The sequence below is a fragment of the Pseudomonas sp. L5B5 genome (genome assembly GCF_020520285.1).
Lineage (GTDB): Bacteria > Pseudomonadota > Gammaproteobacteria > Pseudomonadales > Pseudomonadaceae > Aquipseudomonas.
This window is the reverse complement of sequence record NZ_CP084742.1, coordinates 1362878-1419475: the sequence shown is the minus strand read 5'-3', so window position 1 is coordinate 1419475 and position 56598 is coordinate 1362878. Positions and strand designations below refer to the sequence as shown.

Genomic DNA, 56598 nt, shown 5'->3' with positions numbered 1-56598 from the left:
GATGAGGTCCAGGGGCAGGACGAAGTAGCCCAGGGCCCCGTAGATAGTGCTTTTGGCCCAGGCCGGGGTTTGTGGTCGTTGGGCGGCGTAGTACAGCCACAGGGCCTTGGTGATCAGGCTGCGGCCGACATGCAGGGCGTAGCGACCGATCTTGCGCCAGAGGCAGCGGTGGAAGCTTTGTTCCAGGGTATGGGTGGTGGACATGGCGGGCTCCTTGCGGTTACTGGGCGCCAGGTCATGGTGGGCGTTGCGAGCGTGCGCTGGCAGCGGAGAGAACTTCCCCGGGAGGTGCCCGGCAGCCATGCGCTTCACTCCCATCTGTTTCAACAGCGCCGCAGGCGCTTCAGGCAGTGAAAAAACACTCAGGCCGGGTATTGCCTCTGGCTTGCAACAGCGACGGCAGATGAGAAGGATTCAGGCTCTTCATGCCCGCACACCCGCCCCCGCCCGTTGCTGTTGGGCCATGACCCTGACGGCAATCGATGCGCCGCTCAGCAAGGCGATGATGCCCAGGGTTTCAAGGCCGGTGGGTAAACGCTGTTCGGCGATCAGGCCAAACGCCGCGGCAAAGAGGGTTTCGACCGAAATCAGTTGGCCGGACAGGGCCATGGGTAACCGCTGGCTCGCAAAATTCCAGGCCCAGGCCCCACCCACGGACGCGACACAAGCCAAGGCCGAGGCGGCGGCGAGCACCGGCAGGGTATTGTCCAGGCGCCACTGCACATCGGGGGCGCTGTACAGGTTGAACGTGAGCCCGAAGGGCACGAAGAGCACCACGCTCAAGCCTGCCCCCACCATCATCAGCCCGGTCCAGAGCCCTGAGGAAATGTGCGGCAGCCGTGCCAGGATCACTTGGTTCAAGAGGCAGAAGATCAACCAGGACAGGGTGGCGCCAACCGCGTAGCCGACCGCTTGCAGGTAGGTGGACAGATCGCCGTCCAGTACCTGCGCGAAGGCGCCGTAGTTGGTGGCGACCAGCCCCAGCACCGCCAGCAGCACCGGTACGCAGAGGGCGCGCCAGGAGACCGTGGGTTCGACCAGGTTGCCGATGAGGGCGACCATGATCGGCGCCGCGCTTAAAAACGCCGGCGCGATGATCGCGCCGCCATTGAGCACACTGCCCATGACGCAACCGATGTACAGGGTGTAGCCCACCACTCCCAGCAGTGCGGCGGTGGTCATGGTGCGTCCGCTCAAGCGCGTAATGCCGTGCCGGTAGAGGCGCAGCATTACCAGGCCAATGGCGCCGGAGACGATGAAGCGCAGGGTGATGAAGTCGAACGTGCCGAAGTCGCCCATCAGGTAGGGCGACAGAAAATTCAGTGCCCAACTGAAGGTGGCGAAGAGGGCTGCGGCCACGCCTATGGCATAGGACTTCGACATTCCTGCTCCTCGAGGATGACGGATCACGATCGGGGCGTTGCTAGATAATCGGGCCGCAATGCCTGGAGGTGCGAATTTCCTCGCCGTCGTCGATATCGGTGAACTGCGAGCCGTAGGCCGTCTGGGTGGGTTTGCCCCAGTTGACGCCCATTCCCACGCCGCCACCGCTTTCAGACTCACCTTCGAACAGGGTTTTGTCCAGCCGTGAGCGCCAATCCAGAAAGCGGATGGTTACCGCCAACCGCGCCTGGAGTGGCCCCGGCAACAGCGGCTCGGAGCGGTGCCACAGGGATTTGCTGAAGAACAGCACATCGCCCAGCGCGAAATCGTCCTGGGTCTTATGTTCCTCGAATATTTCCGTCAACAGGCTCGGTGTGTTGAAGATGCCCCTTAGGTGCGCAGAGAAATCCTCGACCGAGAGGCCGGCGGCCATCTTCCTTGACAGCAGGCTGGCCAGTTGGAAGTTGGCCTTGGCCGAGTACAGGCTTTCAGGGACATAGGCCATTCCCCCGCGTTGCCCTGCGTTGTGGATGGGGTCCAAGGGAATCCACACGCTGAAGGCCGCATCCTGCGGTCGGATGTAGCGAAAGCTCAGGGAGTCGTAATGCCAGGCAAAGCCTTGCTGGTGCGCGGTGAGTTCGAAGCTCTGGGACTCGGTCATGATCAGCGGATGACCTGTCAGGGTCACCAAGGCGGTCCTGAAGGCCGTCGAGGAGTAGATGCGCTTGAGCACCTCGGTGCGGCCAAGGTCGTAGGTCAGCCGGTTGAAGGAATCGCCATAGGCCGACTTCGCGTCCCTGGCGGAAATGACCCGTGCACCGGCTTCGCGTTTGAGCGCCTCGATGGCATGCGCCGTTAAAAAGCCTTTGATCTTGATGAAGCCGTGGCGGTGAAAGGCCGCGATCTCATCGGCGCTGAGCGGGACGCCATTCACCAGGCAATGATCTGTGTCTTGAATCAGGGCAAGCATCGTCGTCTCCTTTCGAGTCTGCAGGCTCAAGGGTGCGACATTCTGGGCTTGGCCATCAGACCCAGGGCGACTGTTTTGCGCACTGAGACGACATTTGCCGGTAATGACTGGGACAGGCCCGCCACAGGCCATAACCCGTGGCGGACCGGGATGCTTCAGTGGGGCAACAGGCCCAGGGCGCCGCCGGCCAGGAGCAGGGCGGCGCAGATGCCGGTGACGGCGAACAGTTGCTGCAGCCGTGGCCCGGCCAGGTGGCTGGCGACCTGGCGGCCGAGCACCAGGCCCAGCACCGCGCCGAGGGCGAAGGGCGCGCCCACTGCCCAGTGCATCACGCCGCTGAGGCTGGCGGTAACCACGCTGCCCAGGGACACCAGGGCGATCACCGCCAGGGAGGTGGCGACGATGCTCTTGCTGTCCAGGTTGGTGTAGCGGCTCAGCGCCGGGATGATCACGAAACCGCCACCGACCCCCAGCAGCCCCGACAGCAGCCCGGAGAGCAGGCCGGTGAAGGTCAGCGCCCGGGCGCAGGGCAGGGTCCAGCGCAGTCGACCCTGGGCCGGGTTGAGCACGCAGGGCTGGAACGCCGGGCGCGGCGCCGGCCGGCCCTGTTTCAGCTCCAGGCTGGCCTTGCGCAGGATGCGCCCGCAGGCGTACAGCAGCACCAGGGCGAACAGCACGGCCAATGGCAGGTTCGGCAGGCGATGGGCCAGCCACAGCCCCAGCGGCGCCATGAGGATGCCGATGCCGGCGACGAACCCCGCGGCGCGATAACGCACGATGCCCTGGCGCAAACCGAGGATGGCCCCGACGCTGGCGGCCAGGCCCACCGCCAGCAGGCCGATGGGGGCGGCCTCGACCATGCTCAGGCCGAGGCCGAACACCAGCAGCGGCACCGCGAGGATGCCGCCGCCGGCTCCGGTCAGGGCCAGGATCGCGCCGATGATCGCCCCCAGGCCCGCCCCCAGCAGACTGTGTTCATTCATGCTTGGGAGGTGTCCGTGGCCAGGGTCGGGTGCGCCAGCCATTCGTGGCCCTTGAGCATGCCGCGCCAGTACAGCGGCGGCAGGATCATCTCCTTCAGCCACCAGGCGCGCCGGGTCGGCTGGCGACCGTCCAGCAGCCAGGCGGGAAAGCTGGGGGCCAGTTTGCCGCCGTAGGTGAATTCGGCGAGGACGATCTTGCCCCGTTCCACGGTCAGCGGGCAGGAACCGTAGCCGTCGTAATGGGCCAGCCGGGTCAGGCGCCTGAGGGCCACCAGCACGTTGTTGGCCACCACCGGCGCTTGCTTGCGCGCGGCCGCGGCGGTCTTGGCGTTGCTGGTGTTGGTGGCGTCGCCCAGGCCATGGATGTTGGCGAAGCGCTTGTGGCGCAGGCTGTGGGGGTCGACGTCGACCCAGCCGGCGGCGTCGGCCAAGGGGCTCTGGCGGATGAAGTCCGGGGCGCACTGCGGCGGCACCACGTGCAGCATGTCGAAGGGCCGTTCCAGGGTTTCCTGGGTGCCATCGGCCAGGGTGCGGACGAAGGTCGCGCGCTGGGCCGGGCCGTCCACCGCTACCAGGTTGTGGCCGAAGTCCAGGTCGATGGCGTACTTCTTCACGTATTCCATCAGCGCCGGCACGTAGTCGGCGACGCCGAACAGCACGCCGCCGGCGTTCATGAAGCGCGGCTTGATCGCGCCCAGGCGGCCCTGGCGCAGCCAGTGATCGCAGGACAGGTACATGGCCTTTTGCGGCGCGCCGGCGCACTTGATCGGCATCGGCGGCTGGCTGAACAGCGCCTGGCCCTGTTGCAGTTGCTGCACCAGCTCCCAGGTGTAGGGCGCCAGGTCGTAGCGGTAGTTGGAGGTCACGCCGTGGTTGCCCAGGGCCTGGGGCAGGCCGTCGATGGCCGCCCAGTCGAGCTTGAGGCCGGGGCAGACGATCAACTGGTCATAGGCCAGCACGCGCTCGTCGGCCAGCACCAGGGCATTGTGCTCGGGCTCGAAGCGGCTGACCGCCTGGCGCAGCCACTTGACCCCCTTGGGCATCAGCGAGGCCATGTCGCGGCGGGTGGATTCGGCGCTGAACACGCCGGCGCCCACCAGGGTCCAGCCGGGTTGGTAGTAGTGGGTGTCGGCGGGATCGATGATCGCCACGTCCAGGTGGGGATCGCGGCACAACAGGCTGGCGGCGACGGCGATACCGGCGGTACCGCCGCCGACGATCAGCACCTGGTGGCTGCCGTCGACGGCACGCGGGGCAGGGTGGATGGGACGCATGGCAAGGTCTCCGTATGGAGTAATCGTTATAGGGTGTTCAGGGGGATCTTCAGGTAGCTCACGCCGTTGTCCTCGGGCTCGGGGAAGTGCCCGCTGCGCATGTTGACCTGCACCGAGGGCAGGATCAGCACCGGCATGTCCAGGGTTGCGTCACGGGCTTCGCGCATCTTCACGAAGCTGTCTTCGTCGACGCCCTGGTGGATGTGGATGTTGCTGGCCCGCTGTTCGGCCACGGTGGTCATGTACTGCAGCTCGCGGCCGTTGGGCAGGTAGTCGTGGCACATGAACAACCGCGTTTGCGGCGCCAGGGCCAGGATCTTGCCGATGGAGCGGTACAGGGTTCGCGCGTCGGCGCCGGGGAAGTCGCAGCGGGCGGTGCCGTAGTCGGGCATGAACAGGGTGTCGCCGACGAAGGCCACTTGCTCTTCGCCCACCTGCACCAGGTAGGTCATGCACGCCGGGGTATGCCCCGGGGTGTGCATGGCCCGGGCGGTGAGCTGGCCGATGGCGAACTCGCTGCCGTCGGCCAGCAGCACGTCGAACTGGCTACCGTCCCGGGCGAAGGCCGGGGCTTCGTTGAACAGCGCGCCGAAGACTTTCTGCACCCGGGTGATCTGGTCGCCGATGGCCACCTGGGCTCCGAGCTGCTCCTTGAGGTAGGCGGCGGCCGAGAGATGGTCGGCGTGGACGTGGGTCTCCAGGATCCAGTCGACCTGCGCCTCCAGCTCGCGGACCCGGGCCACCAGGCGGTCGGCGGACTCGGTGCGGGTACGGCCGGACTTGGGGTCGAAGTCCAGCACGCTGTCGATCAGGGCGCAGCGGCGCGTGGCGAGGTCCATCACCAGGTAGCTGATGGTCCAGGTGTGGCTGTCGAAAAAGGCTTCTACACGCAGCGTGTCGCTGATGATCATGGGGCACTCCGGCAATGAAGGGCGAGGGCAGTCTGCGCTGCCGCTCCTGCCTTGGACTGTCAATAAACGTGCCAACCCGGCATAGCGCCGGCAGGCACCCGTTATCTGGTGCGCAAGCTTGCCGAGGCCCTGTCCTGGGGCTTTGGGCGGGGTGACTGTCACCTGGGATTGGCAGTGTTTTGGCAGTGGCTGGCAGAAAATGGCAGCGACGGGCGCCTTGCTTTAAGCTGTCGCGATTGTCCCGGAGCCCACCATGTCCCTGATCGCCACCGACCTTGTCACTTCGCGGATGTCTGCCCTGGTGTCTTACCTGGAGCACGATCCCCAGCCCAGCATAGTGCTGGACACCGACTACAACATCATTGCCGCCAACGCCGCCTACCAGCGTCAGTTCGGCGTGGCCGGCAAGCCCCATGTGGGCGCCAAGTGCTATCGGGTGTCCCACCAGTTCGCGGTGCCCTGCGATCAGGCCGGCGAGCACTGCCCGATGCGCAAGGCCCACGACAGCCGGGTCCCGGAGCGCATGCTGCACATCCACCACACCCCGCGTGGGCCGGAGCATGTGGATGTGGAGCTGCGGCCGATCATCGATGCCAGCGGGGCGGTGGTGGCCTATGTCGAGCGCCTGAGTTCGGTGGCGGTGGCCTCGGTACAGCCGCAGCAGCATGGCCTGGTGGGGCGCTCGCCGGCGTTCAACGAAGCCCTTGGCGCCTTGCAGCGGGCAGCGCCGGCGCCGATCCCGGTGCTGCTGCAAGGCGAATCGGGCACCGGCAAGGAGTTGTTCGCCCGCGCCCTGCATGACGGTAGCCCGCGGGCCGGTGGGCCGCTGGTGGTGGTGGACTGCACCGGCCTGACCGAGAGCCTGCTGGAAAGCGAGCTATTCGGTTATGAGAAGGGCGCGTTCACCGGGGCGCTGCAACGCAAGATCGGCCTGGCCGAAGCGGCCCATGGCGGCACGCTGTTCCTCGATGAAATCGGCGAGGTGCCGCTGGCAATGCAGGTCAAGCTGTTGCGGTTGATCGAGTCCGGCAGCTTTCGTCCGGTGGGCAGCCTGCGCACCGTGCATTCGGACTTTCGCCTGGTGGCCGCGACCCACAAGCCGCTCAAGGAAATGGTCGCGGCCGGCACCTTCCGCCAGGACCTGTACTACCGCATCAGTGCCTTCCCGATCCGCCTGCCGGCCCTGCGCGAGCGCAGCGACGACCTGCCGCTGCTGATCGACAGCCTGCTGCGCCGGCTCGACCCGGGGGCGATGCTGCGGCTCGATCCGCCGGCCCTGGAGCAACTGCGGCTGTACGCCTTCCCGGGCAACATCCGCGAGTTGCGCAATATCCTGGAGCGGGCGCGGCTGTTCAGTGATGACGGGGTGATCCGCCTGCAAGACCTGCCGCCGGAGCTGCGCAGTTCCCAGCCTGCGGTCCCGGTGGCCCGGCGTCGCGGCGGCAAGGACCTGGAGCAGCTGGCCCACGCCCTGGAAGTGTTCGACGGCTCGCGCGCCGAACTGGCCAAGGCCCTGGGCCTGAGCGAGCGCACCCTGTACCGCAGGCTCAAGGCCCTGGGCCTGTAAGTCGCTTCGTGTAGCCGCTGCCGCAGGTTGCGCACGGGCGCGCAGCGGCCGCCAGAGGGCGGTTGGCCGGGCGCTGGCTGGAAGGCCCTGCGGGCCTTGGCGCAGCTTCGCAGGCTCAGCAGCGGCTACAGGGTGGGAGCGGGAAGGTCGCGGGCCATGACCCACATGCCGATCTGTTCCAGGTCGGTGCTGAAGGGCACTTCGCTGACCTGGCGCAGGCCGGCGCTTTCGTAGAAACGCCGGGCGCCCGCGTTGCTCTTGAGCACGTCCAGCCACAGGTAGCGAGCGCCGGCCTGGCTGGCCTGCCGCAGGACCTGGTCCAGCAACACCCGGCCCTGACCCTGGCCGGCCTGGGACTTGAGCAGATAGATCTTCTGCAGCTCGGCCCCGGGCAGATCGCTGCCTGGCATGGGCCGGTTCCAGTTCAGCTTGGCAAAACCGATGGGCGTCTGCTGCGCGTCCAGGGCCAGCAGCCACAGGTGCTGGTGCCTGGCGGCCAGGGATTGTTCCAGCACCTGGGGCGCGAAGTCCTGGTCGAGAAAGCGCTGCATGCCGTCGGCGCTCCAGATCGAGGCGAAATGCTCGCGGTAAGTGGCGCGACCTATGGCCTGCAACGCTTCCAGGTCGTGCTGTTCGGCTTCACGGATGGTGATCATGCTGCGCTCCTTGCCAGGTCCGAGGTCGCGCAGCTTACTCCGAGCCAGCGTGACAGGGCCAGAGTGACAGGGCGCACTACCGGGGCACGATGGCGCCGGCCCGTGGTCGTAATGGCTATTGCCCTTGTCCGTCGCCCGGCTGCCGCCGTGGCCTTCAGGAGATGCCATGAGCCAGGCCGTACTTGCCACTGAAACCAATCGCCACCAATTGCAGCAGATCATCTCGGGGCTCTCCGACGGGGTGATCCTGATCGAGACCGACAAGGCCAGGAGCCTGCTCTGGGCCAACGAGGCGGCGCTGGCCATGCACGGGGTCAGCGAGGTTGCCCAGCTGGGCGCCAATGCCCGGGAGTATGCCCAGCGTTATGCCTTGCGTTACCGCAATAACCATCCGCTGGCCCTGGACAGCTACCCCATCAGCCGGGTCGCCGCCGGCGAAACCTTCAGCGATGTGGTGGTGGAGGTCCAGGCCGAGATCGACGGCGAGCCCAGGCACTGGGTGCACCGGGTGCGCAGCATGATCCTCACTGATCGCAGCGGCGCCGCGGAGTCACTGGTGCTGATCCTCAGCGATGCCACCGACTGGGCCAGTGCCGAGCAGCGCTTCGAGAAGACCTTCAATGCCAATCCGGCACCAGCGGTGATCTGCCGCCTCAGTGACCTGCGCTACATCAAGGTCAACCAGGGCTTCCTGGAAATGACCGGCTACGCCCGGGATCGGGTGATCGGTCGCTCGGTGTACGAGCTGGATGTACTGGAGGATGCCGAGCACAAGGACCTGGCCATCGAACGCCTGGGGCAGGGCGCGACCATTCCGCAGATGCAGGCCGAGCTGCGCCTGCCCGAGGGCGGCAGCAAGCTGGTGATCGTTGCCGGCCAGCCCCTGGACATCAACGACGAAGACTGCATGCTGTTTTCCTTCATGGACCTGGAGCCACGGCGCAAGGCCGAGGTCGCCTTGCGCCAGAGCGAGGAGCGTTTTGCCCGTTCGTTCCGCCTGACGCCGGTGCCGACCCTGGTGTGCAGCGCCGAGCAGCAGATCGTCGATGTCAACGAAGCGTTTCTCAATACCTGTGGCTACAGCAGCGAGGAGCTGCTGGGCAAGACCGTGAGCAACATCGGTTTCATCGCCGAGCCGGCCGCGGCGCAGCAATTGTTCGGGCGGCTGGAGAAGAGCGGCAATGTCATGGGCCTGGACCTCAAGGTGCGCAAGAAGGGCGCCGAGCTGATCGACTGCGTGGCGTATGCCGACACCGTGATGATCCAGGACCATCCCAGCTACCTGCTGGTGCTGATGGACATCAGCGATCGCAAGCGTTCGGAGCTGGAGCTGGTGGGGGCCATCGAGGAAGTGATGCGCGACGCTTCGTGGTTCAGCCAGACGCTGATCGAGAAGCTCGCCAACGTGCGCAAGAGCCGTGGCCCCGATGCGCCGGGCATGTCTTCGGCCGACCTCACCGCCCGTGAGCGTGAAGTACTAGGGTTGATCTACCAGGGCCTGGCGGACAAGGAGATCGCCACCCAGTTGCAGTTGGCGCTCAATACCGTGCGCAACCATGTGGCGACCCTGTATTCCAAGCTTGGGGTACACAGCCGTGGCGAGGCCATCGTCTGGGCCCGGGAACGCGGGCTGTTTGCCAGTACCTTGGCGCGTGGGTAGCGCCGAGCCGGTGCGGATGCACTAGCGCAGGTAGTGCAAATGCATCTTTTGCCAGGCGGTCGGGGTTCTTAGGCTGTGGGTGTGCACAGGTTCGCAGGTCAGGCCTGGGCGGTTGATCAATCACGGCAAAAGGACAGTCAACATGGCGAGTGAACAGCTCAAGGGCAAAGTGGACAAGGCGGCGGGCAAGGCCCAGGCGATGGTGGGCGAGCTGCTGGACGATGACTCGATGCAGGCCCGGGGTGTCGCTCGGGAAGCGGCCGGCCAGTTGCAGGAGCACTATAGCCAGGTACTGGATCGGGGCTTGCGCTGGGCCCGGGAGAAACCCCTGGCCAGCGTGGCGTTGCTGGCAGGCGTCGGTCTGCTGGCCGGTCTGTTGCTGCGGCGTCGCTGAGATGCCGAGCCTGATTACCCAGGCGCAATTGCGTGCCTGCATCGAGCAGCGCCTGGCGCCCCTGTCCTGCAGTTTCACCACGGCAGGTGACGGCACCCTGACCCTGCGAGTGTTCGAGCCTCAGAGTGGCCGGGTGGATCTGGTGGCCAGCGGGCTCAGTGTCAAGGCCCTGCGCAGCGAGGCCGATGTGGCGAAAATGATCGATGAGCTGCTCTACGAACTGGACAGCAACTCCCTGGGGCGGGTCGACCAGGCGCCCTGATCGGCGTCGATGGCGGCGCTCCCGGCGCTGGACTATAAGCAAGGGGTTGCCGGCTGCGAGCTTAGCCGGCCTTGCGAGCCGCCGCCCATGTTTGGATTCGTTCCCTCGACTGACCGTGGTGAGTCTTGAACGCCCGGGCCCAGGGCGTGCCCGGCCGCCTGGACAACATCGTCCTGGTGGCCGATCTGGCCGGCACCGCGGTGTTCGCCGTGGAAGGCGCCATCAGCGCCATGCGCGCCCAGCTCGATCTGCTGGGGGTGATGGTGATCGCCTTCATCGTCGCCCTCGGCGGTGGCGTCACCCGTGACCTGTTGATCGGCGCCAGCCCGCCCAAGGCGGTGGCCGATTGGCGTTACCCGGCCCTGGCCCTGCTGATGGGTGGGCTGGCCTTCGTGTTTCATGAATGGGCCCTGGGCCTCTCCGAGCCGTTGCTGATCCTGCTGGATGCGGCGGGCTTGGGGCTGTTCGCCGTGGCCGGGACGCAGAAGGCGTTGAACGTCGGCATCTCGCCGTTCGTGGCGACCCTGATGGGTACCGTGACCGGGGTTGGTGGCGGGGTGATCCGCGATATCGTGCTGGCGCGTATTCCCCTGGTGTTGCAGGTGGACCTTTACGCCAGTTCGGCGTTCATCGGCGCCGTGACCCTGGTCCTCGCCCGTCGTCTGGGCCTGGCGCCCATGACCTGCGCCTGGTTGGCCGGCGGCAGTTGTTTTGCCGTGCGCATGCTCTCGGTGCATTACGGCTGGCAATTGCCCCGGGCCTGACTCGCCGACTCCGTGCAACCGCTGCCGATGGCTGCGCAGGGGCGCGTAGCGGCCACGATTGGGATCGGTCGGAGATCGCAGGAAGGTCCCTCGGGTCTTGGCGCAGCCTCGCCGCCTCGGCAGCGGCTATTCAGTGATCAGGCTGGGATGGCAGTCCAGGCTGAGGCGGGCGCCGCCGCGTTCGCTGGTGCCGACGTCGAGCTTGAAACCGTGCAGGTCGACGATCGCCGCGACGATCGACAGGCCCAGGCCGAATCCGCCCTGGGCGTTGTTTTCGTCGACCCGGTAGAAACGCCGGAACACGGCAGCGCGTTCCGCCGGGGGAATCCCGGGGCCGGAGTCGAGCACTTCCAGGCGCGGGCTGCCGCCGTCGTCCAGGCCGCGCAGGATCACCTCGCCGCCCGGCGGGGTGAACTTGATCGAGTTGCTCAGCAGGTTGGCCAGGGCCTCGAACAGCAGCGCTCGGTCGCCGACCATGCGCGGCAGGCTCTGCGGCACCTCCAGCACCAGGCTCAGGCGGCCTTCCTCGGCCAGGGGCAGGTAGAAGTCGTGCAGCTCCTGCAACAGGGGGAGCGGGTCGAGCTCCAGAAAGCCCGAGCGGCGCCGGCGGTCTTCCAGCTCCGAAATCCGCAGCAGCCCGCGAAAGCGCGCCATCAGGGTGTCGGCTTCCGCCAGCAGCTGGTCCATCTGCGTCGCCTGGGGCGAACCTTCCTCGGCTTGCTGCTGCAAGCGATAGAGCTGGGCCCGCAGGCGGGTCAGCGGGGTGCGCAGGTCATGGGCGATGTTGTCGCACACACCCTTGACCTCGTGCATCAGCCGCTCGATGCGTTCGAGCATGGCGTTGACGATGGCCGCCAGCATGTCCAGCTCGTCGCGCCGATTGGACAGTGGCAGGCGCCGGGTCAGGTCGCCGGCGACGATGGCATCGGCACTGGCCTGGATCTGCCGGATGCGCCGCAATGGCCGGCGCCGCAACAGGTGCCAGCCGGCCGCACCGGGGATGATGGTCAGGGACACGCCCCAGAGCAGGGCGTGCAGGATGATCCGGGTCACCGCGAACAGCGAGCCGTTGTCGCGTACCAGCACCAGCCAGTGACCGTCGCGGGTCAGGGTCGCCACCGCATCGCAGCTGTCGCGGGGCAGGCTTGGGTCGTCGGAGTCGATGCAGCTCTTGAGCTCGTGGATCCGGCCGTCCAGGGGCAGGTCTTCGGGGATCTCGCGGATCGGCCCGCTGAGCGGCCGGCGCTGGGCATCGAACAGGCCGTAGGCGTCGATGGCGCGCATGTCGAAGGTCATGCTGGTGGCCAGGGCCTCCACCAGCTGCTCGCCCTCGAAGCGGGCGAACAGATGCTGGCGCTGCATCAGCGAATGCTTGGCCAGGCTGTCCAGGTAGCTGGAGACTTCGTAGTACAGCACGCCCATGAGGATGCAGCTCCAGGCCACGAACAGCGTGCTGTAGAGCGCCAGCAGGCGGCTGCTGGAGGAGCGCCAGCCCTTAGAGGGGTTCAGCGATGACATAACCCGAGCCTCGCACGGTGCGGATCAGCGGGGCCATGCCGGGTGGGTCGATCTTCTTGCGCAGGCGGCCGATGTGCACGTCGATCAGGTTGGTTCCCGGATCGAAGTGATAACCCCAGACCTCCTCGAAGATCATCATCCGCGAGAGGATCTGCCCGGTGTTGCGCATCAGGAATTCCAGCAGCTTGTATTCGGTGGGCAGCAGGCTCAGCAACTGCTCGGCGCGGGTTGCCTCGCGGCTGATCAGGTTCAGTTCGAGGTCCGCCACCCGCAGGCTGGTGTCGAAATCCTTGACGGTGTTCTTGCGCCGCAGCAGCACCTCGACCCGCGCCGCCATCTCGTCGGAGGCGAAAGGCTTGGTCAGGTAGTCGTCGCCACCAGCGCGCAGGCCGCGCACGCGCTCGTCGACATCGGACAGCGCGCTGATCATCAGGATCGGCGTCGATACGCCAATGGTGCGCAGGGTGGTGACGATGGCCAGGCCGTCCAGCTCGGGCAGCATGCGGTCCAGGGTGATCAGGTCGTAGTCGCCGCTGACGGCGCGCACCAGGCCCTCGCGGCCATTGTCCACCCAATCCACGTCGAGGCCGTGGCTGCTCAGTTCGGCGACGATTTCCCGGGCGGTCACGGCGTCGTCTTCGATGGTCAGGATGCGGGTCATAGGCGTTACCTGTTTAGCGGTTCTTGACACAGGCGGGCATTCTGCCAAGAAACCACGGCCGGGATTCTAAAAAAACTTTCATCTGCGCCGCCGGGCCGCTGGCCAGACCTTGAACAAGCCCCTGCCAGAGGCCGCGCTGCCTGATATTATCGCGCCACTTTTATTGCCAGGAGGCACATCCATGACGGGCTTGCCCCGGGTTGGCTGGAAGCCATTGTCCTTTCTCTGCCTGATGGTGCTGTGCAGCAGCGCGGTGCTGGCGGCCAACCAGCCCTGTTCCGGGCGCAAGGGCGGCATCGCCCGTTGCGACGGCGAGCTGTTCCTGTGCAACGACGGCTCCATCAGCGCGTCGAGAAAGAACTGCGCCCTGATGTTTGGCCAGCGCTCCACTACCCCACGGGCCGAGCCCCTGCTGCGCGACGCCCAGGGATGCGCCTGTGGCAGCGGCAGTTTCTGCACCGGGCCCCGGGGCGGGGTGTACTGCCTGACCCCCAGTGGCAACAAGAGCTACAAGCGACATTAAAAACCCGATTGACCTTATGTGGATCAAGGTGTTGTGCAATGAACTACGCATCACGTTTCAAAGGCCTGCTGTGGCTGCTGGTGGCCAGCCTGCTGTTGAGTCTCGCCGTGGATCTGGCGCTGCGCCTGCCGGGCTACCTGGAGGACTATGCCCGCGACCCTCGCTATGCGCGCTGGATGCTGGGGTATCGCGGCCTGGACGTCCTGGTCATCGCCCTGATGGCGGTGGCCGTGCCGGGCATCATGCGGCTGTTGGATTTTCGTCGTTCGCCCTGGCTGGCATTGCCGCTCTTTATCTTGTGGGGGCAGGGCATCGCGCAATTTACCCTGGCGGGCAACCTGCTGCTGGCGCTGTGGATCCTGGTACTGGTGGTGCATCTGTGCTGGACCCGCGGCCGGGAGCTCTACCGGAGCCGGCGGGCCTGAGCGCCCGGCGGGCCGTGCAGAACGCCCGCCCGAAAACTCCCGGGTCGGTAAATTGCACGATCCGGGATTACCTGTTTATCGCAACTCATTGAAATACAAGAGCTTATAAAGTTCGTGCAACTGGCACGGTGGCTGCACCTGTCCCTTCGAGACGTGTAACACCATTTTTCATGCCTGGAGCCGAACAACAATGAACAGACCCTCTGAACACCTGCTGGCCACCGCGGATGCCTCGAGTCACCACTCGGGCGTGTCGTGGTCGGCCGTCTTCGCCGGCGCCGCCGCTGCGGCGGCGCTGTCGTTGATTCTCTTGCTGCTGGGCCTTGGCCTGGGGTTCTCCTCGGTGTCGCCCTGGGCCGGTAGCGGCCTGGGGGCCAAGGGCCTGGGTATCTCCAGCATTATCTGGCTGGCACTGACGCAGATCGTCGCTGCCGCCCTGGGTGGATACCTGGCCGGACGCTTGCGGGTGAAGTGGGCCAACCTGCACGGTGACGAGGTGTATTTCCGCGACACGGCCCACGGCTTCCTGGCCTGGGCCGTGGCGACCCTGGTCACCGCGACGCTGTTGGTCGGTGCGGTGGGCAGCCTCGTAGGTGGCGGCTTGCAGGCGGGCGCCCAGGTCGCTGCCGGGGTGGCGGGTGCTGCGACCCAGGCGGCCGGCCAGGCCGCCAGCCAGGGATCGAAGGATGACTACGGTTATTTCGTCGACAGCCTGTTTCGCGATGATCGCCCGGTGGCAGTCAGTGACGACGCGGCGCGTGGCACGGTGTCACGCATCTTCGTGCGCACCTTGAGCAACGACGGTCAGCTCACCCCCGAGGATCGCGGCTACCTGGCGCAGCTGGTGGCCCAGCGCACCAACCTTGGCCAGGCCGAGGCTGAACGCCGGGTCGACGAAGTCTTTGCCAAGGCCCACCAGGCCGTGGAGCAAACCAAGCAAGCGGCCAAGGAAGCTGCCGATGTAGCCGCCAAAGTGGCTGCCTGGTCGTCGCTCTGGATGTTCATCGCGCTGCTCTGCGGGGCCTTCTGCGCCAGCCTGGCCGCACTGTTCGGCGGGCGCCGCCGCGATGCGGTGGTCTGGGTCGAGACCGATGTCCTGCCGCGTACCGCAGCGCCCGTTGCCAACCACTGATCAGGAGATTTTCCCATGCGCTCATTACTCTTGTGGTTCCTTGGTGTACCTATCCCGGTGATCATCCTGATTGCCCTGTTCATGCACTGATGCCCAGGCATCGTTGATGTCTCTTCGAACCGCTGCCGGCCCCCGCCGGCAGCGGTTTTTTTTGCCCCTGGCCCGAGACGTCGGGACACTGGCGGCATTTTCATGACGTCACGCGGGCATTTGCTTGGCCCAGGTCAATACTCGTGTCCGACAAACCGACTAGATTGGCCCGCGCCTGGTTCTGACAGAGTCTTCGGAACCGTGACGTTGCCACGTCCCCGCACCGGGACCCGGACGGCAGGATGCCGGCAACCGCCTTTCACTTTTTCACGGATGAACCGCAATGCGTCAGATAGACCGCAACTTCGACATTCAGCCGCTGCAGCAGGCGGACATGACCATCAGCCTCAATGGCCAGTCGGTCACCGCCGCGGTGGGCGAGACCGTCCTCAGCGTGATCCAGGCCACCGGCCTGCGCCAGGTGGCCCGTAATGACCATGGACAACTGGTGGGTGCCTACTGCGGCATGGGCGTGTGCCATTGCTGCCTGGTGCAGATCGATGGCCGGCACAAGCGCCGTGCCTGCCAGACCCTGGTCAAGCCAGGCATGCAGGTGCAGACCCTGACCAACCGCATCAGTGAACAGGAGCCCAGCCTATGAGCCAGAATCCGGTAATCGTCGGCGGCGGGCCGGCGGGCATGGCGGCGGCCATCGAACTGGCCGAGCACGGCGTGCACAGCACCCTGATCGAAGAAGCATCGCGCCTTGGAGGAGTGGTTTATCGCGGACCGCTGCGCGATGGCGTGCAACTGGATTACCTGGGGCCGCGCTACTGCGAGATGCTGTCCAAGCTGCATGGCGACTTCGGCGACCATGAGCAGATGATCGACGTGCGCCTCAACAGCCGGGTGATCGGTGCCGAGGGCAGCCATAGCCTGATGCTGCTCGACGCCGAGGAACAAGTGCAGGAAGTGCCCTACGGGCAACTGGTGCTGGCTGCCGGCTGCCACGAGCGCAGCGTGCCGTTTCCCGGTTGGACGCTGCCCGGAGTCAAGCTGCTCGGTGGCCTGCAACTGCAGATCAAGAGCGGGGTGGTCAAGCCCCAGAGCCCGGTGGTGATCGCCGGCACCGGTCCGTTGCTGCCCCTGGTGGCCTGCCAGCTGCATGCCGCGGGTGTGCGGGTGGCCGGGGTCTACGAGGCCAGCGCGCTGGGCAAGATCGCCAAGCAGAGCCTGGCCCTGCTCAACAAGCCACAGCTGTTCCTCGACGGCCTGAGCATGCTGGCCTACCTGAAGATGCACGGCATCGCCCTGCGCTATGGCTGGGGCGTGGTCGAGGCCCAGGGCCAGGATGCCCTGAGCGTGGTGACCGTGGCGCCGTATTCCAGCGACTGGCAGCCGGACATGTCCCAGGCCCAGCGCATCGCCGCCCAGACCCTGGCCATCGGCTACGGTTTCATTCCCCGGACCCAGCTCAGCCAGCAGATGGGCCTGGAGCATAATTTCAGCGACGACGGCTACCTGCGGGCCAACGCCAACGTCTGGCAGCAGAGCAGCGAGCCGCACATCCACCTGGCCGGCGACATGGGGGGCATCCGTGGTGGTGAGGCAGCGATGCTCAGCGGCCGTATCGCGGCGTTGTCGATCCTCATGCAGCGCGACGTACTGAGCAACGAGGCGGCCCTGCAACGGCGCCAGGGCTACGAGCGCAAGCTGGCCTCGATCCTGCGTTTTCGCGGTGCGGTGGACCGCTATACCGCACGTGGTGTCGGACAGATAGAACTGCCCAAGGGCGACACGGTGATCTGCCGTTGCGAGCACACCACCCGCAACGACATCGAAAAGGCCCTGGCCCAGGGCGTGCAGGACATGGCCAGCCTGAAGATGCGCACCCGGGTGAGCATGGGCGACTGCCAGGGGCGGATGTGCGTGGGTTACTGCAGCGACCGGCTGCGCCAGGCCACCGGGCGCAAGGACGTGGGCTGGATTCGCCCGCGCTTCCCGCTGGACCCGATTCCGTTTTCCGCCTTTGCGCCAGCCGACCAGGAGGTCTCCAAGCATGACTAAGCACTATGACGTGGTAATCGCCGGCGGCGGCGTAATCGGGGCGTCCTGCGCCTACCAGCTGTCCAAGCGCAAGGGCCTGAAGGTGGCCTTGATCGATTCCAAGCGCCCGGGCAACGCCAGTCGCGCCTCGGCCGGTGGCCTGTGGGCCATTGGCGAGTCGGTGGGCCTGGGATGCGGGGTGATCTTCTTTCGCATGATGTCGGCCAACCGCAAGCGCGAGGCCCAAGGGTCGGCGGTGGTGGTGGACTCCAGCACCCCGCACATCCTGCCGCAATCGTTCTTCGATTTCGCCTTGCAGTCCAACGAGCTGTACCCGCGCCTGCACCGCGAACTGATCGGCCTGCACGGCATGGACTTCAAGTTCGAGCACACCGGGCTCAAGTTCGTCATCTACGACGATGAAGACCGCCTGTACGCCGAGCATATCGTCGGTTGCATCCCGCACCTTTCGGAACAGGTGCGCTGGCTCGACCAGGCAGCCCTGCGTGCCTCCGAGCCGAGCATCAGCCATGAGGCCAAGGGTGCCCTGGAGTTCCTCTGCGACCACCAGGTCAACCCGTTCCGCCTTACCGACGCCTACACCGAGGGCGCGCGGCAGAATGGCGTGGACGTGTACTTCAACACCAACGTCACCGGGGTCCTGCACCAGGGCAACCGGGTCAGTGGTGTGCAGACCGCCGAGGCCGGGCTGTTCCATTGCTCGACCCTGATCAACGCCGCCGGTGCCTGGGCCGCCGAGCTGAGCCTGCAGGCCACGGGGATGGAAATCCCGGTGAAGCCGGTCAAGGGCCAGATCCTTTTGACCGAGCGCATGCCCAAGCTGCTCAATGGTTGCCTGACCACCAGCGACTGCTACATGGCGCAGAAGGACAATGGCGAGATCCTGATCGGCAGCACCACCGAGGACAAGGGGTTCGACGTCACCACCACCTACCCGGAAATCAACGGCCTGGTGCAGGGCGCGGTGCGCTGCATTCCCGAACTGGCCCAGGTCAACCTCAAGCGTTGCTGGGCGGGGCTGCGTCCCGGTTCGCCGGATGAGCTGCCGATTCTCGGGCCGATGGACGGGATCGAGGGTTACCTCAATGCCTGCGGGCATTTCCGCACCGGCATCCTGACCTCGGCGATCACCGGAGTGTTGCTGGACAAGCTCGTGAACGACGAGGCCCTGCCGTTGGATATCACGCCGTTCCTGGCCCGGCGCTTCGCCCTGGAGCCGCAGAAGAAACAGGCGTAGTTCGCCTGGCCTGAACGTCAGCCACGCCGGCCCGCCGGTGCGAGGTTTCGTTGAGCAGCACGCTTGCGAACCTTGCGCCGGCGGGCCTTTTTGTTTCTGCCGCGCAGCCGCTGTCGCAGGGGTGGGGTGGCTGGGCGATTGCTGGAAGGTCCTGCGGACCTTGGCGCAGCTTCGCAAGCTCAGCAGCGGCTACAGGGGCTGTGCAACGCCACATTGGTGTAGCCGCTGCCGCAGGCTGCACCGGGTTAGTGGTGGTTCCAGGCCGCCGGGTTGACCAGGTTCGCCGGGCGTTCGCCGGCCAGCGCCGCGAGGATATTGTCCACCGCGCAGCGGGCCATGGCTTCGCGGGTCTCGAAGGTGGCCGAGCCGATATGCGGGGTGGCCACCACATTGGAGAGTTGCAGCAGCGGCGAGTGATGATCCAGCGGCTCACGCTCGAACACGTCCAGGCCAGCGCCGCGAATGCGCCGCTCCTGCAAGGCCTGGATCAACGCCGCCTCGTCCACCACCTTGCCCCGGGAGATATTGATGAAGATGCTCTCGGGCCGCATCAGGGCAAACTCCCGGGTACCGATCAGGCCCTGGGTCTGCGCGGTCAGCGGTAGGGTCAGGCAGATGAAGTCGGCCTCTTGCAGCAGTTGCTCGAGGCTGCGGTAGCGGGCGCCGAAGCGTTGCTCCACCGCCGGCTTGGGGTGGTTGCTGTGGTAGATCACCGGCATGCCAAAGCCGAAATGCCCACGCTGGGCCAGGGCCTCGCCGATGCGTCCCATGCCGATGATGCCCAGGGTCTTGCCATGCACGTCGCTGCCGAAGTGCGCCGGGCCGATGCTGTGATTCCACTGGCCGGCGCGAACCATGTTCGCCAGCTCCACCACCCGCCGGGCGCTGGCCAGGATCAGCGCGAAACCGGTGTCGGCGGTGGTTTCGGTCAGCACGTCCGGGGTATTGCTGAGCAGGACGCCGCGCCGGGTCAGGTCGTCGATATCGTAGTTGTCGACCCCAACCGAGACACTGGCCACGGCCTCCAGGCGAGGGGCCAGGTCCAGCAGCCGGGCGTCCAGGCGCAGGCTGGCGCCCAGCAGGCCATGGGCCTCGGGCAGGGCCTGGCGCAGGCGCTCCAGGCCGGCGTCGTCCAGGTTCTCGATCAGGGTCACGGTAAGGTGTTCCTGCAGGCGTGCCATCAGCGATGGCGAGAGTTTCTTGTACAGCACCAGGTGTTTTTTCATGGGAGTCTCTGTGGCGATTCAGGAGTGGGCCAGGCGTCGGCGCAGCGCCAGGGGCTTGGCTTGTGGCGTGCTGGTGCCTGGCTTGAGGAGCAGGGTGAGCAGTACCGAGAGCAGCAGCGCGCCACTCATCAGCAGGTAGGAGGCTCCCGGCGAGCCGGTGGTGCTGTTCAGGTAACCCACCAGGTAGGAACCACCGAACGAGCCCAGGGCCCCCATGCTGTTGATCAGCGCCATGGCACCGCCGGCAACGTTGGCCGGCAGGATCTCCGGGACGATGGCGAAGAACGGGCCGTAGGGCGCATACATGCAGGCTCCGGCGAGCACCAGCAGGCCGTAGGACCACCAGAAATGCTCCGCCCCCAGCAGGTAGGAGCCATAGAACGCGAAGGCGGCGATCAGCAGCGGCGGCCAGACGAAGCGCTTGCGCTTCTGGGTCCGGTCCGAACCCCAGGACACCACCAGCATGGCGATCACCGCCGCCAGGTAAGGCAGGGCCGAGAGCCAGCCGGCCTCGACCATGTCCATCTGCGCGCCGTGCTTGAGGATCGAGGGCAGCCAGAGGACGAAACCATAGACGCCGATGCTCCAGCAGAAAAACTGCAAGGCCAGGATGATCACCCTGGGCGAACGGAACGCCTCGGCATAGTTCTTCACCGCCTTGATGCCTTGCTGCTCGGCAGCCAGGGCCTGCTCCAGGTCCTGCTTCTCCTGCTCGCTCAGCCATTTCGCCTGGCTGGGTCGATCATCGGCCAGGCGCCACCAGATAAAGGCCCAGAGCACTGCCGGCAGGCCTTCGACGATGAACATCCAGCGCCAGCTGAAATGCTCCACCAGGTAACCCGACACCACCGACATCCAGAGCATGGTCACCGGGTTACCGAGGATCAGGAAGGTGTTGGCCCGCGAGCGTTCGGCACGGGTGAACCAGTGGCACAGGTACACCAGCATCGCGGGCATCACCGCGGCCTCCACGACCCCGAGCATGAAGCGGATGCCGATCAGCATGTAGGCGTTGGCCACGATGCCGGTGAGGGTGGCCAGGCCTCCCCAGAGGATCAGGCTGACGAAGATCAGTTTCTTCACGCTGCGCCGCTGGGCATAGATCGCCCCCGGCACCTGGAAGAAGAAATAGCCGAGGAAGAACAGCGCGCCCAGCAGCGATGACAGCCCGGGGGTGATGTTCAGGTCCTCGGCCATCCCCGAGGCGGCCGCGAAGCCGTAGTTGGCGCGGTCCAGGTAGGCCAGGCTGTAGGTGATGAAGACGATGGGCATGATGTACCACCAGCGGCGGGCGGCAAGTTTGAGCGTATCCATGGCAGTTCTCCTGAGCTTGTTGTTCTTGTGGCAGCAGGTGGTTGTCGGGTTCCGGGGCCCGCGGGCAAGGCTGCGCTAGAGCGCGGCCGTCAGACGCGGCGCCTGGGTGGGCAGTTCATGGCGGTAGGGCAGGCCCTCCATGTCACCGCGGCTCTGCACCGCGCGGCTGCCGGTCCAGTTGGCACGTTGCACCGCTTCGGCCATGCCGCAGCTTTCCAGCAGGGCACTGATCAGGCCCACGGCGAAGGCATCGCCGGCGCCCACGGTGTCCACCACCTGGGGCACCGGTACCGCGTCGACGAAACCCTCATCCAGGCGGGTGCGGTAGTAGGCACCGTGGCTGCCGAGCTTGATCACCACGGCCTCGGCGCCCTGATCCAGGTAGAAGGCGGCGATGTCCGCCGGGTCCTCGTAGCCGGTCAGCAAACGACCTTCGCCCAGCCCCGGCAGTACCCAATGAGCCAGGGCCGCCAGGCGATTGATCTCGCGGACCATCGTCGCTTCGCTGGACCACAGGCCGGGGCGCAGGTTGGGGTCGAACGACACACTGCGCCCGGCGGCGCGCTGGGTGCGCATCAGGTAATGGGTCAGCTCGCGGGTCGAGTCCGACAGCGCCGGCGGGATCCCGGTGGCATGCAGGTGCCGGGCCCGCAGCAGCGGCGGGGCGATATCGCTGACACTCAGGTGGCTGGCCGCCGAACCGCGGCGAAAGTATTCCACTCGGGGATCGTCGCCGGTCTCTTCCCGCGACTTGAGCTGGAAGCCGGTGGGGTGCAGCGGGTCGCACCGCACGAAACGGCAGTCCAGGCCCTCGGTCTTGAGGGTGTCGAGCACGAAGCGTCCCAGGGAATCGTTGCCGACCCGGCTCAGCCAGGCCACCTTGAAGCCCAGGCGCGACAGGCCGATGGCCACGTTGCTGTCGGCGCCGGCGATGCGCTTGTGGAAGTGCTCGACCTGGGCCAGGTCGCCGCTGTGTTCGGCGACGAACATGGCCATGGTCTCGCCGAAGGACAGGATATCGATCTCAGACATGGGTGTTCTCCAGTCGCGACTGCCCCAGGTGGGCCAGCAGCTCGACCTGGGTGGCGGTCACTCGCATCAGGTCGTCGCCCTGCAACGGGTATTCCACGGCCCGGGTAATACCTTGGGTCATGTGCCGCAGCAGTTGTTCCCACTGATGCAGCTCCGGGGTGCCGGGCGGTATTGCCACCAGCTTGCCGTCGACCCGTTGGCGCACCGCCTTGCAATGCACGTAGCCCACATGCCGGCCCAGCAGGCGGGCGGCATTGACGGCCGATTGTTCCTGCCATTGCCAGTTGCCGATATCGAAGGTCATGCGCAGCGGCAGGTTGAGTGATTCCACGGCGCTGAAGAACCGCTGGAACGGCTCGATGCGCCCGCCGTGGGCGGTCTGGTCGTTTTCCACCAGCAACTCCAGCGGCTGGCGGAACAGCAGGCTGGCCAGGCAGCGCAGGTCATGGTGTTCGTTGAAATGACCGAGGGACACCTTGAGCTGGCGGGCGCCGAATTCCCGGGCCCGCTGCAAGGTGGCGGACAGTTGCGGGGCGGGTTCGCTGCGACCTGGCTGCCACAGTTCCAGGGGCGAGGAGTACACGCTGTCCAGGCGGTGTTCACGAGCGCTGCGGGCCAGTTCGGCGGGGTTCTCGCCGGTCAGCAGTTCTTCGCGCCATTCAATGCAGGAGGCACCAGCAGCGGCCACCAGGGGAATGAAATGGCCCTGGCCGTGCTGGCGCACAAGGTCCGCGCCGTAGCTGGACAGGCTGATGGAAACGGGGGATCTAATCATGTTGCCTACCTCTGAAACCGGTTTCATTTTTGTTCGAGTCAATTGCGTGTTGTTGTCTATCCCTGCGTTTGCCGCACCTTGTGGCCGCTGCGCGCCCATGCGCAGCCTGTGGCAGCGGCTACACGCCGTGCATCCAGGTTCGCACGGCCTTGCACAGCCTTATCCTCGGGCCTGGCGGGTCGAACCGCGGATTATCAGTTGCGTTGGAAAGTCCATCACCCGCGCCGGTCCGGTATCGCCCTGCAGGCGCTTGAGCAGGCATTCGAAGGCACTGGCGCCCATGGCTGCCGTGGGTTGGGCCAGGGCGGTGATGCCGTTGCCCACCAGCGGATACCAATCCAGATCATCGAGGGCAACCAGCCCCAGCTCGCCGAACAATGGCTTGCCGAGCTGGCGCAGGGCGTCGCAGGCCGCCAGCGTGGCCACGCCATTGGCGCAGAACAGCGCCTTGGGCCCGGGGCCCGGGGTGTCGAGGAAGGTCTGCAGGCCGGCATTGAACCCGGCGCCGGTTTCCAGGACCTGACCCCGCAGGGGCGGGCGGCGGACGATCTCGGCCTTGAAGCTGGTGCTGCGTTCCAGGCGCGAGCTGGTGCCGTCATGGGGTTCGCTGACCAGCAGCAGGTCACGGTAGCCCTGCTGTTCGAGGTGTTCGATGGCGCTGTGCACGGCGCCGGGGTTGTCCAGCCCCACCAGATCGGCCTGCAACCGCGCGAGCTTGCGATCCACCAGCACCATGGGCATTTCCTGCTGCAGTTGTTGCAACAGGTCCAGGTGGTGGCCGAGGGTGTTCACGATCAGGCCTTCGATGTTGTAGGCCCGCAGGTTGGCCAGGTGCCGGGCCTCTTGCTGGTCGTCGCGGTCGGTGTTGCACACCACCAGGCTGTAGCCGTGCAGGCGGCAGGCGGTTTCCACTCCGTGCATCACGGCAATCGAATAAGGGTTGCGGATATCGGCTACCAGCATGCCGATCAGGCGTGTGCGCCCGCGTTTCAGGCCGCGGGCCATCTGGTTCGGGCGATAGCCCAGTTCGCCGATGGCTTGTTCGATGCGCAAGGCGATGGCATCGGAGAGCAGGGCGCGGTCTTCGCCGATGAAACGCGACACGCTGGCCTTGGAGACCCCGGCACGGCGGGCGACATCGAGCATGGTGACGCGGCTGCGCTGGGCAGCGGAAAACTGATTCACGGGCGATGACCTTTATTCTTGGAATTATCGGCTTACAGGCTCCACAGGGGTGAATGAAACCGGTTTCAGGAAACCGCAAAACCGGTTCGGTCGTCAAGCGTGGCGTGGGGGAAAATCAACGCTGAACCGATCCTTCCCTGACCAACGGTGCATTCGTCGACCAGGGCTCCAGGTACCAGCTCGAATGCCCTGTGACGTGGCGTGCCTGTTGGCTCCTCAGGTCCACAGGCTCAACCAGGTGGCGGCCAGCAACAGTAGCGCCATGCCCCGATTGAAGTGCTGCATTGCGCGGGGCGAACCCAGCCAGCGCGCCGAGCCGGCCCCCAGCAAAGCCCAGGCGCCCAGGCAGGGCAGGGCGATGAGCAGGAACACCAGCGACAGGCACAGCACCCGGTCCTGGCGATCGTCCGCAGGTCCGGCGAACACGCTGACCACTGCCAGCGCCATCAGCCAGGTCTTGGGGTTCACCAGTTGCAGGGCCGCCGCACCGAGGAACCCCAAGCGTCGTTGCGCGGCGGCATGTGCGGTTTGGGTCGGGGCGTGCCAAATTTGCCAGGCCAGGCCGCTCAGCCACAGCAGGCCGACCACCTGCATGGCCAGTTGCACTCCCGGCAGGTGGACCAGCTTGTCCCCCAGTCCGCCGCCCACCAGCCACACCATGCCGGCAGCGGCGGCGCCAGCGCCGAAGATGATCGGCAGCGCGGCCCGCAGGCCATAGCGGGCACTGTTGCTCAGTACCAGGAGATTGGTCGGCCCCGGGGTAATGGAGGCGACGATGGCGAACAGAACGAAGGGCAGCAGGCTGGGCAGGGAAGGCAACATGATGGATGGCTCCAGTGAAGATCGGAGGGCTGATCTTCGCGGCCTGCGCCTCAGGCGTCTGGAAGCTTTGTGCAGCGCCTGCGGTACAGCGCCGGGCTCAGGCCGTAAGCCCGCATGAACCAGCGCCCGAGATGGCTCTGGTCGGCAAAGCCCAGGGCGCTGGCCACCTCGGCCGGCGCAGCACCACCGGCCAGCAAGCGCCGGGCGTGGCTCAGGCGCAACTGCACCAGATAGGCGTGAGGCGGCAGGCCGAAGGCGGCCTTGAAGGCTCGGCTCAGGCGGAAACGGTCGACGCCGCAGGCGCTGCTCAGGGCTTCCAGGCTCAGGTCCTGGTAGAGGTGGGCATGCAGGTAGTCGCGAGCCCGTTGCGCCACCCGGGGCAGGCGCGGGTCCTGGCCATAGCGCTGGCGCCACTGCAGGTGCCCGGTCAATTGCTCGAGCAGGCGATCCATGGCGCTCTGGCGCACGATGCGCAATTCGCTGTGGTGCAGGCTGTGAAATGCCGCGCTGGTGGCCTGGGCCAGTCGTGGATCGCAGGCCAGGGTGCTGTCGAACCCCAGTTGGCTATCGATCGGCGCTTCGGCGAATAGCGCCCCCAGTTCGCGCGTCAGCCACTGCGGGTCCAGGTACAGCATGCGGTAGGTGAAGCCACCAGCGGTGGGCGCCTCGCCGTCGTGGATTTCCCCGGGCTCGAGCAAGAACACCTTGCCGGGTGTGCTCTGGTGCCGGGTGCGACGGCAGTTGAACTGCTGTACACCTTGCTCGGTGACCCCCACCAGGTAGCTGTCGTGCCAGTGCGGGTCATAGGCGTGGCCAGTGAAGTGGGCGCGCAGGGTCTCGATGCCGGTGTCGGCGTCCTGGGCCAGGTCGATCCAGTTGTGCGTACTCATGCTGGGCTGCCGTTGGATTTACCTGGGCATTCAACGACCGGGCTGGGCGGGCGTCTAGAAGTTTCGTGCAACTCAGCTGAACAGCCCGGCGGCGATGTTGATGGAAAACCCCAGGATCGCGGTATTGAAGAGGAAACCGATCAGCGACTGGGCGAGGACGATCCGCCGCAGTTCGCGGGTCGCCACCCCGACGTCCGAGGTCTGTACGGCCACGCCGATGGTGAAGGAGAAGTACAGGAAGTCCCAATAGTCGGGATCCTTCAGGTTCTCGGCGAAGCGCAGGGCCGGCTCCGGGCCGTCCCAGGTGTAGTAGAGGCGGGCGTAGTGGACGCTGAAGATCACCCCCACCAGCAGCCAGGAGCCGATCACCGTCAACCCGGTGAAGCCGTAGTGCAGCAAGCGCCGGTGGGTGTCCAGGTCTTTGCTGCCCACCAGTTCCAGGGTGATGGCCACGAGGCTGGCGATGGCGGCGACACAGACGATCAGCAGCACCAGCCCGGCATTTTCGTCCTCGGTCTCGGCGATGCGCTTGACCTGGTCGGCCCGGGCCCGGACCGTCAGCCAGAACATCAGCGCCAGGTAGGTCCAGACCGCCACGTTCCAGCCGATGAGGACCTTGCCGGCCAGGGTCTGGGCTGGCACCAGCAGGCCGGCGATGCAGCCGGCCAGGACACCGAAGGTCAGGCGGGGATGGGTACGGATCACGATGGACATGGCGGCTCGCAGTTCCAGGGCAGGTGTTGAACCTTAGCACGGCAATTTTGCCGATTTCGCCTGGCGGCAGCGGCGCAGCGCGTGTCGCCGCTGCCGAGCGCGCGAGGCTGCGACAGGGTCCGCAGGCCCCTCGGCGTTTGATCAGACAACCGCAATTGCGCCCGCTGCGCGGTCGTGCGCAGCCTGCGGCAGCGGCTACACGAAGCGAGGCTGCACAGGGCTGTAGCTGCTGGCGAGCCTGCGAGGCAGAGCCCTCGGCGTTCGGCCAGGCAAGCGCAACTCGGTGTCAGGCGGGCTTGGCCATGATCGCGCTGAACAGTTCGGACTCGAGCCAGGCCAACAACCAGGCTTGCAGTGCCGGGTAGGGCGCCTGGGCGAACCAGGCACGGTCCACATGGGCGAACTGGCGGACGAAGGGCAGCAGGGCCGCGTCCGCCAGGCTCGGCCGCGCGCCCAGCAGATAGCGGCGCTGGCTCAACAGTCCTTCCAGGCGCGCCAGGAACAGCTCGCCCTGGGCCCGGTGGTGCTCCATCGGTGCCTCCGGGTAACGCTCGGGGTACTTGTAGCGGTTGAGGTGGACCTTGAAGACCTGGTCGTTGTCCTCGATCAACGCCGCCATCTGCGCCCCGGCTCGAGGGTCGCCCAGCAGGCGCCAATCTTCGGGGTCGTCCTGCTCCAGCGCCCAGAGCATGATCTGCAGGCTCTCGTCGATGACCTGCTCCCCGACCTTGAGCACGGGCACCGTGCCCTTGGCCGACAGCGCCAGCATTTCAGGCGGCTTGGCCTTGAGGCTGACCTCGACGATCCGCGGCGCCACCCCGGCATAGCGCAGGGCCAGGCGGGCGCGCATGGCGTAGGGGCAGCGACGGAACGAGTAGAGGATCGGTTCGGCCATGCTCATTTCACCTCCAGCTGGCTCAGGCCGTTGCCCTGGCGGCTGACCTGGATCTGCACCGCGATGCGTTCGTGCATTTCCTGCACGTGGGAAATCACCCCGACCTTGCGGCCCTGGGCCTGGAGGCCGTCGAGGGCGTCCATGGCCAGTTGCAGCGACTCGGGGTCGAGGCTGCCGAAACCTTCGTCGATGAACAGCGACTCGATCTTCAGCGTGCTGGACGCCATGGACGCCAACCCCAGGGCCAGGGCCAGGGACACCAGGAAGGTCTCGCCGCCGGACAGCGAATGCACCGAGCGCAGCTCATCGCCCATCTCGGTGTCCAGCACCAGCAGGCCGAGCATGCTGCCGCCGCGCTTGAGGCGATAACGCCGTACCAGCTGGCGCAGTTGCGCGTTGGCGTGGTGCACCAGCAGGTCGAGGTTGTAGGCCTGGGCGATCTTGCGGAACTTGTCGCCCTCGGCCGAGCCGATCAGGGCGCTGAGCCTGGCCCAGCGTTGCCATTGCTCGTACGCCTGGGCGATGCCCTGGGCCAGGGCCTGGTTGGCCTCCTGGCGACGTTGGTCTTCGCTCTGGCGGGCGCGCAGCTCGGCCACCTGCTGCTCGTCGGCCAGCGCTTGTTGCTGAGTGGTTTCCAGGGCTTGGGCCAGTTCGTCGGCTTCCAGGTTGCCGTTGTGCTGAGCCTGGTGCTGTTCCAGGCGCTGCTGGCGCTCCTCGAGCAGTACCCGGGCCTGTTCGATGGCCTTGTCGTTGGCCTGCAGGCGCTCGCGCAGTTGTCGGACCTGGCTGTCGTCCAGTTCCAGCAGTCCTTGCAGCCCGGCATCGTCGAGTTGCGGATGCTGGGCGCGCCACTGCTCGATGCTGGCGGCCAGTTGCTGCTGCTCGGCTTCCAGGGCCTGGCGGCGCTCCTGGCCGGCCTTGAGCTCGGCGGCCAGCTGGATCAGTTGCTGTTGCAGTTCCTGCACTTGTTGCTGGGCCGTGGCCTGGGCCATGCGGGCCTGCTCGACGCTCTGTTCCAGCTGCTGCTGCCAGTGCTCGGCGCTGTCGTGGGTTCCCAGCAACTCGGCCAACCGCTGCTGGCGCGCCTGTTGCTGTTGCTTGAGGGCCTCGGCCTGCTGCCGGGCGTCATGCAATTGCTGCAGGCGGGTCTGCTGGCGGTCTTGTTCCTTGTCCAGGGCCAGCTGGCGCTGTTGTTGTTCTTGGGTTTCATCCTGCTGCTCGCGCAGTTGCTCGATGCGTTGCAGCACTTGCTGGTCCAGTTGCATGAAGCTCGCCGCCGGGTCGCGGCGCAGGCCGTCGAGCTGCTCGCCGGGCAGCCACTGGCTGAAGCCGCCAAGCTCCTCATCCAGGCGCTGGCGATCGGCATCCAGTTGCTCGCGCTGTTTCTCCAGTTGCAGGGCGGCCTGCTGGCTGGCATCGACGGCGGTTTGTAACTGACCTTGCAGGCGCACGGCATCCTTTTGCAGGGTCAGCAGGGCGTCCTGGCGCTGCTCGTCCTGGCCGATGCTCTGTTGCAACTGCTCCAACTGCCGTTGCAGCCAGGCATCGCGCTGGGGCGGGTCCTGGTCCAGCAGCTTGGCGCCCAGGGTGTGGGCCTGCAGGCTCGGGGCCAGGGCCTCTTGTTGGGTGGCCAGCTGTTCCTGTTGCTGTAGCAACTCTTTCTGCTGGGCGATCAGGCCCTGGACCTGGGCACGCAGTTCGGCCAGTTGTTCCTTAAGCCCATCCACGACTTTCCGGGCGGCGGCTTCTTCGTTTTCGTCATGGCGGCCAAGGCTCTGCAACAGGGCCTCGGGTTGGTGATACGGGTGCTCGACACTGCCGCATACCGGGCATGGCTGATCGTCCTGCAATTGCGCACGCAACTCTTCCACGCTGGCGCTGCGGGCCAGGCGCTGGCGCTCCAGCAGGGCCTGGGTGACGCTCAGGGTCTGCTCGGCTACCACCAGGTCGGCCTTGGCCTGGATACCGGCCTTGGTCAACGCATCGCGCTCGATGGCCGCCGTTTGTTGCTTGTCTTGCAGGGCCTGGGTGCGTTGCTCCAGCTCTTGCTGCTGGGTCCAGAGTCGGGCCAGGTCCTCGAACGAGCGTTGCTGCTTGCGGTTGTCCTGTAGCAGCGTGCCCAGCAACTGGATCTGCTCCGCCACGGCCTGGGGCTCGGCGCCGGCCTCGCGATACAGCAGTTCCAGCTGTGCCCGTTGCTCACCCAACTGGCGAGCGGCGGTTTCAGCGCGCTGCTCAAGGCCCGGCAGTTCCGCCTGGCCCTGGTTCAGGCGATTACCGATCTGCACCAGCTGCTGCAAGCGCCCGCGATAGGCATCCCAGGCTTCGCTCAGAGGCGCGAGGGTGGCGCTGTGCTGCAGTTGCCCGGCGATCCGTTCCAGGCGCTCGGCCACCAGGCGTTGCTGCTCCTGCAAGTGCTGGATGTCCTGCTGGCCCTGGGTGTTGGCCTGCTCGGCGCGCTCCCGGGCCTGGGTGGCCTGGGCCAGCTCCTGCTCCAGGCGTTGCAGGTTGCCTTGTTCGGCAAAGGCTTCGCGCAGCAGCGGCGCCTTGGCGCTGGATTGCTCCTGGGCCTGGGCCAGGCTGGCGCTACTGTCCTGGACCTGCTGCTGTCGTTGTTCTTGTTGCTGCTGCAACTGCGTTTGTTGCGCCTGTTGCTGCTCGATCTGCCGTTGCAGAGGTGCGAGGGTCGCGGTCAGTTCGACCTGGCGCAGGAACTGATGGCGCTGCGGCGCCAACTGCTCCAGGCGCTCCAGGCGCAGGCGTTCGGGGGCCAGGACCTGCGCCTCTGCCTCGGCTTCCTGCAACTGCTCGGCGGCACTGTGCCGGGCCTCCTGCCACTGGCGCAATTCCTTGAGCCAGCCGTGCTGGGCCTCCAGCTGCTTGAGTTGCAGTTGCCGGGCCTTGAGCTGGTCCCGGGCGGCGCCCAACTGCTGGTCCAGCTCGGCACGTTCCTCGGCTGGCAGCGGGGCAACGCCGCTGGCCTGGGCGGTGAGGGCCTTGTGCGCTTCGTCGGCTTCCTTGGCCTTGCTGAAGGCGCGCTTGCCCAGCTGGCTGTAGATTGCCGTGTTGGTGAGCTTTTCCAGCAACTCGCTGCGTTCCTTGTCCTCGGCCTTGAGGAAGGCGCTGAACTCGCTCTGAGCCAGCATCACAGCCCGGGTGAATTGGGCGAAGTTGAGCCCCAGCTTGGATTCGATCAGTTGTTCGTAATCGCGCTTGCTACTGGCCAGCAATTGATTGTTGTCCAGATCGGTGAGGCTTTGGCGGCTGGCTTGCAGCTTGCCCGTGGCCTTGTCGCGGGCGCGGTTGGTTTCCCAGCGGGCGCGGTAGCGGTGCCCGTCAATGCCGAAAAAATCCACTTCGGCGAACCCGCTGCCGGTGCCCCGGCGCAGCAGGGTGCGCGGGTCACCGGTGGAAATCTCGCTGTCGACATCCGGGACCTTGTTTTCCTTGGCGATGTTGCTCAGCCGGGGCACGGCGCCGAACAGCGCCAGGCACAGGGCGTCGAGCAGGGTGCTCTTGCCGGCGCCGGTGGGGCCGGTGATGGCGAACAGGCCGGCACTGGCCAGGGGCTCGGCGGTGAAGTCGATCTCGAACGGGCCGGCCAGGGAGGCCAGGTTCTTCAGGCGGATGGCCAGGATCTTCATGGCTGCTCACCTTCATGCTGGACGTCCTGCAACAGCAGGGCGAAATCCTTAAGGGTCTGTTCGTCCACCTCGTTGGCGTAGGCGTCGCGCCAGGCGCGGCGGAACAGTTCTTCGGGGCTGAGCTGGTCCAGCTCGATCAGGCCGGCCGAGCCGTCTTCGCCATCGCCATCGGCGCTGCCGGCGTATTCGGCGGCGATCCGCACCAGGCGCACGGCCTTGTCCTGCAGGGCATTTTCCACCTGCTGGCGCAGGTCCGGCTGCGGTTCGTCCAGGCGTACCCGGACCTCCAGCCAGGGCTGGCGCTGTTCCTCGGCCAGCAGGTCGATGTCCGGCAGGGCGCCGAGCTGGGCCAGGATCTCGCCCAGCGGTGCCGGGCCCAGGCGTTGCAGGTTGACCGCCCGGGGGATCAGCCGTGGTTCGACGCTGACCAGTCGCTCGCCCTCCAGGAGGATGTCGAGGATCTGGTGCTTGTAGTCGATCTCGGAGAACGACAATGGGATCGGCGAGCCGCTGTAGCGGATGCGCTCCTCGCCGTTGACCTTCTGCGGCTTGTGCAGATGCCCCAGGGCCACGTAGCTGATGTCCGGGCCGAACAGGCTGGCGGGCAGCGCCTCGGCGTTGCCGATCACCAGGCTGCGCTCGGAGTCCTCGGAGACCGAGCCGCCGGCCATGTGCGCATGGCTGACCGCGACCAGCGCCTGGCCGGGTTCGCGCCGGGCATTGGCAGCGGCGATCAGCCATTCATGGACCTGGGCGATGCCCTTGAGGTAGTCCTCGCCCAAGTGCCGGCCAGTGACCTCCGCCGGCCGCAGGAAGGGCAGTGCCAGGCACCAGACGGCGATCCTGCCGCTGGCATCGGGCAGCGGCAGCAGCAGGCGCCCGGCATCCAGCTGGCCGTCATCGAGCCACAGCACCCGGCCCAGGGCATGGGCGCGCAGGCGCCGCATCAATGGCGCTGGCAGTTCGATGCGCGAGCCGGAGTCGTGGTTGCCGGCGATCATCACGATGGTCAGGGCCGGTTGCTGCTCGTGGGCGCTGACGATGAAGTCGTACAGCCGTTCCTGGGCTTTGACCGGTGGGTTGACGGTGTCGAAGATATCGCCGGCGATCAGCAGGGCATCGGGTTGCTCATGCTTGAGCTGGCGCAGCAGCCACTCGAGAAAGCAGGCGTGTTCGAAGTCGCGCTCCTGGCCATGGAGGTTCTGGCCCAGGTGCCAGTCGGAGGTGTGAAACAGACGCAAGGCAGGCTCCGCATGCAAAAGGCTTGGCCGCAGGGCAAATGATCGCGGCGAAAGGGCAGAGAGTTTACTGGCAAATACGTGCGGTTGCCCGGCACCGTGGCAAATTCCCCGGCGTCGCCATGTGGGGCCGGCGTTCGGTGACGGGGTGCGGCGGAGCTCTAGCCGGCGCGCGCTTCGCTGGCGGTGCACCCGAACTGCTGGCGAAATTGCCGGGCGAACTGGGCCTGGTCGGCAAACCCCCAGCGCGCGGCCAGCTCGCCGATCGACAGGTGGCAATGGGCGTCGCGCAGTTGGCGGTGTACTGCGTGAAGGCGCTGCTGGCGAATCCACTCGCCCAGGCTGAAGGGACTGTCGGCAAAGAGCTTGTGCAGGTAGCGCAGGGAAATGCCGCAGGCGCTGGCGATCTGTCTGGGGTTGAGCTCCGCCGAGCCCAGGTGCTGGTCCACGTAGCTTTCGATGCGTTGCAGGTGCAGGGCAGCCAGGCTGGAGCTTTCGCTGCTGAGCACCCGTTCGTCCTGGCGCAGGGTCAGCAACAGGGTCGCCAGGGCCTGTTCCAGCAGCATATGCCGCGCCGCCGGGGTGCATTCGTCGAAGCGCGCCGCACACATGGCCAACTGGTCGGCGAAGATCCGCCCCAGGCCTCGCCGGGCATCGAAACAGAAACGGGTGTAGCGCTCGGCGCCGCGCAACTGGCCGTGCAGGGCCTGTTCCGGCAGCTTGAACACCCACAGGTCGTTGTCGCTGGCGTAGCGAAAGCGGTAGGGCGCATCGCCCCGTTCGAAGATGAAGCTGCCGGGACGGCAATGCAGTTCGCGGCCGTCCTGTTCGAACAGCACTTCGTGGCGCCGGGGGATGGTCACCAGGTAGCAGGCCTGGGTGTCGTTGCTGACCTGCGCCTTGCTTCGGGAATAGCCCAGGCGGCTGGAGCGCAGGCGCGACAGGGCGACGGCACTGCTGGGGGTTTCCCAGATCCGCAGGTTGCCCTGGAAGGGGCCATCGCTGCTGAATTCAAGGGACAGGGGAAAGTAGGCATTGCCAATGGCTTCGGCCCAGCGGGGCTGGCATTGGTGCTCGGGCCAGTAACGGGTGGAAAGTTGCTGAACCATCATCACTCCTGCTTTTTTGTGTTTTTAGTCAGGACAGCACCGGGTGGTCAGCCACGGTGCCGGTGATATTTGGGCAAAAGCGCGGGTCGGTCAATCGGCAGGCGTCAGCCGGTAGCAGGCCGAGGGCGCGAGCGTCGCCTGCCAGCCCGGCGGCACCACGATGTTGGTGGTGGCTTCCTCGATCACGCAGGGACCCTTGAGGGTCTGTCCGGCCTGCAACTGCTCGCCCTGGTAGACCGGTGTCGGTTGCCAGCCGCCAGCCTCGTCGAACAGCATCGAGCGCTGTTCTCCGGGCGTTGCCGGCACCTGTCGCTCGGGGATCGGCAGTTCTGGCATCGGTGGGTGTTGCAGCCGGGCGATCACCGAGCATTCAAGGTTTACCAGTTCGATCGGGCTCTGCGGCTCGCTATAGGAGAACAGCGCCTCGTGCCGCTTGTGGAAGGCCTCGCGCAGGGCACCGAGGCCGGCCGGGTCCAGCTCGCTGTTGGCCAGCTCAACGCTGCATTCGTGGATCTGCCCCAGGTAGCGGATTTCCAGGTGGTACTGGGTGTCGATCCGGTTGCCGGTGCTAAAGCCGTCCTGGCGCAGGTTCTCCAGGCCCTGTTCGCGCAGCCGGGCCAGGGTCCGGTTGAGTAGGGCCAGGTCCACGTGCTGGTCGTCCAGGCGCATGGGCAGGGTGGTCAACTGATCGTAGCGGATGTCCGAGAGGATCTGCCCGAAGGCGCATAGCCCCGAGGCCACCTTGGGAATCAGCACCACCTGGCTGCCGATTTCCTCGGCCAGGCGGATCACGTGCATGCCCGCCGCGCCGCCGGCGCCGATCAGGGCAAACTGGCGCGGGTCGTAGCCGCGTTCCACCGAGACCCGGCGGATGCCGCTGACCATGTTCAGGTTGACCAGGGTGATGATTCCCAGTGCCGCGCGCTCGACGCTGATGCCCAGGGGCTCGGCGATCCGGCTGCCGATGGCCTCCAGCGCCGCCTGGCGTGACAGGCGGATGCTGCCGCCGAGCAAGGCGCCGTCCGCCAGGTAGCCCAGCACCAGGTTGGCATCGGTCACCGTCGGCTCGCTGCCGCCCTTGCCGTAGCACACCGGCCCGGGGTTGGCGCCGGCGCTGCGTGGGCCGACCTGGAGCATGCCGAAGGGGTCCAGGTGGGCGATGGAGCCGCCGCCGGCACCCAGGGTTTCCACCTGGATCATCGGCACGCCGATGCGATAGCGCAAAAAGTCGCTGTCCTTGCTGAAGTTAGTGCGCCCGCCCTGGCTCAGGGTGATGTCGAAGGAGGTGCCGCCCATGTCCACGGTGATCACGTTGTCGATGCCGAACGGCCGGGCCACGCACAGCCCGGCCTGGGGCGCCGAGGCCGGGCCGGAATTGATCGCATTGACCGCCCGGGTGCTCATGATCGCGCCGGGGGCCAGGCCGCCGTTGGACTGGAAATAGCGGGTCGGTTGCTGGGCCCCCAGTTCTTCGAACAGGCTGTCGATGCGTTCCACGTAGCGTTGCATCACCGGGCTCAGGTAGGCGTTGACCACGGTGCTGGAGGTGCGGGTGTATTCGCGGATCTGCGGGAACACTTCATTGCCGGTGCAGACGAAGACCCCAGGCAGGGCTGCGCGTACCAGTTGTGCGGCGCGCTGCTCGTGGGCCGGGTTGCGTACCGACCAGACAAAGGAGATGGCCACTGCCTGGACCTCCTGCTCGCGAAAGTATTCGATGGCCTGCAGGATCGTCGCCTCGTCCAGGGGCGCGTGCTCCTGGCCGTCGCTGCGCATGCGTCCGCCGATGGGCCGGCGCAGGTGGCGCGGCACCAGCATGTGCGCCTGGGGGTAGCTGGCGTCGTAGCGGTGGCCGTCTTCCTTATGCCCCAGGCGGATCTCCAGGCTGTCTTCGTGGCCGTCGGTGCACAGCAGGCCGACCTTGACCCCGGTCTTCTCGATCAGGGCGTTGAGGGCCACGGTGGTGCCGTTGATGCACAGGTCGCAGTCGCTGATGATCTGCGCCGGGCTGCGCCCGAGGGCGTCGGCCATTTGCGCCAGGCCGTTGCGGATGGCCAGGGTGCCGTCCTGCGGGGTCGAGGGGGCCTTGAACAGCTGCACATTGCCGAGCTGGTCGGCGAGGATGAAATCGGTGAAGGTGCCGCCGGCGTCGATGCCCAGGCGATAGTGTTGCTTGCTCATGGGAGATGCTCCGTGGGGTCAGGGGCGGGCGCGCAGGGCGCGGGTGGCGTCGTGGTCCAGGCGCTGCTCGGTGTCGAACACCACGCCGTAGTCCAGGCGCGCGCCTTCGAGGGAGATCAGGCCATTGCGCAGGTCTTCGGCCACTCGCTCCAGGGGCCGCTGGAAGGGGTCGCCATAGCCGCCACCGCCGGGGTTGAAGTTGATCACCCGCTCCCCCGGTTGTGCGGTCAACTGGGCGTTGTGCTGGTAGGCCTGTTCCTGGCCGTCGGCGCGGCGATGGGTCAGGCGTCCGAGCTTGGGCGCCAGCAAGCCGTTGCGCGCCCCCGCGGCCCCGGCGGTGGGCAGTTGCCGGCCTTCGCCGAAGCCCACCACGGTCATGGGGTGCTGCAAGGGTTCGATCTCGATGCAGGTGCCCGAGCCGCCGCGAAACTGCCCGGCGCCGCCGCTGTCGGTGATCAGGCTGTAGCGGTGGATGAGGATCGGGTAGGCGTACTCCAGCAACTCGATGTCGCCGGACATCAAGGCGCCGAAGCAGCACAGCGGGCCGCAGGCCGGCCAGCCGTCCATGGCCTGGTTGGCCCCGGCCCCGGAGATGATCGAGGCCAGGACCATGGTGACGTATTCGGCGTTATCGTTGCGCGGGTCGTGGCCGGCGATGTTGATCCCGCTGGCATGGCCCCAGGACGCGGTGACCCGTTCCGGCGCGGCCTGTTCCAGGGCCTGGCGCACCGCGTCGGCGAGAGTTTCCATGGGGGTGGTGGTGCTGTTGACGTGGGGCGCGGGTTCGCTGGCGTTGCACAGGGTTCCGGGCTCCCCCAGGTCGACGCTGATGCAGCGATACAGGCCCTCGTTATAGGGCGGCGGTACCTGGGCGAACATCATCAGCCCAAGGTACACCCCGGACACCGAGTTGCCGGCGTAGGAGTTGATGAAGTAGGGCACCTGGGGCGGGCTGTCGATGCGCACCTGGGCCTGATCGCCGCTGATCTGCACCTGGGCGGTGATGGTCAACTGGCCCAGGCCGTGGCCCGAGTCCTCCAGCACCGCGCTGCCATGGTAGAGGCCATCCGGCACCGCGCGCAGCAGCGCCCGCATGTGCCGGTCGGCCATGTCCTTGAGTTCACCGATGCAGGCGCGCACCTGCTCCACGCCGTAGCGCTCCAGGAGTTGCAGCAGGTGCCGCTCGCCGACGCTGCAGGCACCGTACTGGGCATTCAGGTCGCCTTCCTGGTAGACCCGGGCGCGCATGTTGGTCAGCAGCAGGTTGATCACATCCTCGCGGCGCTGGCCCCGGGACCAGAGCTTGACCGGAGGAATCCGCAGGCCCTCGGCGTAGATTTCCCTGGCGTCCGGGTTGTAGCCGGCGGGCACCGGGCCACCGATGTCGGTGAGGTGGCCCTTGCACACGGTCCAGAACACCAGTTCGCCCTGGTAGAACACCGGTTTGTACATGCAGCAGTCGAGGATATGGCTGCCCTGGTAGGCCGGGTCGTTGTGGTAGATCACGTCCCCTTCGTGGATATCGTCGCCGAAGAACCCAGCCACGCATTTCATGGCCGGGATCAGCGAGCCGAGGTGGATCGGGATGTCCTGGCCCTGGAGGACCATTTCCGGCAAGTGGTCGAACAACGCATTGGAGTAGTCGTGGGCCAGGTTGAAGACGCTGGAACGGCCGGTTTTCTCCAGGGTCAGGGTCATTTCACGCTGGGCGGTTTCCAGCGCCCCTCGCACCACGGCGAGGGTGATCGGATCTACTGTGCTCATGGCTCACCTGAGTTCTTGTTGTTCTCGGGGTGGTGCGCGACGGCTGTTGCGCCCATGGCCTTAAGTTACGCGCAGGCATGCGCCCCTGGCTTGTCGCCGGGTGCAGGACTTTTTGCGTTCTGGTGCACGGCCGCCATTGCTGAATGCAGGAGGAGCGTTGCCCGCGAAGAGGCCCGCGAGATCGCCTGCGCAGGCCGGCCGGCTCCTGGGGGCGGGCTACTTGGGGTAGAGGGGGGGCAGGCTAGTGGTGTCGGCCTGGGGCGCCTGGACCCGCTCGGCGGTGGGGATGGCGCGGATTGCCCGCCACAGTTCCTCGCCTTGCCAGTACTGGCCACTCTCGCTGTAGAGGGCTCCGTTGAGACCGTCCAGGGCGTCGGACAGCAGGACGAAGCGCGCAGCCATCTCGGCCAGGGTCTCGGGCTGCTGGCGGGCCCAGGCATCCAGGGCCTGGCGGGTGGCCTGGGGATCGTTGGCCTGGCAGGCACGCTTGAGGTCGTCCAGCAGCGAGCGCGGGCTGGGGCCGCTCTGGACCACCCGGGCTACCGCTGGCTGTGACCGGGCGCGCCACCACAGGCCAAAGCCCAGCAGGGTGGTGCAGGCCAGCAGCAGGGTGCTCAACTGCCACCACCACAGGCCTTCGGCCGCGGGGCTGGCCTGGGCGGTGCTGGCCGGAGTGTCCACCACCAGGCTCGGATTATCCGCCACCTGCAGCACACGGGCTGGCAGGCTGCTGGTTTCCAGGCGGTCGGTCCGGGTATTCCACCAGGTGACCTCCAGGGCAGGCAACTCAACGCTACCGGTACGGGTCGGCACTAGCGCCTGGCGCTCCTCGCGAATGCCCACGACGCCTTGCTCGACCTGCTGGTTGCTCAACTGCGGCTGGTCCGGGTAGCTGCGCAAGCCGTTGATCTCCGCCAGGGGCAGGGGCGGCAGTTGGGCGCTGGACAGGCCCTCGGCGCGCAGGGTCAGGCTGCGGGTCAGGGAGTCGCCGACCTGCGGATGTTCGGGCTCGGGGCTCCAGCTTTCGCTCAGGTTCAGGCTGCGGGCCGGTAGCCAGGGCACGTCAGCCGGGTAGACGGCAGGCTTGGCCATGACCGACAGGGCCATTTCGGCCGAGCTGACGTGGATCAGCTTGCCGGGCCTCGGTGCCTGGGTGGTGGCATCCTGGCCGGTGCCGGGGGTGGCCAGGGTGGCGCTGAAGGTCAGTGCGGGAATCTGCAGTACGCCGCTGCGCTGGGGGTAGATCGCATAGCGCATCTCGATCACCCCGTGGCGCACGCCATTGATGAGCTTCTCGTAGGTGCGCGGTTCACCCAGTTGCTCGACCCGGGCCTCGTCCAGTTGCAGCGGGCTCAGGCTGCTGTCGTCGAACAGCGGCACCGAGTGATAGATGTGCAGGGTCAGCAGGGCCTGGGCCTGGACATAGACCTGGGGCTGGTCCAGCTCGGCGTCGATGAACACCGGCTCCAGGGGCGCCTGCTGGTCCTGCTCGGGGCTGGCATTGACCTGCAGGCTTAGGGCCTGGCTGCGCAGATCGCCCAGGCGCAGCGGCTCGATGGCCAGGGTGCCGGTGTGGCGCGGCAGCAGGGTGACGATCCAGCGGGTGCTGGCGTGGTTGTCCCCCAGGCTGTTGAGCTGGTTGACCTGGCGCGTGTCGCGGACCTCGAACTGGGCCTGCAGGGGCGCCAGATCCGGCCTGCCGAACTGGGTGACATCGGTGGACTCCAGGGTCAGCTCGACGGTTTCCCCGGCGTTCACCTGGCTGCGATCCAGGCTGGCGAGCAGCCCGGCAGCCTGGGACTGCGCAGTCCAGCAGGCGAGGGCAAGCAGAAGGGCGGTGCAGCGGGTCATCGAATTTTTCCCTGATCCTGATGGGTTTGCTGTTCGTACCAGAATTTACGCCTGAGCAGTTCGCCCGGATCGTCCGGGATCTTGCGCAACCATTGTTCCAGCGCCTGCTGGTGTTCAGCATCCAGGCTGTCTTCCACCGGGCGCAGCGGGGTGGTGGTGTGTTCGTCGTCCAGTTCACTGCCGGGCACGTCGCTGTGGCCGGGCCTCTGCGGATCCGTTGGCGTCACCTCGCCCGGGCCGGGGGTACTGTTGGCGGAGGCCGGAGGCGTCTCGCTGCCCGGGGCCGGGGTATTGGCGGTTCCACCGGGGTCGGGCCGGACATTGTCCTCCACTTGGGGACTTTCCGGCTTGATCGGCGAAGGTGGCTCCACGGCCTGCTGCTGTTGCCGCAGGCTTTGCACCAGGGCCAGGTTTTGTTGCGCCGGTTGCAGGTCGGGCTCCAGTTCCAGGGCCTGCTCGTAGGCGTCGATGGCAGCGTCCAACTCTGCGCTGCGGGCCAGGGCATTGCCACGATTGTAATGGGCGCGGGCATCGTTGCCTTCGGCGAAGCGCTCGGCGGCGGCAGTGTATTGGCCGGCTTCGTACAGGGCCACGCCCTGCCATTGGCGATCCTGGAAGTGTCGCGCGGCCTCGGCCGGGCGCTGTTGCTGCAACAGGCGCTGGCCTTGCTGGTCGGGGCGCAGCCACAGGTCGTTGAAGTCGAAGGCGTAGCTGGGTTGCGGCACGGCGAACAGCAACAGCGGCAGGCAGAACAGCCAGCCGCGGCGTCCGGCGCAGGCGGCCAGGAGCAACAGCGGCAGCAGCAGCCAATAGCCCTGGTCGGCCCAGGTGTCCAGGCGCAGGGTCTGGCCGTCGTCGCGCACGCCCCGTGGGCCGCCCAGCAGGCCCAGGCCGCGCAGGTCGCTGTCGTCCAGGCGGGCCTGGCGGTAGCGGCCGCCGACTTCGCCGATGAATGGCTTGAGCCCGGGGCTGTCCAGGCGCGAGACCACGATCGCGCCCTGGTCATCCTTGAGATAGCTGCCATCGTCCAGTGGCACGGGGGCGCCGTCGCGACTGCCGATACCGAGCATCAGCAACTGCGGGCCGTCGCTGCCCAGGGCCTGGCGGATGCCCTGGCGCTCCTGTTCGCTGAGGGAGGACGCCATCAGCAGTACCCGGCCCTGGCCCAGGGCACCCTGGTCCAGCAGCTTGAGGGCCTTGCGCAGCGCCAGGTCGGCGCGCTGGCCAGCCTGGGGCATGATCGATGGCTTGAGGGCATCGAGCAGGTTGCGGCTGGTGGCCAGGTCATCGGACAACGGCACCAGCGTGTGGGCACTGCCGGCATAGACCACGATGGCGGTCTGGGCATCACTGCGCAGGGCGAGCAGGTCCAGCAGCTTGTGCCGGGCCTGCTCCAGGCGATTGGGCGGCACGTCGTCGGCGAGCATCTGCGGGGTCAGCTCCAGTAGCACCACCAGCGGGTCGGCGGGTTTCTGGCTGGTCTGCTCCACCCGTTGCCAGCTGGGGCCCATCAGGGCCAGTACCGCCAGCAGCCAGGCCAGGCCCAGGGCGACCCAGGGCAGCTTGGATTCGCGGCCATTGCCGCCGCTGAGCAGGGCGGCATGAAACGCCGCCGGCAGGATCATCTGCCAGCGTCCGGTACGTTTCTGCCGGTGCCAGAGCTTCCACACCAGCAAAACCAGCAGCGGCAGTATCAGCAACCACCAGGGACGGAACCAATGGGGCCAGAGGGCAATCATCGACGCCTCCGCAGACGCAGGCGCTTGAGGCGTTGCCGCCAGTGGGGCAAGGGTTGCAGGAAATGCTTCCTGGTCAGGAAACGTTGCAGCGGGTTCTGGGGCCAGCGTTCGCGCAGCACCAGCAGCGCGCTGAGCAGCAACGCCGCAGCCAGTGGCCAGTGGTACAGGGCCTGGGCCGGGCGGGCCTGGGTCGGTTGCTGGGCCACCGGCTCCAGCTGATCGAGGGTGTCCTTGATCGCCAGCAGCTCCTGGCCGTCGCGGGCGCGGAAGTAGCGTCCGCCGGTGACCTCGGCCAGTTCCTTGAGGGCCGGCTCGTCCAGGTCAAGGCTGGGGTTGAGCCCCAGAATGCCGAGGGTGGCGCTCTGGCCCGGATCGGCGCCAATGCCGATCGGGTAGATCTTCACACCTTCCTCGGCCGCCAGGCGTGCCGCGGTGATGGGGGCGATCTCGCCACCATTGTTGGCGCCGTCGGTGACCAGGATCAGCACCCGGCTCTGGGCCGGGCGCTGGCGCAAGCGCTTGAGGGCCAGGCCGATGGCGTCGCCGATGGCGGTGTTCTTGCCGGCGATGCCGATCTTCGCTTCGTCCAGCCAGACCCGTACCGTGTGCCGGTCGAAGGTCAGGGGAGCCTGCAGGTAAGCCTTGCTGCCAAACAGGATCAAGCCCACCCGGTCACCTTCGCGGTGTTCGAGAAAGTCCCCCAGCAGGTGCTTGACCAGGCTCAGGCGGCTGACGTCCTCGTCCTGCCACTGCATGTCGGGAAAGTCCATGGAGCCGGAGACGTCCACTGCCACCAGCAGGTCGCGTCCGCTGGCGGCAACCGGCAGGGGGTCGCCCAGCCATTGTGGGCGGGCCGCGGCGATCAGCAGCAGGACCCAGAGCAGGATGAAACGTGCCTGCTGGCGCCAGGCCGGCAGGTGGGCCCGGGCGCGGCGCTTGGAGAGGCCTTCCAGGTCACTGAGGAAACTGACCTTCAGCGCCGGCTCGCCACTGTCGGCCGCGGGCAGCACCAGGCGCAGCAGCCAGGGCAGGGGCAGCAGGGCGAAGATCCACGGCCAGGCGAACTCAAACATGCTTGCGAATCCAGGTGTCCACTGCCTGGGTCAGGCCGGCAATAGCTTTGTCGTCAAGCTTGCACTCGGGCTTGTAGGCGCCTTCCACCAGTACCATCCAGCGGGTCAGGCCGGCCGCCGGACAGCGGTTGTCGAGGAACGCCAGCCACTTGCGGCCGTTGAGGGTGTGGCTCTGGCTGTGGGGATAATGGTTGCGGCACAGGCGCTTGAGCAGCCCGTTGAGCGCCTGTAGCCAGGCCCCGGCCGGAGCGCCGTCGTAGGGCTTGGGCAGCAGCGCCAGTTCCGCCAGGGCGGCCAGGCGCACCGGGTCCAGGGGCTGTTCGGCGCGGCTGGGGACTTTCTTGCGTCGCCACAGGTGACGCCAGTGCCACAGGGCGAAGGCCAGGGTTGGCAACGCCACGGCCAGCAGCCACCAGCCCGGCGCCGGAGGCCACAGGCCCACCGGTGGTGGGGGCAGCAGTGGCTGCAGCTGCTCCAGGCTGCTCATCGGCCGGCTCCCGGGCGCTGCGGGTTGAGGTACTCGCGCAGTTGCTCGACCATTTCGCTCTGGGTGCTCAGGGGCATCAGCAAGACCCGCAGCTTCTGTGCCAGGCGCTCCCAGCGGGCGATGCGCGCTTCGCTCTGGGCGCGGTAGGCCTGGCGCAGCTCATAGTTGAGGGTGTCCAGTTCCAGCTGCGCGCCACGCTCGGCGAAGCGCATCAGGCCGGCGGCGGGCAGGGCATGGTCCAGGGGGTCGGAGAGCGGCATCAGCAGCAGGTCGCAGTGGCGTGACAGCAGGCTCAGTTGCTGTTCGGCGGCGTCGCTCAGCGCACGTTCGTCGCAGATCACGATCACCAGGCTGCCGGGGCGCAGCACTTCGCGACCTCGCAGCAGCGCGGTGCCCAGGGCGTCGCGCTGGGGCTGGGCATCGGCGTGCAGCGACTGGTTGACCCGCACCAGGCGGTTGAGCAGTTGCAACAGGCTCTGCTTGCTGCGCCGGGGCTTGATCTCGTAGTGCTCGTCGTCGCCATAGACCAGGCCGCCAACCCGGTCGTTGTGGCCCAGGGCGGCCCAGCCGATCAGGCTTGCGGCCTGGGCGGCGAGCACCGACTTGAACATCAGCCCGGAACCGAAGAACAACTGGCGGCTCTGCTCGACCATGATGAAGATCGGGCGTTCGCGCTCTTCATGGAACAGCTTGGTGTGGGGTTCCAGGGTCCGCGCGGTGACGCGCCAGTCGATGGTGCGCACGTCGTCGCCGGCCTGGTAGACCCGCACCTGGTCGAAGTCCACTCCACGACCGCGCAGCTTGGAATGATGCAGCCCCACCAGTGGGCTGCGCTGGCTTGGCGTGGAGAACAGCTGCACCTCGCGCACACGGTGGCGCATCTCGATCAGTTCACCGAGGGTGATGCGGATGCCGGGTTCGGCGCTGGCATGGGTCATGGGCGTCAGGCGACGGCAACGACGTCGAGGATGCGCTGTACCACACGGTCCTGGTCGATGCCTGCCGCTTCTGCTTCGAAGGACAGGATGATGCGATGACGCAGTACGTCGAACAGCACGGCCTGGATATCCTCGGGGCTGACGAAGTCGCGTCCGGCCAGCCAGGCGTGGGCCCGCGCGCAGCGGTCCAGGGCGATGGAGCCGCGCGGGCTGGCGCCATAGGCGATCCACTCGGCCAGTTCCGGATCGAACTTGCCCGGCGTGCGGGTGGCCATCACCAGCTGAACCAGGTACTCCTCCACCGCGTCGGCCATGTACAGGCCGAGGATCTCCTTGCGGGCAGCGAAGATTGCCTGCTGGCTGACCCGACGCTCGGGCAGGGTCTCGCCGTTCAGCGCCTCGCCCCGGGCCTGCTGGAGGATCCGGCGCTCCACCGCGGCATCCGGGAAGCCGATCTTGACGTGCATGAGGAAGCGGTCGAGCTGGGCTTCGGGCAGCGGGTAGGTGCCTTCCTGCTCGATGGGGTTCTGGGTCGCCATCACCAGGAACAGTGGCGACAGTTCATAGGTGCTGCGCCCGACGCTGACCTGGCGCTCGGCCATGGCCTCCAGCAGGGCCGACTGGACCTTGGCCGGGGCGCGGTTGATCTCGTCCGCCAGCACCAGGTTGTGGAAGATCGGGCCTTGCTGGAACACGAAGCTGCCGGTTTCCGGGCGATAGATCTCGGTGCCGGTGATGTCGGCGGGCAGCAGGTCGGGGGTGAACTGGATTCGATGGAACTGTGCTTCGACGCCGTCGGCCAACTCCTTGATGGCCTTGGTCTTGGCCAGCCCCGGAGCGCCCTCGACCAGCATATGGCCGTCGGCGAGCAGGGCGATGAGCAAGCGCTCGATGAGTTTTTCCTGGCCGAGAATCTGCGTTGAAAGAAAGGTTCGCAGCGCCAATAGCGCTTCACGATGTTCCATCGGTGACTGTTCCTGGAGAGGGTGCGCCCGGGCGTTGCCAGAACGTCCGGGCTGGGGGCGATACTTTAATCCATAGCGGGGTCTGCCGACTAACGGGGAAAGAGCGATTTAGCCAATTAGTCGAAAATTTCCCGGCTTTTTCGCAGGGCGGCGGATCTGGCGCCCGCTGCGCGGTCGTGCGCAGCCTGCGGCAGCGGCTACACGAAGCGAGGTTGCGTCCGGGCGCGCAGCGGCCGCAGTGGGCGCGACTAGGTTCACCTGGCACAACACGGTGGTGAGCCGACGCCTGCCGCAGTGGCTACATCAGGCCAGCTGGCTGATGTAGGTGCCGGTGCCCTGGAGGATGTTCTTGAGGGTCTGCTCCACTTCGGCCAGGTCGGCAGCAGCGGTGTCGTGGTGGATCTCCAGGTGGTCCGCGCCGTTGAGGGCGTCGGCGTCGGCCGCGGCGATCTCGATCAGCAGGGTGGTGGAGCTGAGGGTCACCTTGACCCCGTCCAGGGTCGAGGGCTCGCCGTCGAGCGTGATCTCCAGCTCGTCTTCGTCCGGGTAGCGGGTCATCAGGAACATCTCGCCCTGGGTGCTGTGGCAGCAGAGCATGGCCATGTTGTCTTCTTCGTCATCGCAAGGGTTGGCGATCAGGTGGGCGGTGGTCATCTGCATGAGGCATTCCTGGGGCGGGGCAAAAGAGGCGATTCTGCCATCGCGGGGGAATTTCTGCTGGTTTGTCTGTCAGAGCACAGGACGTGAACGCAAGGCGCCGACCGGTCATTTTTGATACGCAAGTCCTGCGAATGCAGGGAAAAACCTGGTTTTTCCCCAGCGGCTGCTAGTGTTGTTCAGGGCGTGACCGACCGGTTGCGTGCCGTTGACCGAATATGTCGCAGCACCGCAAGCAGTTGTCGCATCGCACTCGTTAAGCTGCGCAGCGGACAATTTGTTCTCAAGTGCAATAGGTTGCGTCTGTTGTGTGATGATCGCCTGCCAGGGCATCGCCCCGTTCGCCCTGGCCGATGCCCATCCCCGGAAGGTGTGAATGTGACCTGCGCGTCTCGTCCAGCTTCACCCACCTGGCATCCTGCAACCTCTGCCCGAGATTCAGGAACAGGATGCACCGGCGCCCCGCAGGGGGTTCGCACACGACGCTACCATCAATAACAAGCTCAAGCGGAGTACCACAGATGGCGTTCTTCACCGCAGCCAGCAAGGCCGACTTCCAGCATCAACTGCAAGCGGCACTGGCGCAGCACATCAGTGAACAGGCACTGCCACAAGTGGCGCTGTTCGCTGAACAATTCTTCGGCATCATTTCCCTGGACGAACTCACCCAGCGTCGCTTGTCCGACCTGGCGGGCTGCACCCTTTCTGCCTGGCGCCTGCTTGAGCGCTTCGATCACGCGCAACCGCAAGTGCGCGTCTACAACCCCGATTACGAGCGTCATGGCTGGCAGTCGACCCACACCGCTGTGGAAGTCCTGCACCACGACCTGCCGTTCCTGGTGGACTCGGTCCGCACCGAGCTCAACCGTCGCGGCTACAGCATCCACACCCTGCAGACCACCGTGCTCAGCGTGCGCCGCGGCAGCAAGGGCGAGCTGCTGGAAATCCTGCCCAAGGGCACCCAGGGCGAGGGTGTCCAGCAAGAATCGCTGATGTACCTGGAGATCGACCGTTGCGCCAACGCCGCCGAACTCAGCGTGCTGGGCAAGGAGCTGGAACAGGTGCTGGGCGAGGTGCGCGTCGCCGTGGCCGACTTCGAGCCGATGAAGGCCAAGGTCCAGGAGCTGATCCAGGGCATCGACAACAGCCAGTTCGCCATCGCTGCCGACGAGAAGTCCGAGATCAAGAGCTTCCTCGAATGGCTGGTGGACAACCACTTCACCTTCCTGGGCTACGAAGAGTTCGTGGTCGGCACCGATCAGGACGGCGGGCATATCGAATATGACCAGGACTCGTTCCTGGGCCTGGCCAAGCTGCTGCGTGCCGGCCTCACCGGCGACGACCTGCACATCGAGGACTACGCGGTCAATTACCTGCGCGAACCGACGCCGCTGTCGTTTGCCAAGGCCTCGTTGCCCAGCCGCGTGCATCGCCCGGCTTACCCTGACTTCGTGTCGATCCGCCAGATCGACGCCGACGGCAAGGTGATCAAGGAATGTCGCTTCATGGGCCTCTACACCTCCTCGGTGTACGGCGAGAGCGTGCGGGTGATCCCGTACATCCGCCGCAAGGTCGAGGTGATCGAGCAGCGTTCGGGCTTCCAGGTCAAGGCCCACCTGGGCAAGGAACTGGCCCAGGTCCTGGAAGTGCTGCCCCGCGACGATCTGTTCCAGACGCCGGTGGACGAGCTGTTCAGCACCGTGATGTCCATCGTGCAGATCCAGGAGCGCAACAAGATTCGCGTGTTCCTGCGCAAGGACCCGTACGGCCGCTTCTGCTACTGCCTGGCCTATGTGCCGCGCGACATCTATTCCACCGAAGTGCGCCAGAAGATCCAGCAGGTGCTGATGGAGCGCCTGCAGGCCACCGACTGCGAGTTCTGGACCTTCTTCTCCGAGTCGGTGCTGGCCCGGGTGCAACTGATCCTGCGGGTCGACCCCAAGCAGCGCATCGACATCGATCCGCTGCTGCTGGAAAAAGAAGTGGTGCAAGCCTGCCGCAGCTGGCAGGACGACTACGCCAGCCTGGTGGTGGAGAGCTTCGGCGAAGCCCATGGCACCAATGTCCTGGCCGACTTCCCGAAAGGCTTCCCGGCCGGCTACCGCGAGCGCTTCGCTGCCCATTCGGCAGTGGTGGACATGCAGCACCTGCTGAGCCTCACCGAGGCCAACCCGCTGGTGATGAGCTTCTACCAGCCCCTGGGCCAGGTGACCGGCCAGCGCGAGCTGCACTGCAAGCTGTATCACGCCGACACCCCGCTGGCGCTGTCGGACGTGCTGCCGATCCTGGAAAACCTCGGCCTGCGGGTACTGGGTGAGTTCCCGTATCGCCTGCGCCACAACAATGGCCGCGAGTTCTGGATCCACGACTTCGCCTTCACCGCCGCCGAAGGCCTGGACCTGGACATCCAGCAGCTCAACGACACGCTGCAGGACGCCTTCGTCCACATTGTCAGCGGCGATGCCGAGAACGATGCCTTCAACCGCCTGGTGCTGACCGCCGGCCTGCCATGGCGTGACGTGGCGCTGCTGCGTGCCTACGCCCGTTACCTGAAGCAGATCCGCCTGGGCTTCGACCTGGGTTACATCGCCAGTACCCTGAACAACCACACCGACATCGCCCGCGAGTTGACCCGGTTGTTCAAGACCCGCTTCTACCTGGCGCGCAAGCTGACCCAGGAAGACCTAGACGACAAGCAGCAGCGCCTGGAGCAAGCGATCCTGACCGCCCTGGACGATGTCCAGGTGCTCAACGAGGACCGCATCCTGCGCCGCTACCTGGACCTGATCAAGGCCACCCTGCGGACCAACTTCTACCAGACCGACGCCAACGGCCAGAACAAGTCCTACTTCAGCTTCAAGTTCAACCCGCACCTGATCCCCGAGCTGCCCAAGCCGGTGCCCAAGTTCGAGATCTTCGTCTACTCGCCACGGGTCGAGGGCGTGCACCTGCGCTTCGGCAACGTCGCCCGTGGCGGCCTGCGCTGGTCCGACCGCGAGGAAGACTTCCGCACCGAAGTCCTGGGCCTGGTCAAAGCCCAGCAAGTGAAGAACTCGGTGATCGTGCCGGTGGGCGCCAAGGGCGGCTTCCTGCCCCGTCGCCTGCCATTGGGCGGCAGCCGTGACGAGATCGCGGCCGAGGGCATCGCCTGCTACCGCATCTTCATTTCGGGCCTGCTGGACATCACCGACAACCTGAAAGACGGCGCCCTGGTGCCGCCGGCCAACGTCGTGCGCCACGACAACGATGACCCGTACCTGGTGGTTGCCGCCGACAAGGGCACCGCGACCTTCTCCGACATCGCCAACGGCATCGCCATCGACTACGGCTTCTGGCTCGGTGACGCTTTCGCTTCCGGCGGTTCGGCCGGCTACGACCACAAGAAGATGGGCATCACCGCCAAGGGCGCGTGGGTCGGCGTGCAGCGCCACTTCCGCGAACGCGGCATCAATGTCCAGGAAGACAGCATCACCGTGGTCGGTGTCGGCGACATGGCCGGCGACGTCTTCGGCAACGGCTTGCTGATGTCCGACAAGCTGCAACTGGTGGCGGCGTTCAACCACCTGCACATCTTCATCGACCCGAACCCGAACCCGGCCACCAGCTTCGTCGAGCGCCAGCGCATGTTCGCACTGCCGCGTTCGGCCTGGAGCGACTACGACGCCAGCATCATGTCCGAAGGCGGCGGGATCTTCTCGCGCAGCGCCAAAAGCATCGCCATCTCGCCACAGATGAAAGAGCGCTTCGACATCCAGGCCGACAAGCTGACGCCGACCGAGCTGCTCAACGCCTTGCTCAAGGCACCGGTGGACCTGCTGTGGAACGGCGGTATCGGTACTTACGTCAAGGCCAGCACCGAGAGCCACGCCGACGTCGGCGACAAGGCCAACGACGCCCTGCGCGTCAACGGCAACGAGCTGCGCTGCAAGGTGGTGGGCGAGGGCGGCAACCTGGGCATGACCCAACTGGGTCGTGTGGAGTTCGGCCTCAATGGCGGTGGTTCCAACACCGACTTCATCGACAACGCTGGTGGCGTGGACTGCTCCGACCACGAAGTGAACATCAAGATCCTGCTCAACGAAGTGGTGCAGGCTGGCGACATGACTGACAAGCAGCGCAACCAGCTGCTGGCCAGCATGACCGACGAAGTCGGCGGCCTGGTGCTGGGCAACAACTACAAGCAGACCCAGGCCCTGTCCCTGGCCGCGCGCCGTGCCTACGAGCGCGCTGCCGAGTACAAGCGCCTGATGAGCGACCTGGAGGGCCGTGGCAAGCTGGACCGCGCCATCGAGTACCTGCCGACCGAGGAGCAGCTCGTCGAGCGCGCCGCGACCGGCAAGGGCCTGACCCGTCCGGAGCTGTCGGTACTGATTTCCTACAGCAAGATCGACCTCAAGGAAGCGCTGCTCAAGTCCCTGGTACCGGATGACGACTACCTGACCCGCGACATGGAGACCGCGTTCCCGCCAAGCCTGGTGGCCAAGTTCTCCGAGGCCATGCGTCGCCACCGCCTGAAGCGCGAGATCGTCAGCACCCAGATCGCCAACGACCTGGTCAACCACATGGGCATCACCTTCGTGCAACGCCTGAAGGAGTCCACCGGCATGAGCCCGGCGAACGTGGCCGGCGCCTATGTGATCGTGCGGGACATCTTCCACCTTCCGCACTGGTTCCGTCAGATCGAAGCCCTGGACCATCAGGTCTCGGCCCAGGTCCAGCTGGAACTGATGGACGAGCTGATGCGCCTTGGCCGTCGCGCTACCCGCTGGTTCCTGCGCAGCCGTCGCAACGAGCAGGATGCCGCGCGCGACGTCGCGCACTTCGGTCCGCACCTGGCGGCGCTGGGTCTCAAGCTCGACGAACTGCTGGAAGGCCCGACTCGTGAAGGCTGGCAGAACCGTTACCAGGCGTATGTCGAAGCCGGTGTGCCGGAGCTGTTGGCCCGCATGGTGGCAGGCACTACCCACCTGTACACCCTGCTGCCGATCATCGAGGCGGCGGATGTCACTGGCCAGAGCGCGGCCGATGTGGCCAAGGCCTACTTCGCCGTGGGCAGTGCCCTGGACCTGCCGTGGTACCTGCAGCAGATCAGCGATCTGCCAGTGGGCAACAACTGGCAGGCCCAGGCCCGTGAGGCGTTCCGCGATGACGTGGACTGGCAGCAGCGGGCGATCACCATCAAGGTTCTGCAAATGGCCGACGCGCCAGAAGACATGGAAGCCCGCGTGGCCCTGTGGCTTGAGCAGAATGCGAGCATGGCCGATCGCTGGCGCGCGATGATGGTGGAAATTCGTGCCGCCAGTGGCACCGACTATGCCATGTACGCGGTGGCCAACCGTGAACTGCTGGACCTGGCCATGAGCGGTCAGTCGAGCCTGTAACGCACGACCCTGCTGTAACGCAAAAGCCCCGTATCGCAAGATACGGGGCTTTTTTCATGGCCTGCCGAAAGGGCCGTCAGGCAGCGGCGAGGCCAGGCCAGTGCTTACTTGGTCTTGCCCGAGGCGTCTTGCTCGACCACCAGGTCCAGCACATAGACCTCGGACGAGGCGTCGGCCGGCGGGTTCTTCCATTCGTACTGCTTGATCCGCAACACGGTGCGCACGCCGTCGTGGTGCTCGTAGCCCTCGATGGACTGGTACAGCGGATGCCAGGTGTCCTGGGTCGGCAGTTGCAGGCCGGCGTCGTCATAGCGGCGCTCGCGCACTTGCAGGCATTGGTAGTTGGGGATCAGCGGGTGGCTGCACTTGACGGTCTTGGCGGCCACTTCCAGGAACTTGATCTGGCCCTGGCTGCCGTAGCGAGTTTCCGGGGTCTCTTCGCCCTGGAACTTGAGCACCGAGCCATCCTGGGTCGTCAATTGCAGCACCGGTTCCGGGGTCTCACCGGTGAGGGTGGTACGCAGGTCACCCTTGAGCAGGCGGCTGATCTGGGTGTCCAGGTCCATCAGGCTCTTGTCGCAGGCCATCATGGTCGAGGCCAGTTGTTGCACTTTCAGCACGCCGTTCTGATAGCTGTAGCCACCGAACTGGCCGTTGCAGCCGCCACTGATGTTCAGGTTCTGGTCGCCGAAAGTCAGGCGCAGCTTGCGCTGGATGCCCTTGTCCAGGGCTGCGATGGGTTTGCCCGAGGCGTCGGTGGCGGACACCAGGTTCCAGTAGTAGGCCGGGAGCGCTGGCTGGGCCGCGACGGACGTGGTGGTGGCGGGCATGGAAGGCGATCCTTCATGGGTGGAGGAGGTCGGAGCGCAGGCCTGGAGCAGGGCGGCGCAAACAGCGACGAAGAGAATGTTCTGTTTCATGGTTCGCTCTTTCAGCCTTGATGAGTGAGGGCGCATCCTGCCCAGGCAGGGGGCGCACGCCGGTAAGCACAGGGCGAGGTCGTTCCAGGATTGTTCCGTACCCAGACCCTGCCTGGACGCGGGCCGGGCAGGACGACCTCAGTCGTTACCGATTGCAATACGACAGCATGATGGCCGTTCGGTTTCACGGGGCCGGAGGCCTGGCAGTGTTACCAAATTTTTCGGCGCTGCTTCGTGTCGCCGCGAGGCAGGTGGGTGAGGGTGTGGTCAGGTCGAATGCCGAAGGCCCTGCGGGCCTTGTCGCAGCTTCGCCAGCCCGGCAGCGGTTACAGGGTGTAGCCGCTGCCGCAGGCTGCGTACGGGCGCGCAGCGGCCGCAAGGTCGACATGGCTGTGAGGTTGATGGGTCGAACGCCGAAGGCCCTGCGGGCCTTGTCGCAGCTTCGCCAGCTCAGCAGCGGCTACAAGGGGTAGCCGCCGCAGCGACAGGATCAGTGTTCCAGGGGCGTCAGGACTTCGTCCTGGGTGTCCATCAGCATGAACACCAGCAGCTTGGCCGGCTGGGTCTGGCTGGCGTTGGCCGATACCGGATGCTGCGAGCCGGCCGGCTCGAACCAGGATTGCCCGGCCTGGTAGGTGATGCTCGGGCCATCATTGACCCGCGAGGTGATGGCGCCTTCGAGCACATAGGCCATGGCTGCCCCAGCGTGGCGGTGGGGCACCGTGGCCTGGCCCGGGGCGTAGTCGACGGTGAGCATCATGGCCTTCTTGCCCGGCAGGTTGGCCAGCGCCTGGTCCTGCAGGATCGCCAGCTTCTCCTGGCCGTATACCGGCTCATGGGCCGTGGCTCCCAGGGAGGTCATCAGGGCGAGGGTGGCAAGGGCGGCGGTCAGGGTTTTCATCTTGGTGTTCTCCAGCGGATCGGAATGTCCTTTCAGGCTAAGCCCTGGGCGTTGGTCACCCTATAACCAATCCTGGCAAAGAACGGCAGACCAATGCCGGCCGCTTCTTCAGGTGATCTGCTGGAGGATGTCGCGGACCTTGTCCAGGGCCGGGTCGATGTCCAGGGTCTCGATAGCGCCGAAGCCGATGAACAGGCCCTCGCGTACCGGGCTGTCATGGAAGAACTCATGCAGTGAATAGAGTCCCACCTCGACCTTTTTTGCCAGCTCCAGCAGCAACGGGATGTCCACGGGCACCTTGCACAGCGCCGCCATATGGAACCCGGCCGTGCATGGCACCGCCTCCAGCCAGGGCGCCAGGTCGCCTTGCAGGCGCAGCAGGATACGTTCGCGGCGCCCGGCGTACACCGTGTGGCAGCGCCGGATATGCTTTTGCAGGTAGCCCTCGTTGATGAACTTGGCCAGCGCCCACTGGGGCAGGGTCGGGGTGTGGCAGTCGCACAACTGCTTGGCCTTGATCACCGCTGGCAGGATGGACGGTGGCAGCACGGCATAACCCAGGCGCAACTGCGGCAACATGCTCTTGGAAAAGGTCCCGACGTAGGCCACTACGCCGCGGCTGTCCAGGCTCTGCAAGGAGTCGGTGGGGCGGCCCTCATAACGAAACTCGCTGTCGTAGTCGTCCTCGATGACGATCGCCCCCAGCTCCCGTGCCCGCTCCAGCAGGGCCTCGCGCCGCGCCTGGCTCATGGGCATGCCCAGGGGGAACTGGTGCGAAGGGGTGACATAGATCAGCCGTACGCCGTCGGGAATCCGCGCCACTTCGATGCCTTCGGCATCCACCGGGATGCCCAGCACCTGCGCGCCCTGGGCCAGGAACAGCAGGCGCGCCGGGGTGTAGCCGGGATCTTCCATGGCCACCAGGCTGCCGGGCTCCAGAACCACCCGGGCAATCAGGTCCAGGGCCTGTTGCGCGCCGTTGCACACCACGACGTCCTGGTCCGTGCACACCACTCCCCGGGAAAACGCCGCATGCCCGGCAATGGCATGGCGCAGGACCGGCAGGCCTTCGGGCTGGCTGTAGAAGCCGCCGGCCTGGGCCATGCGCCGCAAGGCGTCCTGGGTGCAGCGCCGCCATTGTTCCTGGGGGAACTGCGCGCGGGTGGTAGCGCCACCGATGAACTCATAGCGCAGGGTGCCTTCCAGGGTCGGGTGGCGCAGGGGCGAGGGCACCGTCTGCCAGCGCGCCAGGCTTTGGGCGCAGGCCAGGTCCTGGGCACCCTGCTTGCGTTCGGCCCTGACCGGGCGCGGGCTGACGAACGTGCCGCGGCCGATCATGCCCACCAGGTAGTTTTCATAGGTCAGCAAGGCATAGGTGTCGGAGACCGTCTTGCGTGAAATGCCCAGTTGCGCGGCCAGCAGCCGGCTGGGAGGCAGTTGGGCGCCGCTGACCAGGCGCCCGGAATCGATGGCACTGCGCAGTTGCTGGTAGAGCTGCTCGGCCAGGTCCTTGCGGCCGTTGATCACTATATGAAGTTCCATTGCGCTGCCCGGATCTGATGGATGGGCGCAAGGTTACGCGTACCGCAGCCGTTCGTGTAGTTGCCCGGGCACGCGCAACGTCCTGATGCCGAGCAGGGCGGGATCACCAGAACCAGTAGGGCAGGAACTTGGGCGTGGGCTCGATGGCCAGTTCCAGGTGAAACGTAATGGGATTGAAGAAGAACGCATCCAGGGCAAGAAAGGCTGCGACACCAAACGCCAGGACAATCAGTTCACGGTGGGGATGAACATAGTAGTTGCGATCCATGAAGTAGCGAACCACGGTCAGTACGACAAAACTTGCGAACACGCCGAGGAAGTTCGGTTGCAGTGGCGTGGCGGCATAGAAGTTGTATACCCACACCGCCAGGGCCAGTCCTGCACCCACGGCTGGCAACTTCAGGCAGAGTCCCAGCAGCCAGTTCCTGGCAGTGGCGAACGGTGGGTTCTTGTCGACGAAGATGTACGCGGCCAACAACGCAATGGCCGGTGTGATCGAAACGATGTAACGAGCCTTTTTCGAGTTGGGAATGGTGAACAACAGGATCAATGCCAGGAACCATACAGTCAGATAGAGCAACAGGTCGCAATCGAGCGTGCGCTTGGTACTGCACAATGACCTGCACTTTCTGAAGATGACATTCAGTGCGAAGAACACCGTGATGCCATAGGTAATCAAACCACCGGTAAAGTAGAAGTAATAACGCGGCTTGTGATTGCTGGCGACCCGGTCCAGCCCCTGCATCATCAGCACCTCATGCATGAAGGCCGGACCAGCCTGTACATGGGCGGCCCAGGCCAGCAGCGCCACGCCGGCGATGAACAACAGGCCCGAGACCAGGGAAAACAGCACCAATGTGCGCCACTGCCGGCTCAGCAGGTAATAGCCGCCGACCACCACCGCCGGCCCGATCAAGCCGATGGGACCGCGGAACATGAAGCCCAGGGCCAGGCCGACGAACACCAGGACCAGGCGCCAGCGCTGTTGCTTCAGCGTGCCGGAATAGGCCAGGTAGAAACACATGACGCTGAACAATGCGGGATACACATCCAGTGCCAGCGAATTGACCGCATCCAGGAAACCCCAGGTGAGCAATGCAAGAAGTGCCGCATACAGGCCCCACTTCTTGTCATGCAGCGCCCCCAGTTTGTAGATGAACACCAGGATCAGCGCGGCGCTGATGCAATAAGGCAGGCCCATCGAAAGTATCGATACGCGGCCGAAGGGCAACGAGGCCAGGTAAACAAGGAAAGTATTGGCGATCGTATAGTCGGGATAGGGTTTCAAGTCATCGGCAATGGGGAACAGGGTCATGCCGTGATAAAGCATGTAGTTGGCAAAGTCGACGAAGCGCGTGGTGTAGTTGAGAATTGCCGGCTTGTATTGCAAGCCCATGAACAGCATCAGGGCAATAAGAAAGATACTCAGGCAGGGTCGTTGCACGACCTGTCTTGTCAGGGTGTTCATGTGCTCGTTATTTCCAGGAATATACGAATAGTCGGTGGCTGCTGGTCCGACACCTTAGAGCAGCATGACTGTCTGCTTGCTGAACTAGCGCGGTGTGCAAAGACGCCGCCAATCTAGTGGGCTGCAGGTGACAGGCGGGTATAGGCCGCTGGTTGCCCAGTGGTCTGCCGGGAATCTCGCGGATTGGCTATAGGGCAATGGTGGCTTGGGCTTTAGCCTGTGCAGCGCCGATACCGCACAAGGACTTGCCAGGATCGCCCGGCAGCGGGGTCGGCCAGTCATCCAGCGTTCGTGCGCTGGGCTTCTAGTTTCCCGCGATACAGGTACCCCCATGAAGTTGCTTCACGTCGACGCCAGCGCCAAGGGCGAACGTTCCAATTCCCGTGCCCTGGGCCGTTATTTCATCGAGCAGTTGCAGGCGCAGGGGCTGCCCCTGGAGATCGACTACCTGGACCTAGCCCGGGAGGCGCCGGCTCCGGTCACCGAGGCATTCGCCATCGCCACCTACACCGCGCCAGCGGCCCGCACGCCAGAGATGCGCGAGGTCCTGGCCGCTTCCGATGGTCTGTGCCAGCGCTTGATGCAGGCCGATGCTTGCCTGTTCGCCATGCCGATGTACAACTGGTCGATGCCTTCGACCTTCAAGGCCTTCATCGACAGCATCACCCGCACCGAGCTGACGTACCTGAACACCCCGGACGGCATCGTCGGCCAGTTGAGTCGGCAGAAAGTGCTGTTTCTCACCAGTCGGGGGGCCGACCTGCGCCCGGGCAACCCCATGGCCTGGATGGATGCGCTGACCCCGGCGCTGAGGGCGGCCTTTGCCTTTATCGGCGTGCAGCATCCACAGTTCGTCGATGCCCAGCCGCTGCAGTTCGCCAACCCCGAGGCGCGCACCGAGGCCCTGGAACGCGCTCGCCAGGAGCTGCAGCAGGTGGCCCGGCAGTGGGCCGCGTGACGCTTCGCGCCAGGGCGCTCAGGGACGCCGCTGTGGCGTGACCGAGTTACCGAAGGTGTTGCCCATGCGCACGCTGGTGGCGGCCGGGGTCGACAGGCCGATCTGATTTGGTGCCTGTTTTTCCACCGATTTGCGCATCGCTTGCGCATTGGCCTGGGCGGCCTTGGCTGCTTGCGGATTGTTGCCCATCTGCCGGCTCAGGCAGTGGTAGTCGGGCGCCTTGTAGCCACCGACACTGACCTCCACGCAGCCTTCACTGGCGTCTTCGGCCTGCACCGCCCAAGGCAGTGCAGCCAGTAGCAGGGCTGCGGTGTATTGGCTGAATCGTTTCATACCGGCCTCCTGGCGGGCCCGCAAAAGCGTGCCTCGATAGCGGCCGAGTGTAGTGCAAAGGGCAGGTCGAAAAAGTGATGGTTTTTTTGCCGTGGCCGTAACACCAGATTCATAAACTGGCCTCAGGATGACGCTTTTCAGGGATTGGGCCACCGTGCAGCGACGCAGAGCGCAGGTCG

Annotated in this window: 48 protein-coding genes (1 of these 48 running past the window's edge); 13 read left to right on the top strand and 35 right to left on the bottom strand. The window is 66.0% G+C overall.

The features are described from left to right. The 6 genes from LGQ10_RS06375 to LGQ10_RS06350 all read right to left on the bottom strand — a co-directional run. Nucleotides 1-204 carry the 5' portion of a YkvA family protein gene (locus tag LGQ10_RS06375; RefSeq protein ID WP_058434798.1) on the bottom strand. 147 nt of this gene lie to the left of the window's left edge, so only the first 204 of its 351 coding nucleotides appear in the window; the start codon lies at nt 202-204; its stop codon lies off the left edge, out of view. A gap of 219 nt (nt 205-423) precedes the next feature. Then, entirely contained in the window at nt 424-1383 is a 960-nt protein-coding gene (locus LGQ10_RS06370) for a DMT family transporter (protein ID WP_226524999.1), read from the bottom strand. 40 nt (nt 1384-1423) lie between these two features. Then, nucleotides 1424-2383 carry a phytanoyl-CoA dioxygenase family protein gene (locus tag LGQ10_RS06365; RefSeq protein ID WP_226524998.1) on the bottom strand — a complete coding sequence of 320 codons (960 nt, stop codon included), beginning with the start codon at nt 2381-2383 and terminating at the stop codon, nt 1424-1426. Between the two features lie 125 nt (nt 2384-2508). Continuing rightward, on the bottom strand, nt 2509-3336 hold the full coding sequence (locus tag LGQ10_RS06360; RefSeq protein ID WP_226524997.1) for a sulfite exporter TauE/SafE family protein: 828 nt from the start codon (nt 3334-3336) through the stop codon (nt 2509-2511). Next, complete coding sequence (locus tag LGQ10_RS06355; protein WP_226524996.1) at nt 3333-4610, bottom strand: FAD/NAD(P)-binding oxidoreductase; 1278 nt, start codon at nt 4608-4610, stop codon at nt 3333-3335. Before LGQ10_RS06355 ends, LGQ10_RS06360 begins: the two co-directional genes overlap by 4 nt. A 26-nt stretch (nt 4611-4636) precedes the next feature. Continuing rightward, on the bottom strand, nt 4637-5521 hold the full coding sequence (locus LGQ10_RS06350) for an MBL fold metallo-hydrolase (protein ID WP_226524995.1): 885 nt from the start codon (nt 5519-5521) through the stop codon (nt 4637-4639). Between the two features lie 253 nt (nt 5522-5774). Here LGQ10_RS06350 and LGQ10_RS06345 point away from each other — a divergent pair, with 253 nt between their 5' ends. After that, nucleotides 5775-7088 carry a sigma-54 interaction domain-containing protein gene (locus LGQ10_RS06345; RefSeq protein WP_226524994.1) on the top strand — a complete coding sequence of 438 codons (1314 nt, stop codon included), beginning with the start codon at nt 5775-5777 and terminating at the stop codon, nt 7086-7088. A 125-nt stretch (nt 7089-7213) separates the two neighbouring features. Here LGQ10_RS06345 and LGQ10_RS06340 read toward each other — a convergent pair whose 3' ends face one another. Next, nucleotides 7214-7744 carry a GNAT family N-acetyltransferase gene (locus LGQ10_RS06340; RefSeq protein WP_226524993.1) on the bottom strand — a complete coding sequence of 177 codons (531 nt, stop codon included), beginning with the start codon at nt 7742-7744 and terminating at the stop codon, nt 7214-7216. Between the two features lie 166 nt (nt 7745-7910). Here LGQ10_RS06340 and LGQ10_RS06335 point away from each other — a divergent pair, with 166 nt between their 5' ends. The 4 genes from LGQ10_RS06335 to LGQ10_RS06320 all read left to right on the top strand — a co-directional run bounded on the left by LGQ10_RS06335 (nt 7911) and on the right by LGQ10_RS06320 (nt 10824). After that, nucleotides 7911-9404, top strand: a complete 1494-nt coding sequence (locus LGQ10_RS06335; protein ID WP_226524992.1) for a PAS domain S-box protein — start codon at nt 7911-7913, stop codon at nt 9402-9404. Between the two features lie 142 nt (nt 9405-9546). Continuing rightward, nucleotides 9547-9798 carry a CsbD family protein gene (locus LGQ10_RS06330; protein WP_226524991.1) on the top strand — a complete coding sequence of 84 codons (252 nt, stop codon included), beginning with the start codon at nt 9547-9549 and terminating at the stop codon, nt 9796-9798. 1 nt (nt 9799) lies between these two features. Continuing rightward, entirely contained in the window at nt 9800-10060 is a 261-nt protein-coding gene (locus LGQ10_RS06325; RefSeq protein ID WP_058433464.1) for a DUF1652 domain-containing protein, read from the top strand. 125 nt (nt 10061-10185) lie between these two features. Then, nucleotides 10186-10824: a trimeric intracellular cation channel family protein gene (locus LGQ10_RS06320; RefSeq protein ID WP_226524990.1), complete on the top strand. Its 639-nt coding sequence runs from the start codon at nt 10186-10188 to the stop codon at nt 10822-10824. Nucleotides 10825-10950: 126 nt separating this feature from the next. Here the strand turns inward: LGQ10_RS06320 and LGQ10_RS06315 are convergent, their stop codons facing one another. Both LGQ10_RS06315 and LGQ10_RS06310 read right to left on the bottom strand, forming a co-directional pair. Further along, the gene (locus LGQ10_RS06315; RefSeq protein WP_226524989.1) at nt 10951-12342 is read right to left on the bottom strand and encodes a sensor histidine kinase; all 1392 of its coding nucleotides are present in this window, start codon (nt 12340-12342) and stop codon (nt 10951-10953) included. Continuing rightward, nucleotides 12320-13003 (bottom strand): response regulator transcription factor, encoded by a 684-nt coding sequence (locus tag LGQ10_RS06310; protein ID WP_053128966.1) that lies wholly within the window; start codon nt 13001-13003, stop codon nt 12320-12322. The genes LGQ10_RS06315 and LGQ10_RS06310 overlap by 23 nt, the downstream gene beginning before the upstream one ends. Nucleotides 13004-13184: 181 nt before the next feature. Here LGQ10_RS06310 and LGQ10_RS06305 point away from each other — a divergent pair, with 181 nt between their 5' ends. The 6 genes from LGQ10_RS06305 to hcnC all read left to right on the top strand — a co-directional run bounded on the left by LGQ10_RS06305 (nt 13185) and on the right by hcnC (nt 18417). Next, on the top strand, nt 13185-13526 hold the full coding sequence (locus LGQ10_RS06305; protein WP_226524988.1) for a hypothetical protein: 342 nt from the start codon (nt 13185-13187) through the stop codon (nt 13524-13526). A 38-nt stretch (nt 13527-13564) separates the two neighbouring features. After that, on the top strand, nt 13565-13951 hold the full coding sequence (locus LGQ10_RS06300) for a hypothetical protein (protein WP_058436662.1): 387 nt from the start codon (nt 13565-13567) through the stop codon (nt 13949-13951). Between the two features lie 190 nt (nt 13952-14141). Further along, nucleotides 14142-15083: a hypothetical protein gene (locus LGQ10_RS06295; protein WP_058436663.1), complete on the top strand. Its 942-nt coding sequence runs from the start codon at nt 14142-14144 to the stop codon at nt 15081-15083. Nucleotides 15084-15456: 373 nt separating this feature from the next. Then, the gene (hcnA, locus tag LGQ10_RS06290; RefSeq protein ID WP_058436664.1) at nt 15457-15774 is read left to right on the top strand and encodes a cyanide-forming glycine dehydrogenase subunit HcnA; all 318 of its coding nucleotides are present in this window, start codon (nt 15457-15459) and stop codon (nt 15772-15774) included. Next, on the top strand, nt 15771-17180 hold the full coding sequence (gene hcnB, locus LGQ10_RS06285; protein ID WP_226524987.1) for a cyanide-forming glycine dehydrogenase subunit HcnB: 1410 nt from the start codon (nt 15771-15773) through the stop codon (nt 17178-17180). The genes hcnA and hcnB overlap by 4 nt, the downstream gene beginning before the upstream one ends. Then, complete coding sequence (gene hcnC / locus LGQ10_RS06280; RefSeq protein WP_058436666.1) at nt 17173-18417, top strand: cyanide-forming glycine dehydrogenase subunit HcnC; 1245 nt, start codon at nt 17173-17175, stop codon at nt 18415-18417. The genes hcnB and hcnC overlap by 8 nt, the downstream gene beginning before the upstream one ends. A 245-nt stretch (nt 18418-18662) precedes the next feature. On the opposite strand, the gene LGQ10_RS06275 is transcribed toward hcnC, so the two are convergent. The 21 genes from LGQ10_RS06275 to LGQ10_RS06175 form a co-directional block, all read right to left on the bottom strand. Beyond that, nucleotides 18663-19643, bottom strand: coding sequence for a 2-hydroxyacid dehydrogenase (locus tag LGQ10_RS06275; RefSeq protein ID WP_226524986.1), 981 nt, complete (start codon nt 19641-19643; stop codon nt 18663-18665). Nucleotides 19644-19661: 18 nt separating this feature from the next. Then, nucleotides 19662-20957, bottom strand: coding sequence for an MFS transporter (locus LGQ10_RS06270; RefSeq protein WP_058436668.1), 1296 nt, complete (start codon nt 20955-20957; stop codon nt 19662-19664). 75 nt (nt 20958-21032) lie between these two features. Beyond that, nucleotides 21033-21989 (bottom strand): sugar kinase, encoded by a 957-nt coding sequence (locus LGQ10_RS06265; RefSeq protein WP_226524985.1) that lies wholly within the window; start codon nt 21987-21989, stop codon nt 21033-21035. Continuing rightward, nucleotides 21982-22764 (bottom strand): sugar phosphate isomerase/epimerase family protein, encoded by a 783-nt coding sequence (locus tag LGQ10_RS06260; RefSeq protein WP_058436670.1) that lies wholly within the window; start codon nt 22762-22764, stop codon nt 21982-21984. Before LGQ10_RS06260 ends, LGQ10_RS06265 begins: the two co-directional genes overlap by 8 nt. Nucleotides 22765-22923: 159 nt before the next feature. After that, a complete protein-coding gene (locus LGQ10_RS06255; RefSeq protein ID WP_319003946.1) occupies nt 22924-23949 on the bottom strand; it encodes a LacI family DNA-binding transcriptional regulator in 1026 nt (341 codons plus the stop codon). A gap of 216 nt (nt 23950-24165) precedes the next feature. Beyond that, the gene (locus LGQ10_RS06250) at nt 24166-24771 is read right to left on the bottom strand and encodes a LysE family translocator (protein ID WP_226524984.1); all 606 of its coding nucleotides are present in this window, start codon (nt 24769-24771) and stop codon (nt 24166-24168) included. A 50-nt stretch (nt 24772-24821) separates the two neighbouring features. Then, nucleotides 24822-25661: an AraC family transcriptional regulator gene (locus tag LGQ10_RS06245; RefSeq protein WP_226524983.1), complete on the bottom strand. Its 840-nt coding sequence runs from the start codon at nt 25659-25661 to the stop codon at nt 24822-24824. 72 nt (nt 25662-25733) lie between these two features. Next, nucleotides 25734-26375, bottom strand: coding sequence for a DUF1345 domain-containing protein (locus LGQ10_RS06240; protein ID WP_226524982.1), 642 nt, complete (start codon nt 26373-26375; stop codon nt 25734-25736). Between the two features lie 286 nt (nt 26376-26661). Next, on the bottom strand, nt 26662-27270 hold the full coding sequence (locus LGQ10_RS06235) for a glutathione S-transferase (protein ID WP_226526096.1): 609 nt from the start codon (nt 27268-27270) through the stop codon (nt 26662-26664). Nucleotides 27271-27272: 2 nt separating this feature from the next. Next, nucleotides 27273-30914, bottom strand: coding sequence for an AAA family ATPase (locus LGQ10_RS06230; protein ID WP_226524981.1), 3642 nt, complete (start codon nt 30912-30914; stop codon nt 27273-27275). After that, nucleotides 30911-32155, bottom strand: a complete 1245-nt coding sequence (locus LGQ10_RS06225) for an exonuclease SbcCD subunit D C-terminal domain-containing protein (RefSeq protein WP_226524980.1) — start codon at nt 32153-32155, stop codon at nt 30911-30913. Before LGQ10_RS06225 ends, LGQ10_RS06230 begins: the two co-directional genes overlap by 4 nt. A gap of 158 nt (nt 32156-32313) precedes the next feature. Next, nucleotides 32314-33261, bottom strand: a complete 948-nt coding sequence (locus LGQ10_RS06220; protein WP_226524979.1) for a helix-turn-helix domain-containing protein — start codon at nt 33259-33261, stop codon at nt 32314-32316. Nucleotides 33262-33351: 90 nt separating this feature from the next. After that, complete coding sequence (locus LGQ10_RS06215; protein WP_226524978.1) at nt 33352-35442, bottom strand: hydantoinase/oxoprolinase family protein; 2091 nt, start codon at nt 35440-35442, stop codon at nt 33352-33354. An 18-nt stretch (nt 35443-35460) separates the two neighbouring features. Beyond that, nucleotides 35461-37206 (bottom strand): hydantoinase B/oxoprolinase family protein, encoded by a 1746-nt coding sequence (locus tag LGQ10_RS06210; protein ID WP_226524977.1) that lies wholly within the window; start codon nt 37204-37206, stop codon nt 35461-35463. Between the two features lie 216 nt (nt 37207-37422). Continuing rightward, the gene (locus LGQ10_RS06205; protein ID WP_226524976.1) at nt 37423-39057 is read right to left on the bottom strand and encodes a BatD family protein; all 1635 of its coding nucleotides are present in this window, start codon (nt 39055-39057) and stop codon (nt 37423-37425) included. After that, entirely contained in the window at nt 39054-40796 is a 1743-nt protein-coding gene (locus LGQ10_RS06200) for a VWA domain-containing protein (protein ID WP_226524975.1), read from the bottom strand. Before LGQ10_RS06200 ends, LGQ10_RS06205 begins: the two co-directional genes overlap by 4 nt. Then, nucleotides 40793-41869: a vWA domain-containing protein gene (locus LGQ10_RS06195; RefSeq protein ID WP_226524974.1), complete on the bottom strand. Its 1077-nt coding sequence runs from the start codon at nt 41867-41869 to the stop codon at nt 40793-40795. Before LGQ10_RS06195 ends, LGQ10_RS06200 begins: the two co-directional genes overlap by 4 nt. Beyond that, nucleotides 41862-42356, bottom strand: coding sequence for a DUF4381 domain-containing protein (locus LGQ10_RS06190; protein ID WP_058434791.1), 495 nt, complete (start codon nt 42354-42356; stop codon nt 41862-41864). The genes LGQ10_RS06195 and LGQ10_RS06190 overlap by 8 nt, the downstream gene beginning before the upstream one ends. Further along, on the bottom strand, nt 42353-43294 hold the full coding sequence (locus LGQ10_RS06185) for a DUF58 domain-containing protein (RefSeq protein ID WP_058434790.1): 942 nt from the start codon (nt 43292-43294) through the stop codon (nt 42353-42355). The genes LGQ10_RS06190 and LGQ10_RS06185 overlap by 4 nt, the downstream gene beginning before the upstream one ends. A gap of 5 nt (nt 43295-43299) precedes the next feature. Next, nucleotides 43300-44259 (bottom strand): AAA family ATPase, encoded by a 960-nt coding sequence (locus tag LGQ10_RS06180; protein ID WP_058434789.1) that lies wholly within the window; start codon nt 44257-44259, stop codon nt 43300-43302. Nucleotides 44260-44562: 303 nt separating this feature from the next. Beyond that, entirely contained in the window at nt 44563-44919 is a 357-nt protein-coding gene (locus LGQ10_RS06175; RefSeq protein WP_226524973.1) for a hypothetical protein, read from the bottom strand. Nucleotides 44920-45437: 518 nt separating this feature from the next. On the opposite strand from LGQ10_RS06175, the gene LGQ10_RS06170 reads away from it, so the two are divergent. Beyond that, nucleotides 45438-50297: an NAD-glutamate dehydrogenase gene (locus LGQ10_RS06170; RefSeq protein WP_226524972.1), complete on the top strand. Its 4860-nt coding sequence runs from the start codon at nt 45438-45440 to the stop codon at nt 50295-50297. Between the two features lie 104 nt (nt 50298-50401). Here LGQ10_RS06170 and LGQ10_RS06165 read toward each other — a convergent pair whose 3' ends face one another. The 4 genes from LGQ10_RS06165 to LGQ10_RS06150 form a co-directional block, all read right to left on the bottom strand. Beyond that, nucleotides 50402-51217 carry an META and DUF4377 domain-containing protein gene (locus LGQ10_RS06165; RefSeq protein ID WP_058436391.1) on the bottom strand — a complete coding sequence of 272 codons (816 nt, stop codon included), beginning with the start codon at nt 51215-51217 and terminating at the stop codon, nt 50402-50404. A gap of 490 nt (nt 51218-51707) precedes the next feature. Beyond that, the gene (locus LGQ10_RS06160) at nt 51708-52118 is read right to left on the bottom strand and encodes a cupin domain-containing protein (RefSeq protein WP_226524971.1); all 411 of its coding nucleotides are present in this window, start codon (nt 52116-52118) and stop codon (nt 51708-51710) included. A 108-nt stretch (nt 52119-52226) separates the two neighbouring features. Then, nucleotides 52227-53660: a PLP-dependent aminotransferase family protein gene (locus LGQ10_RS06155; protein WP_226524970.1), complete on the bottom strand. Its 1434-nt coding sequence runs from the start codon at nt 53658-53660 to the stop codon at nt 52227-52229. Nucleotides 53661-53763: 103 nt separating this feature from the next. Then, the gene (locus tag LGQ10_RS06150) at nt 53764-55128 is read right to left on the bottom strand and encodes an ArnT family glycosyltransferase (RefSeq protein WP_226524969.1); all 1365 of its coding nucleotides are present in this window, start codon (nt 55126-55128) and stop codon (nt 53764-53766) included. Between the two features lie 331 nt (nt 55129-55459). Between LGQ10_RS06150 and LGQ10_RS06145 the strand changes: the two genes are divergently transcribed. Continuing rightward, nucleotides 55460-56086, top strand: a complete 627-nt coding sequence (locus tag LGQ10_RS06145; protein ID WP_226524968.1) for an FMN-dependent NADH-azoreductase — start codon at nt 55460-55462, stop codon at nt 56084-56086. Nucleotides 56087-56104: 18 nt separating this feature from the next. On the opposite strand, the gene LGQ10_RS06140 is transcribed toward LGQ10_RS06145, so the two are convergent. After that, nucleotides 56105-56419, bottom strand: a complete 315-nt coding sequence (locus tag LGQ10_RS06140; RefSeq protein WP_226524967.1) for a hypothetical protein — start codon at nt 56417-56419, stop codon at nt 56105-56107. Between the last annotated feature and the right edge of the window lie 179 nt (nt 56420-56598).

Bases quoted from the DNA above. Each gene is read 5' to 3' on its own strand.
- LGQ10_RS06370 (WP_226524999.1), bottom strand. From the start codon at position 1,383: ATGTCGAAGTCCTATGCCATAGGCGTGGCCGCAGCCCTCTTCGCCACC.
- LGQ10_RS06360 (WP_226524997.1), bottom strand. From the start codon at position 3,336: ATGAATGAACACAGTCTGCTGGGGGCGGGCCTGGGGGCGATCATCGGC.
- LGQ10_RS06355 (WP_226524996.1), bottom strand. From the start codon at position 4,610: ATGCGTCCCATCCACCCTGCCCCGCGTGCCGTCGACGGCAGCCACCAG.
- LGQ10_RS06350 (WP_226524995.1), bottom strand. From the start codon at position 5,521: ATGATCATCAGCGACACGCTGCGTGTAGAAGCCTTTTTCGACAGCCAC.
- LGQ10_RS06345 (WP_226524994.1), top strand. From the start codon at position 5,775: ATGTCCCTGATCGCCACCGACCTTGTCACTTCGCGGATGTCTGCCCTG.
- LGQ10_RS06340 (WP_226524993.1), bottom strand. From the start codon at position 7,744: ATGATCACCATCCGTGAAGCCGAACAGCACGACCTGGAAGCGTTGCAG.
- LGQ10_RS06335 (WP_226524992.1), top strand. From the start codon at position 7,911: ATGAGCCAGGCCGTACTTGCCACTGAAACCAATCGCCACCAATTGCAG.
- LGQ10_RS06330 (WP_226524991.1), top strand. From the start codon at position 9,547: ATGGCGAGTGAACAGCTCAAGGGCAAAGTGGACAAGGCGGCGGGCAAG.
- LGQ10_RS06325 (WP_058433464.1), top strand. From the start codon at position 9,800: ATGCCGAGCCTGATTACCCAGGCGCAATTGCGTGCCTGCATCGAGCAG.
- LGQ10_RS06315 (WP_226524989.1), bottom strand. From the start codon at position 12,342: ATGTCATCGCTGAACCCCTCTAAGGGCTGGCGCTCCTCCAGCAGCCGC.
- LGQ10_RS06310 (WP_053128966.1), bottom strand. From the start codon at position 13,003: ATGACCCGCATCCTGACCATCGAAGACGACGCCGTGACCGCCCGGGAA.
- LGQ10_RS06305 (WP_226524988.1), top strand. From the start codon at position 13,185: ATGACGGGCTTGCCCCGGGTTGGCTGGAAGCCATTGTCCTTTCTCTGC.
- LGQ10_RS06300 (WP_058436662.1), top strand. From the start codon at position 13,565: ATGAACTACGCATCACGTTTCAAAGGCCTGCTGTGGCTGCTGGTGGCC.
- LGQ10_RS06295 (WP_058436663.1), top strand. From the start codon at position 14,142: ATGAACAGACCCTCTGAACACCTGCTGGCCACCGCGGATGCCTCGAGT.
- hcnA (WP_058436664.1), top strand. From the start codon at position 15,457: ATGCGTCAGATAGACCGCAACTTCGACATTCAGCCGCTGCAGCAGGCG.
- hcnB (WP_226524987.1), top strand. From the start codon at position 15,771: ATGAGCCAGAATCCGGTAATCGTCGGCGGCGGGCCGGCGGGCATGGCG.
- hcnC (WP_058436666.1), top strand. From the start codon at position 17,173: ATGACTAAGCACTATGACGTGGTAATCGCCGGCGGCGGCGTAATCGGG.
- LGQ10_RS06275 (WP_226524986.1), bottom strand. From the start codon at position 19,643: ATGAAAAAACACCTGGTGCTGTACAAGAAACTCTCGCCATCGCTGATG.
- LGQ10_RS06270 (WP_058436668.1), bottom strand. From the start codon at position 20,957: ATGGATACGCTCAAACTTGCCGCCCGCCGCTGGTGGTACATCATGCCC.
- LGQ10_RS06265 (WP_226524985.1), bottom strand. From the start codon at position 21,989: ATGTCTGAGATCGATATCCTGTCCTTCGGCGAGACCATGGCCATGTTC.
- LGQ10_RS06260 (WP_058436670.1), bottom strand. From the start codon at position 22,764: ATGATTAGATCCCCCGTTTCCATCAGCCTGTCCAGCTACGGCGCGGAC.
- LGQ10_RS06250 (WP_226524984.1), bottom strand. From the start codon at position 24,771: ATGTTGCCTTCCCTGCCCAGCCTGCTGCCCTTCGTTCTGTTCGCCATC.
- LGQ10_RS06245 (WP_226524983.1), bottom strand. From the start codon at position 25,661: ATGAGTACGCACAACTGGATCGACCTGGCCCAGGACGCCGACACCGGC.
- LGQ10_RS06240 (WP_226524982.1), bottom strand. From the start codon at position 26,375: ATGTCCATCGTGATCCGTACCCATCCCCGCCTGACCTTCGGTGTCCTG.
- LGQ10_RS06235 (WP_226526096.1), bottom strand. From the start codon at position 27,270: ATGGCCGAACCGATCCTCTACTCGTTCCGTCGCTGCCCCTACGCCATG.
- LGQ10_RS06230 (WP_226524981.1), bottom strand. From the start codon at position 30,914: ATGAAGATCCTGGCCATCCGCCTGAAGAACCTGGCCTCCCTGGCCGGC.
- LGQ10_RS06220 (WP_226524979.1), bottom strand. From the start codon at position 33,261: ATGGTTCAGCAACTTTCCACCCGTTACTGGCCCGAGCACCAATGCCAG.
- LGQ10_RS06215 (WP_226524978.1), bottom strand. From the start codon at position 35,442: ATGAGCAAGCAACACTATCGCCTGGGCATCGACGCCGGCGGCACCTTC.
- LGQ10_RS06210 (WP_226524977.1), bottom strand. From the start codon at position 37,206: ATGAGCACAGTAGATCCGATCACCCTCGCCGTGGTGCGAGGGGCGCTG.
- LGQ10_RS06205 (WP_226524976.1), bottom strand. From the start codon at position 39,057: ATGACCCGCTGCACCGCCCTTCTGCTTGCCCTCGCCTGCTGGACTGCG.
- LGQ10_RS06200 (WP_226524975.1), bottom strand. From the start codon at position 40,796: ATGATTGCCCTCTGGCCCCATTGGTTCCGTCCCTGGTGGTTGCTGATA.
- LGQ10_RS06195 (WP_226524974.1), bottom strand. From the start codon at position 41,869: ATGTTTGAGTTCGCCTGGCCGTGGATCTTCGCCCTGCTGCCCCTGCCC.
- LGQ10_RS06190 (WP_058434791.1), bottom strand. From the start codon at position 42,356: ATGAGCAGCCTGGAGCAGCTGCAGCCACTGCTGCCCCCACCACCGGTG.
- LGQ10_RS06185 (WP_058434790.1), bottom strand. From the start codon at position 43,294: ATGACCCATGCCAGCGCCGAACCCGGCATCCGCATCACCCTCGGTGAA.
- LGQ10_RS06180 (WP_058434789.1), bottom strand. From the start codon at position 44,259: ATGGAACATCGTGAAGCGCTATTGGCGCTGCGAACCTTTCTTTCAACG.
- LGQ10_RS06175 (WP_226524973.1), bottom strand. From the start codon at position 44,919: ATGCAGATGACCACCGCCCACCTGATCGCCAACCCTTGCGATGACGAA.
- LGQ10_RS06170 (WP_226524972.1), top strand. From the start codon at position 45,438: ATGGCGTTCTTCACCGCAGCCAGCAAGGCCGACTTCCAGCATCAACTG.
- LGQ10_RS06165 (WP_058436391.1), bottom strand. From the start codon at position 51,217: ATGAAACAGAACATTCTCTTCGTCGCTGTTTGCGCCGCCCTGCTCCAG.
- LGQ10_RS06160 (WP_226524971.1), bottom strand. From the start codon at position 52,118: ATGAAAACCCTGACCGCCGCCCTTGCCACCCTCGCCCTGATGACCTCC.
- LGQ10_RS06155 (WP_226524970.1), bottom strand. From the start codon at position 53,660: ATGGAACTTCATATAGTGATCAACGGCCGCAAGGACCTGGCCGAGCAG.
- LGQ10_RS06150 (WP_226524969.1), bottom strand. From the start codon at position 55,128: ATGAACACCCTGACAAGACAGGTCGTGCAACGACCCTGCCTGAGTATC.
- LGQ10_RS06145 (WP_226524968.1), top strand. From the start codon at position 55,460: ATGAAGTTGCTTCACGTCGACGCCAGCGCCAAGGGCGAACGTTCCAAT.
- LGQ10_RS06140 (WP_226524967.1), bottom strand. From the start codon at position 56,419: ATGAAACGATTCAGCCAATACACCGCAGCCCTGCTACTGGCTGCACTG.